Origin of the sequence: Streptomyces sp. NPDC017529, assembly GCF_044329785.1 — a bacterium.
Taxonomy (GTDB): domain Bacteria; phylum Actinomycetota; class Actinomycetes; order Streptomycetales; family Streptomycetaceae; genus Streptomyces.
On sequence record NZ_JBIRJY010000013.1, the window covers coordinates 109,548 to 166,199 of the forward strand.

Annotated in this window: 48 protein-coding genes and 2 pseudogenes (1 of these 50 cut by a window edge); 21 read left to right on the plus strand and 29 right to left on the minus strand. The window is 72.8% G+C overall.

From position 1 onward, the window contains the following. Window positions 1-197 precede the first annotated feature (197 nt). The 4 genes from ACH4K4_RS28545 to ACH4K4_RS28560 all read left to right on the plus strand — a co-directional run bounded on the left by ACH4K4_RS28545 (window position 198) and on the right by ACH4K4_RS28560 (window position 3,722). Window positions 198-1,265 carry a polyprenyl synthetase family protein gene (locus tag ACH4K4_RS28545; protein WP_398171239.1) on the plus strand — a complete coding sequence of 356 codons (1,068 nt, stop codon included), beginning with the start codon at window positions 198-200 and terminating at the stop codon, window positions 1,263-1,265. An 80-nt stretch (window positions 1,266-1,345) separates the two neighbouring features. Next, the gene (locus tag ACH4K4_RS28550) at window positions 1,346-2,245 is read left to right on the plus strand and encodes a UbiA family prenyltransferase (protein WP_398171241.1); all 900 of its coding nucleotides are present in this window, start codon (window positions 1,346-1,348) and stop codon (window positions 2,243-2,245) included. 80 nt (window positions 2,246-2,325) lie between these two features. Further along, complete coding sequence (locus tag ACH4K4_RS28555) at window positions 2,326-2,913, plus strand: ATP-binding cassette domain-containing protein (protein WP_398171242.1); 588 nt, start codon at window positions 2,326-2,328, stop codon at window positions 2,911-2,913. Next, window positions 2,910-3,722, plus strand: a complete 813-nt coding sequence (locus ACH4K4_RS28560) for a hypothetical protein (RefSeq protein WP_398171244.1) — start codon at window positions 2,910-2,912, stop codon at window positions 3,720-3,722. The genes ACH4K4_RS28555 and ACH4K4_RS28560 overlap by 4 nt, the downstream gene beginning before the upstream one ends. Window positions 3,723-3,770: 48 nt before the next feature. On the opposite strand, the gene shc is transcribed toward ACH4K4_RS28560, so the two are convergent. Continuing rightward, window positions 3,771-5,756 carry a squalene--hopene cyclase gene (gene shc / locus ACH4K4_RS28565; RefSeq protein WP_398171246.1) on the minus strand — a complete coding sequence of 662 codons (1,986 nt, stop codon included), beginning with the start codon at window positions 5,754-5,756 and terminating at the stop codon, window positions 3,771-3,773. Between the two features lie 300 nt (window positions 5,757-6,056). Beyond that, window positions 6,057-6,998 (minus strand): alpha/beta fold hydrolase, encoded by a 942-nt coding sequence (locus tag ACH4K4_RS28570; RefSeq protein WP_398171248.1) that lies wholly within the window; start codon window positions 6,996-6,998, stop codon window positions 6,057-6,059. A 166-nt stretch (window positions 6,999-7,164) separates the two neighbouring features. Between ACH4K4_RS28570 and ACH4K4_RS28575 the strand changes: the two genes are divergently transcribed. From ACH4K4_RS28575 to ACH4K4_RS28590, 4 genes are all read left to right on the plus strand, one after another. Next, window positions 7,165-7,902, plus strand: a complete 738-nt coding sequence (locus ACH4K4_RS28575) for a TetR/AcrR family transcriptional regulator (RefSeq protein ID WP_398171250.1) — start codon at window positions 7,165-7,167, stop codon at window positions 7,900-7,902. 60 nt (window positions 7,903-7,962) lie between these two features. Further along, window positions 7,963-8,460: a DUF2975 domain-containing protein gene (locus tag ACH4K4_RS28580; RefSeq protein WP_398171252.1), complete on the plus strand. Its 498-nt coding sequence runs from the start codon at window positions 7,963-7,965 to the stop codon at window positions 8,458-8,460. Continuing rightward, window positions 8,460-8,702, plus strand: a complete 243-nt coding sequence (locus tag ACH4K4_RS28585) for a helix-turn-helix domain-containing protein (protein WP_398171254.1) — start codon at window positions 8,460-8,462, stop codon at window positions 8,700-8,702. Before ACH4K4_RS28580 ends, ACH4K4_RS28585 begins: the two co-directional genes overlap by 1 nt. A 96-nt stretch (window positions 8,703-8,798) precedes the next feature. Further along, window positions 8,799-9,011, plus strand: coding sequence for a hypothetical protein (locus ACH4K4_RS28590; protein WP_398171256.1), 213 nt, complete (start codon window positions 8,799-8,801; stop codon window positions 9,009-9,011). Between the two features lie 26 nt (window positions 9,012-9,037). Here ACH4K4_RS28590 and ACH4K4_RS28595 read toward each other — a convergent pair whose 3' ends face one another. Further along, window positions 9,038-9,712: a TetR/AcrR family transcriptional regulator gene (locus tag ACH4K4_RS28595; protein WP_398171258.1), complete on the minus strand. Its 675-nt coding sequence runs from the start codon at window positions 9,710-9,712 to the stop codon at window positions 9,038-9,040. Between the two features lie 108 nt (window positions 9,713-9,820). Between ACH4K4_RS28595 and ACH4K4_RS28600 the strand changes: the two genes are divergently transcribed. Further along, complete coding sequence (locus ACH4K4_RS28600; protein WP_398171259.1) at window positions 9,821-11,041, plus strand: cytochrome P450; 1,221 nt, start codon at window positions 9,821-9,823, stop codon at window positions 11,039-11,041. A gap of 20 nt (window positions 11,042-11,061) precedes the next feature. Continuing rightward, the gene (locus tag ACH4K4_RS28605; RefSeq protein WP_398171261.1) at window positions 11,062-11,253 is read left to right on the plus strand and encodes a ferredoxin; all 192 of its coding nucleotides are present in this window, start codon (window positions 11,062-11,064) and stop codon (window positions 11,251-11,253) included. Window positions 11,254-11,292: 39 nt separating this feature from the next. Here the strand turns inward: ACH4K4_RS28605 and ACH4K4_RS28610 are convergent, their stop codons facing one another. The 6 genes and pseudogenes from ACH4K4_RS28610 to ACH4K4_RS28635 form a co-directional block, all read right to left on the minus strand. Beyond that, on the minus strand, window positions 11,293-11,964 hold the full coding sequence (locus ACH4K4_RS28610; RefSeq protein WP_398171263.1) for a hypothetical protein: 672 nt from the start codon (window positions 11,962-11,964) through the stop codon (window positions 11,293-11,295). Window positions 11,965-12,082: 118 nt separating this feature from the next. After that, window positions 12,083-12,795: pseudogene (locus tag ACH4K4_RS28615) on the minus strand (GNAT family N-acetyltransferase). A 100-nt stretch (window positions 12,796-12,895) separates the two neighbouring features. After that, window positions 12,896-14,164 (minus strand): acyltransferase family protein, encoded by a 1,269-nt coding sequence (locus ACH4K4_RS28620; protein ID WP_398171265.1) that lies wholly within the window; start codon window positions 14,162-14,164, stop codon window positions 12,896-12,898. A gap of 13 nt (window positions 14,165-14,177) precedes the next feature. Further along, window positions 14,178-15,065 carry an SGNH/GDSL hydrolase family protein gene (locus tag ACH4K4_RS28625; protein WP_398171266.1) on the minus strand — a complete coding sequence of 296 codons (888 nt, stop codon included), beginning with the start codon at window positions 15,063-15,065 and terminating at the stop codon, window positions 14,178-14,180. A gap of 202 nt (window positions 15,066-15,267) precedes the next feature. Continuing rightward, window positions 15,268-16,305 (minus strand): streptomycin biosynthesis protein, encoded by a 1,038-nt coding sequence (locus ACH4K4_RS28630; RefSeq protein ID WP_398171268.1) that lies wholly within the window; start codon window positions 16,303-16,305, stop codon window positions 15,268-15,270. A 382-nt stretch (window positions 16,306-16,687) separates the two neighbouring features. After that, entirely contained in the window at window positions 16,688-18,349 is a 1,662-nt protein-coding gene (locus ACH4K4_RS28635; protein ID WP_398171269.1) for a sigma-70 family RNA polymerase sigma factor, read from the minus strand. 362 nt (window positions 18,350-18,711) lie between these two features. Here ACH4K4_RS28635 and ACH4K4_RS28640 point away from each other — a divergent pair, with 362 nt between their 5' ends. Further along, window positions 18,712-19,605, plus strand: a complete 894-nt coding sequence (locus ACH4K4_RS28640; RefSeq protein ID WP_398171271.1) for a D-alanyl-D-alanine carboxypeptidase family protein — start codon at window positions 18,712-18,714, stop codon at window positions 19,603-19,605. A 117-nt stretch (window positions 19,606-19,722) separates the two neighbouring features. Here the strand turns inward: ACH4K4_RS28640 and ACH4K4_RS28645 are convergent, their stop codons facing one another. Further along, window positions 19,723-20,253, minus strand: a complete 531-nt coding sequence (locus ACH4K4_RS28645; RefSeq protein WP_398171273.1) for a hypothetical protein — start codon at window positions 20,251-20,253, stop codon at window positions 19,723-19,725. 93 nt (window positions 20,254-20,346) lie between these two features. Next, a complete protein-coding gene (locus ACH4K4_RS28650; protein WP_398171274.1) occupies window positions 20,347-21,030 on the minus strand; it encodes a hypothetical protein in 684 nt (227 codons plus the stop codon). Window positions 21,031-21,378: 348 nt separating this feature from the next. Between ACH4K4_RS28650 and ACH4K4_RS28655 the strand changes: the two genes are divergently transcribed. Continuing rightward, window positions 21,379-21,648: a hypothetical protein gene (locus tag ACH4K4_RS28655; protein ID WP_398171276.1), complete on the plus strand. Its 270-nt coding sequence runs from the start codon at window positions 21,379-21,381 to the stop codon at window positions 21,646-21,648. A 368-nt stretch (window positions 21,649-22,016) separates the two neighbouring features. Here ACH4K4_RS28655 and ACH4K4_RS28660 read toward each other — a convergent pair whose 3' ends face one another. The 6 genes from ACH4K4_RS28660 to ACH4K4_RS28685 form a co-directional block, all read right to left on the minus strand. Continuing rightward, window positions 22,017-22,466 (minus strand): nitroreductase family deazaflavin-dependent oxidoreductase, encoded by a 450-nt coding sequence (locus ACH4K4_RS28660; RefSeq protein WP_398171278.1) that lies wholly within the window; start codon window positions 22,464-22,466, stop codon window positions 22,017-22,019. A gap of 215 nt (window positions 22,467-22,681) precedes the next feature. Further along, complete coding sequence (locus ACH4K4_RS28665) at window positions 22,682-23,554, minus strand: ABC transporter permease (RefSeq protein ID WP_398171280.1); 873 nt, start codon at window positions 23,552-23,554, stop codon at window positions 22,682-22,684. Next, on the minus strand, window positions 23,551-24,426 hold the full coding sequence (locus ACH4K4_RS28670; protein ID WP_398171281.1) for an ABC transporter ATP-binding protein: 876 nt from the start codon (window positions 24,424-24,426) through the stop codon (window positions 23,551-23,553). The genes ACH4K4_RS28665 and ACH4K4_RS28670 overlap by 4 nt, the downstream gene beginning before the upstream one ends. Then, entirely contained in the window at window positions 24,423-24,749 is a 327-nt protein-coding gene (locus ACH4K4_RS28675; RefSeq protein ID WP_398171282.1) for a transcriptional regulator, read from the minus strand. The genes ACH4K4_RS28670 and ACH4K4_RS28675 overlap by 4 nt, the downstream gene beginning before the upstream one ends. Then, window positions 24,746-25,234, minus strand: coding sequence for a hypothetical protein (locus ACH4K4_RS28680; RefSeq protein ID WP_398171284.1), 489 nt, complete (start codon window positions 25,232-25,234; stop codon window positions 24,746-24,748). The genes ACH4K4_RS28675 and ACH4K4_RS28680 overlap by 4 nt, the downstream gene beginning before the upstream one ends. A gap of 170 nt (window positions 25,235-25,404) precedes the next feature. Next, a complete protein-coding gene (locus ACH4K4_RS28685; RefSeq protein WP_398171286.1) occupies window positions 25,405-26,883 on the minus strand; it encodes a PLP-dependent aminotransferase family protein in 1,479 nt (492 codons plus the stop codon). 126 nt (window positions 26,884-27,009) lie between these two features. On the opposite strand from ACH4K4_RS28685, the gene ACH4K4_RS28690 reads away from it, so the two are divergent. Beyond that, window positions 27,010-27,981: an NADP-dependent oxidoreductase gene (locus ACH4K4_RS28690; protein WP_398171288.1), complete on the plus strand. Its 972-nt coding sequence runs from the start codon at window positions 27,010-27,012 to the stop codon at window positions 27,979-27,981. Window positions 27,982-28,163: 182 nt separating this feature from the next. Here the strand turns inward: ACH4K4_RS28690 and ACH4K4_RS28695 are convergent, their stop codons facing one another. From ACH4K4_RS28695 to ACH4K4_RS28710, 4 genes are all read right to left on the minus strand, one after another. Next, window positions 28,164-28,589 carry a cold-shock protein gene (locus ACH4K4_RS28695; RefSeq protein WP_398171289.1) on the minus strand — a complete coding sequence of 142 codons (426 nt, stop codon included), beginning with the start codon at window positions 28,587-28,589 and terminating at the stop codon, window positions 28,164-28,166. A 234-nt stretch (window positions 28,590-28,823) separates the two neighbouring features. Then, a complete protein-coding gene (locus tag ACH4K4_RS28700; protein ID WP_398171290.1) occupies window positions 28,824-36,266 on the minus strand; it encodes a MupA/Atu3671 family FMN-dependent luciferase-like monooxygenase in 7,443 nt (2,480 codons plus the stop codon). Continuing rightward, a complete protein-coding gene (locus ACH4K4_RS28705) occupies window positions 36,263-39,535 on the minus strand; it encodes a type I polyketide synthase (protein ID WP_398171292.1) in 3,273 nt (1,090 codons plus the stop codon). The genes ACH4K4_RS28700 and ACH4K4_RS28705 overlap by 4 nt, the downstream gene beginning before the upstream one ends. Beyond that, on the minus strand, window positions 39,532-40,809 hold the full coding sequence (locus ACH4K4_RS28710) for an MFS transporter (RefSeq protein ID WP_398171293.1): 1,278 nt from the start codon (window positions 40,807-40,809) through the stop codon (window positions 39,532-39,534). The genes ACH4K4_RS28705 and ACH4K4_RS28710 overlap by 4 nt, the downstream gene beginning before the upstream one ends. A 450-nt stretch (window positions 40,810-41,259) precedes the next feature. Between ACH4K4_RS28710 and ACH4K4_RS28715 the strand changes: the two genes are divergently transcribed. The 4 genes and pseudogenes from ACH4K4_RS28715 to ACH4K4_RS28730 all read left to right on the plus strand — a co-directional run bounded on the left by ACH4K4_RS28715 (window position 41,260) and on the right by ACH4K4_RS28730 (window position 45,372). Next, entirely contained in the window at window positions 41,260-41,481 is a 222-nt protein-coding gene (locus ACH4K4_RS28715) for a response regulator transcription factor (protein WP_398171294.1), read from the plus strand. 307 nt (window positions 41,482-41,788) lie between these two features. After that, window positions 41,789-43,351 (plus strand): phytoene desaturase family protein, encoded by a 1,563-nt coding sequence (crtI, locus tag ACH4K4_RS28720; RefSeq protein ID WP_398171296.1) that lies wholly within the window; start codon window positions 41,789-41,791, stop codon window positions 43,349-43,351. Continuing rightward, window positions 43,348-44,334 (plus strand): annotated as a pseudogene (locus tag ACH4K4_RS28725) (phytoene/squalene synthase family protein); the annotation flags it as partial. The gene crtI and the pseudogene ACH4K4_RS28725, both read left to right, overlap by 4 nt. 33 nt (window positions 44,335-44,367) lie before the next feature. Continuing rightward, entirely contained in the window at window positions 44,368-45,372 is a 1,005-nt protein-coding gene (locus tag ACH4K4_RS28730) for a DUF5914 domain-containing protein (RefSeq protein WP_398171334.1), read from the plus strand. 25 nt (window positions 45,373-45,397) lie between these two features. Here the strand turns inward: ACH4K4_RS28730 and ACH4K4_RS28735 are convergent, their stop codons facing one another. The 4 genes from ACH4K4_RS28735 to ligD form a co-directional block, all read right to left on the minus strand. Then, a complete protein-coding gene (locus tag ACH4K4_RS28735; protein ID WP_398171298.1) occupies window positions 45,398-46,993 on the minus strand; it encodes an FAD-dependent oxidoreductase in 1,596 nt (531 codons plus the stop codon). After that, entirely contained in the window at window positions 46,990-48,195 is a 1,206-nt protein-coding gene (locus ACH4K4_RS28740; RefSeq protein ID WP_398171299.1) for a lycopene cyclase family protein, read from the minus strand. The genes ACH4K4_RS28735 and ACH4K4_RS28740 overlap by 4 nt, the downstream gene beginning before the upstream one ends. A gap of 496 nt (window positions 48,196-48,691) precedes the next feature. Next, window positions 48,692-49,354: a snapalysin gene (gene snpA, locus ACH4K4_RS28745; protein ID WP_398171300.1), complete on the minus strand. Its 663-nt coding sequence runs from the start codon at window positions 49,352-49,354 to the stop codon at window positions 48,692-48,694. Window positions 49,355-49,640: 286 nt separating this feature from the next. Then, a complete protein-coding gene (gene ligD / locus ACH4K4_RS28750; protein WP_398171301.1) occupies window positions 49,641-50,528 on the minus strand; it encodes a non-homologous end-joining DNA ligase in 888 nt (295 codons plus the stop codon). A 43-nt stretch (window positions 50,529-50,571) separates the two neighbouring features. On the opposite strand from ligD, the gene ACH4K4_RS28755 reads away from it, so the two are divergent. Both ACH4K4_RS28755 and ACH4K4_RS28760 read left to right on the plus strand, forming a co-directional pair. Beyond that, complete coding sequence (locus tag ACH4K4_RS28755) at window positions 50,572-51,669, plus strand: Ku protein (protein WP_398171302.1); 1,098 nt, start codon at window positions 50,572-50,574, stop codon at window positions 51,667-51,669. Between the two features lie 25 nt (window positions 51,670-51,694). After that, a complete protein-coding gene (locus tag ACH4K4_RS28760; protein ID WP_398171304.1) occupies window positions 51,695-52,069 on the plus strand; it encodes an RNA-binding S4 domain-containing protein in 375 nt (124 codons plus the stop codon). A 59-nt stretch (window positions 52,070-52,128) separates the two neighbouring features. Here ACH4K4_RS28760 and ACH4K4_RS28765 read toward each other — a convergent pair whose 3' ends face one another. Next, complete coding sequence (locus ACH4K4_RS28765) at window positions 52,129-52,542, minus strand: YchJ family protein (RefSeq protein WP_398171306.1); 414 nt, start codon at window positions 52,540-52,542, stop codon at window positions 52,129-52,131. 69 nt (window positions 52,543-52,611) lie between these two features. Beyond that, window positions 52,612-53,571 carry an SGNH/GDSL hydrolase family protein gene (locus ACH4K4_RS28770; RefSeq protein ID WP_398171308.1) on the minus strand — a complete coding sequence of 320 codons (960 nt, stop codon included), beginning with the start codon at window positions 53,569-53,571 and terminating at the stop codon, window positions 52,612-52,614. A 233-nt stretch (window positions 53,572-53,804) separates the two neighbouring features. Here ACH4K4_RS28770 and ACH4K4_RS28775 point away from each other — a divergent pair, with 233 nt between their 5' ends. Further along, window positions 53,805-54,005 carry a hypothetical protein gene (locus ACH4K4_RS28775; protein WP_398171310.1) on the plus strand — a complete coding sequence of 67 codons (201 nt, stop codon included), beginning with the start codon at window positions 53,805-53,807 and terminating at the stop codon, window positions 54,003-54,005. Here the strand turns inward: ACH4K4_RS28775 and ACH4K4_RS28780 are convergent. Further along, on the minus strand, window positions 53,993-54,280 hold the full coding sequence (locus ACH4K4_RS28780) for a hypothetical protein (RefSeq protein ID WP_398171311.1): 288 nt from the start codon (window positions 54,278-54,280) through the stop codon (window positions 53,993-53,995). The genes ACH4K4_RS28775 and ACH4K4_RS28780 overlap by 13 nt on opposite strands. 204 nt (window positions 54,281-54,484) lie before the next feature. Between ACH4K4_RS28780 and ACH4K4_RS28785 the strand changes: the two genes are divergently transcribed. Continuing rightward, window positions 54,485-54,670: a hypothetical protein gene (locus tag ACH4K4_RS28785; protein WP_398171313.1), complete on the plus strand. Its 186-nt coding sequence runs from the start codon at window positions 54,485-54,487 to the stop codon at window positions 54,668-54,670. Between the two features lie 7 nt (window positions 54,671-54,677). Here the strand turns inward: ACH4K4_RS28785 and ACH4K4_RS28790 are convergent, their stop codons facing one another. After that, on the minus strand, window positions 54,678-56,652 hold the 3' portion of the coding sequence (locus tag ACH4K4_RS28790) for an amino acid adenylation domain-containing protein (RefSeq protein WP_398171315.1). Its footprint extends 4,211 nt past the window's final position; only the last 1,975 of its 6,186 coding nucleotides appear in the window; its start codon lies beyond the right edge, outside the window; it ends in the stop codon at window positions 54,678-54,680.

The following is a 56,652-nucleotide window of genomic DNA, read 5'->3' on the forward strand; positions in this document are numbered from 1 at the left end:
CCGTAGGACACCGGCCTCGCCGGGCGACACCCGCCGCAGTCCCGCACACCGGCACCGGCTCTGGCCGGACGGCCCGGCAGCGGCTTACGGGGCCTTCTCCCCCGCGTACGGCCCGGCGGCCGACGGCACGCCCGCCGGGGAACTCCGTTTCACCGGGCAGTACGGGGCAGCTTCCGGGGCTGGGGCGCGCGCTTTCCATGGATGCTGAAACGCTGACGGCCGAGTCCGACTTCTTCGCTCCACGCGCAGCCATCGACGACCTTCTGTGTGCGTTCCTCACGGAAAAGGCCCACACCGCTTCGGTGCCCGGCCACTCGGCTCTCGCCCTCCTGCTGCGTGACTTCCTCGACGGGGGCAAGCGGATCCGCCCGCTGCTGAGCGTGACCGGATGGCACGCCGCGGGAGGGCAGGGAGACCCCGCGCCGGCCTTCAGGCTGGCCGCCTCGATCGAATTGGCCCATGCGTGCGCCCTCATTCACGACGACATCATGGACGCGGCCGACAGCCGCCGCGGCCGTCCCACGGTCCACCGGCTGCTGACCAAGCACCATCATCTGCCGTCACTGGCGGAGTGGTTCGGTATCAGCGGAGCCATTCTCGTGGGTGACCTCGCCCTCGTCTGGTCCGACGAGCTGCTGCACACCACGCCCATGCCAGACGCCCGGCGCGTCGCCGTGCTGCGCTGCGTCGACATGGCGCGGAGCGAGCTGATCGCCGGGCAGCACCTGGACCTGCTCACCACCAGCGACCTCGACGTGAGCATCGAGACGACGCTGACCGTCGTCCGCTACAAGACGGCCAAGTACACCGTCGAACGCCCCTTGCAGGTGGGGGCCGCGCTCGCCGGTGCGGGCCGGCAGGTCATGGATGCCTGTAGCGCCTACGGCGTGCCGCTCGGCGAAGCGTTCCAACTGCGGGACGACGTGCTCGGAGTGTTCGGCGACCCGGGTGTGATGGGCAAGTCGCATCTGGAGGACCTGCGCGAAGGCAAGTGCACCAGCCTCATCGCCCACGCACTGCGTGCCGCCACTCCCGCCCAGGCCGTCCGCCTGCGCACGCTCATCGGTGACCCCCAACTGGGGGAACGGGAAGCCGCCGAGATCCGCGACATCCTCACGAGCACCGGGGCCCGCGCCGCGGTCGAGCGGATGATCGAGGAAAGGTACCGGCAGGCCCTGGACGCGCTGTCGGCGGCGCCCCTCGCGCCCGGCGCGGTCCGCACTCTGAAGACCGTCGCGGAGGCGGCCGTCCACCGGACGGCGTGAGCCCGGGGGACCACCCACCGGGCGGTACGAAGAGATGAGCGGACCGTGAGCTGTCGGCCCGAGGAGTACGGAACCTACTGATGACGACCATGACGACGAGCGCCCCCGCGGCGCTGCTGCAGACCGTCTGGCGGGAGATCCGCCTGAGCTGGCTGTTCATTCGCGTCGACCGCTGGACCACGGTCTTCCCAGGCACCTGCTTCGTCGCGGCGGCCGCCGTCCACGCGCGGCTGGCCCCGCGTGAGGCGGCGGTCATCGTGGCGCTCGGTGCGGTGTACTTCTGGCTGTTCATCTACGAGCACACCCTCGCCAACCAACTGGTCGGCGTCGAGGAGGACCGCCTCAACAAGCCCTTCCGACCGCTGGTCACGGGCGAGAGCACCATCCGGGGCGCGCGGCTGCGGCTGATCGCCGTACGCATCGCCTTCCCCGCGTACGGCTACTGCCTGGGCGTCCTGAAGTGGGCACTCATGTGGCAGATCCTCTCGCTGCTCCAGCACGAGTACGGCTGGGGACGCCACTGGCTGGGCAGGAACCTGTACGCCGGGATCGGGGTCATCGCCCAGTTGGCCGCCGCGTGGCAGATCGTCACCGTGCTCACGCCGGACGCCTGGCGCTGGATCTGGACGCTGACGATCACGGTGACCTTCCTCATGTCCGTCCAGGACCTGCGTGACATGCACGGCGACCGCGTGGTCCGCCGCTCCACCATGCCCCTGGTCTTCGGCGAGCTGCCCACCCGGATCTTCCTGTGCGCCGGCTTCGCCGTCGGCCCCGTGTTCATCCACTCCTTCCTGATGGCGCCCGCCGGCCCGCACTGGTGGCTGGTCACCACCGACGTGTTCCTGTGCGGTCTGAGCCTGCTGCTGGCGGCCCGGGTGCTGCTCCTGCACGGCCCCGAGCACGACCAGCGCAGCTACCGCCTGGTGGAGCAGTGGTACACCCTCGCCCTCGCCGCCTCCATCTACACACTTCGCTGACACAGTCGGTAGTGCTGACGAAAGGGCCCGATGTGCCGCCAGAGGCAACGCAACGGCAGTCACGGTTGCGGATCAGCGGCGTGTGGAAGTCGTACGGCCGCAGACAGGTCTTGTGTGGTGCCGACCTCGACGTACCCCCGGGGGCCCTGGTCGGTGTCGTCGGCGAGAACGGCGCGGGCAAGAGCACGCTGCTGCGCATCGCGGTGGGGCAGCTGACCCCCGACCGGGGCACGGTGGCGCGTACCGGCGCGGTGGGGTACTGCCCGCAGCACGCCGTGCTGAACGACTCGTTCACCGTCATGCAGCACCTGCGGCTGTTCCAGGTGGCCTACCGGCTGCCGACGCTGGCGCGGGCCCACGAGCTGATGGAACTGCTGGCGTTCGCCGACTGCGGGCGGCAGCGGACCGGGGAGCTGAGCGGAGGGACGCGGCAGAAGCTGAATCTGCTGGTCGCCTTGATGCACGATCCGCAGTTGCTGGTGCTGGACGAGCCGTACCAGGGGTTCGACTGGGACACCCATCAACGCTTCTGGGCGCTGGCCGCCCGCCTGCGCGACGCGGGCCGGTCGATCGTCGTGGTCTCGCACCTGCTGCACGACCTGCACCATTTCGACGCGATCGGCCACTTGCGCGAGGGCCGCCTGGACGTCGAGGAGACGGTCCGGTGAGGCCGCACCCGGCGGCGTTCGCCGAGATGCTGCGCTGCACGCTGCTCGGCCAGCTGCGCAACCGTATGGCGCTGCTCCTGGCGGTCGCCTTCATCCCCGCGTGGATCGCCGTGGCCCGCGTGTGCGCTTCGGGCCAGGTGGTGCGTTTCCCTCTGGGCTCCCTCGGCACGGACGCCGCCTCACGGGCGAGCGACGTCAGCCAGGTCGTCAACGCGCTCGCCGCCGTCACCCTGGTCATCGGGTTCGTGACGTTCATGGAGACGTACAAGGCCGGGAACATGGACCGCCGGCTGCTGCTGGCCGGTTACCCACGGGTCCCGATGCTGCTGGCGAAGGTCGCCGGGGTCGCCCTGATCGCCACGCTGCTGGCCCTGTACACCGTGGCCGTGCTGTGGGTCTCCGTGCCCGTACGGCAGTGGGGCCCGCTGACCCTCGGCCTTTTCGGCGCCGGTCTCGCGTACGGCGGTATCGGCCTCCTGCTGGGGTCGCTGGTCCGTGGCGAGCTGGAGGGCTTCTTCCTCGTCATCATGCTCAGCCTGGTCGACACCGGTCTGCAGAACCCGGTCCTCACCGTGGTCGACCTGTCCGGCCCCGAAGCGCTGCCCCTGTACGGCGCGAACCAGTTGGCGCTGGCCGCGGCGTTCACCTCCAGCACCCCCTGGACGTACGGCCTGTTCTCGCTCGCCTGGTCCGCCGCGGCCAGCGCCCTGGCCCTGCTCGTCTTCCAGGTCCGCACGCGCTCCCACTGCGCGGGCGGCGCCGCCGCGGCCACCGGCGTTCCCGCACCGGTGACCGCGGCCGAGCCGTAGGCGGGCGTGCGGACCGCGGGCGTGCGGACCGCGGTCCCGCGGTGCGCGTCAGCGGGGCGGCACGGCTCCGAGACCCTGGTGCTGGACGTAGCGGCCCAGCGCCGTCAGCGGGAAGACGTGCCGGTAGTACTCATACTGCAAGGCCACGACCCGGGGGATGCCCGTGCCGGTGAACTGCGGCTCCTCCCAGGTGCCGTCGTCGGCCTGCCGTCCGGTCAGCCAGCGGACCCCGGACCGTACCGCGGCACTGTCGCGTTCTCCCGCGGCGAGCAGCGCGATCAGCGCCCAGGCGGTCTGTGAAGGGGTGGACGCGCTGCGTCCCGCGCACCCCGGGTCGGCGTACGCGTGCCAGTGCTCGCCCCAGCCGCCGTCCGGCTGCTGTACGGACGTCAGCCAGTCGACGGCCCGCCGGACGGCCACATGGCCGCTGGGGACACCGGCGGCGGCGAGGGCCGGCAGGGCACAGCCGGTGCCGTAGACGTAGTTCACTCCCCAGCGCCCGAACCAGGCACCGCTGTCCTCCTGCTGCGCCAGCAGCCAGCGGACCCCGCGCCGGCTACGTGGGTCGTCACGCAGCCCGAGGGCGGCCAGCGCCTCCACCACATGGGCGGTGATGTCCGAGGTGGGAGGGTCGACGCAGTACTCGCCGACGTCGAAGAAGGGGAGTTTGCCGGGCAGTGTGCCGGTGTTGTCGGCGTCGAAGGCCGCCCACCCGCCGTTACCGCTCTGCATGCCGAGGAGCCACCGGGCTCCCCGGCTGATCGCGTCGTCGGCCTTCGCCTGGTCGGGGTGGGCGACGCGGCACAGCGCGAGAGCCACCGCCGAGGTGTCGTCGGTGTCGGGGTAGTTCTGGTTGTAGGCCTGGAACGGCCAGGCGCCGGGGGCGAGGCCGGGGCGCTGCACGGCCCAGTCGCCGGGCCGGTCGGTCTGCCGGGAGAGCAGCCAGTCGGCGGCCCTGACCAGTGCCGGGTGGCCGGGAGCCAGGCCGGCGTCGACGAGTGCGATGGTGGTCAACGCGGTGTCCCAGACCGGGCTCTGCACAGTCTGCAGCTTGCGCAGGCCGTCCTCCGTCCAGACGACGCAGTCTTCCAGGAAGCGGAGGCCGGCCTTGAGCACCGGATGGTCCTTCGAGTAGCCCTCCAGGCGCAGGGCCAGGAGCACGAAGGTGGTCGCCGGGGTGCACGGCCCCCAGCTGCCGTCCGTCTCCTGGTGTTCGAGGATCCAGCGGACACACCGGTTCGTGGCGGCCCGGCGTACGGAGCGGGGGCCGATCCCGCGGCAGGCGCGCACCGTGGCGTTCAGGCGGTGGAAGACGCCCTCCCGGCTGTTGATCGGCGGCGGTGTCCGGTCGGGGGTGCCGGAGGTGGCGAAGAGCTCGCCGATGCCGAAGGGCGCCGGATGCACCGGCCGGTGCGCGCTGATGACGCACAGCGCCACGAGTGACGGGCGGACGATGGCGCTGAAGGAGTAGATGCTCAGCGGCGCCTTCCTGGGCAGGGCGATGATCTCCGGCGGGATCTCGGGGAGGTCGTCCCAGCTCCACCAGCCGAACATGGCGAGCCACACACGGGCCGTCAGCTGGGCGGCCTCGACGCCGCCCTGCTCGCGTACCCATGCCGCGCACCGGAGCATGTGCTCCTCGTCCGGGCGGTCGCCGGCGAGCCGGAGTGCGACGTAGCACTGCACGGTGCTTCCCAGGTGGCCCGCGTCGCCGAAGGCCAGCGGCCAGGAGCCGTCCGCGCTCTGGTTGGCCCGGATCCACCGGCCGGTCGCCTCGGTCACGCGCTCGTCCACGATCCCCAGGAGGTGCCGCAGGAACAGGTTGTGCGCGTCGTAGCTCATGTCGGACTGGAAGAAGCCCTTCCACCAGCCCTCCTCGTGCTGCCGGGCCAGCAGGTGGTCCGTGGCCCGCAGCACCGCGCGCTGAGCCGCTTCCTCGGTCTCGTCGGACGGGGGAAAGGCGAACGTGACGCCCGCGTCCCCTGCCGGGAGCGGGCTCGTGCTCCTTGGCGCGTCGTCGGCTGTCGTCGTCATGGGGCTCCTGCACCTCGCTGGTGGTCCGGAATCGTGTGCGCCGCATCGGCGGTCGCCGCCCACGGCGGAGAGCCGCGGGACCGGAATGACGCAGGTACCCACGGCGGAAAACAGCCTCAAGGGCCGAATGCCGCAAAACTATCCGAGGCCATGGGCGGCCGCACCCGGGCACGCGAAATATCACCTGTCTGCCCCGCGCTTTTCCCCCCGTCCAGAGAGGGAGAGGTGACGGCCGCCGTGTCCGGGTCAGCCGAGCGTCCGGTTCGCCGTCCGTCACGGCGTCTTCGTGGCGACGTTCAACTACCGCTGGGATTTGAGGGGTTCGGCGCCGGTGGCCAGGTGGTGGAGTTCGGTGGCGATGGTGGGCCAGGCCGGGGCCGGGAGCTCGTGGCCGGTGGCGGGCAGCAGGACGAGGCGGGCGCCGGGGACGCGGCGGGCGATCGTCCGTGCGGCGGTGGGCTTGATCAGGGGATCGTCCGCACCGTGCAGGACCAGCGTGGGGCAGGCGACGGCGCTGATCGGCGGACCGTGCCACTGGGCGCCGATCTGGCGGCTCTGCGCCTGCGCGTCGTGCAGACCGCGGTCGGCGTTGCGGGCAGCGGTACGGCGGGCAGCCTGTTCGTCGAACGGGCGGGCCGGTGAGGCCAGAAGGCGGGTGACGGCGACGCCTGCCGCGACCGTGCCTTCGGGGGTGTCGGGGAACTTCAGGCGGGCGAATTTCGCGAGCGTTCCCAGCCTCACGTAGCGCAGCGTGCCCAGTCCCGCGGCGTCGCCCGGCACGGCCGCCATCGACGTCAGCGTGCGGACCCGGCCGGGATGGCGCAGGGCGAGGCGTTGGGCGACGGCGCCGCCGAGCGACACGCCGAACAGGTGCGCCGACCGCCACCCCAACGCGTCCAGCACGGCCGCCGCGTCATCCGCCACGTCCTCGGCCGTGTACGCCTCGCCGCGCCGGGCGAACAAGGCGGTGAGCGGGTTGCGGACAGGCGCTGGAGGCAGGTGCGTGGAGGCGCCGCCGTCGCGCGGGTCGTAGCGGGCCACGGCGAAACCCTGGGCGGCGAGCAGGCGGCACAGGCCGTCGGGGAACCAGAGGCGGCCGGCGCCCAGCCCCGTCATCAGCAGCAGCGGTTCACTGTCCGGCGGCGCCGGCAACTGGTCGACGGCCAGCCGTATCCGCCCGTTGCGGGCCCAGCGGACCGGGTTCCACGGGAGCTCCGGGGTGATGGGTGTGGGTTCGGACATGTTCGTGCCCTTTCGGATGGCTGGACGCGGGGCCCGCTCGGCGTCGGCTGCGGGCGCCGCCATTCCACGACTGCCTGGCGGCCACCGCGAACGAAACTGCGATCGGCGTTCGCGGTTTAGGATACGGAGGAACGTACGGGATGCAAAGAGAGCAAGGAGATCGGGCATGGCGGAGCGGGAAGCCGTGAATGTCTGGACGCGGCCCGAACGGGGGACGCGCGGGCCGGCGCCCGAGTACAGCCGCGCCCGCCTGACCGCCGCCGCGGTGGAACTGGCCGACGAGCACGGGCTGGCGGCAGTCTCCATGCGGAAGGTTGCCGAGGCGCTGGGCACCGGGCCCGCGTCCCTGTACCGCTACCTGGCGTGCCGGGACGACCTCGTCGACCTGATGGCGGACGCGGTGACCGGCGACATCGATCTCCGCGTCGCCCTCACCGGCGACCCCGTGGAGGACCTGGTCGCACTGGCACTGCGGACCAAGTCCGTGCATCTGTGTCACCCCTGGCTCGCCGACGTACCGCCCGAGCGGCTGCGCATAGGCCCGAACGGCCTGGACTACCTGGAGTACGCCCTGCGCGCCATGGCTCCCGTGGCGCTGCCGGGGCGGGCCAAGACGGAGGCGGTGGCCCTGATGAGTGCCGTAGTGACGCTCTTCGCCCGCAACGAACTGCACGACAGGCACACATCCGACAACCGCCGGCAGGCGCAGGCCGCCTATCTGCTCGAAGCCGCCGCCCGCGGACGGCACCCACACCTCGCCGCGGCACTCCAGGAGCCGCACGGCACGACGGCGGACTCGACGGCGGACGCAACGTCGGTGGCGGATACGCAAGACCAGTTCGCGGGCCTGATACGCCGCGTCCTCCACGGACTCCTCACCCCCGAGCCCTCGCCGGGCGCATGACTCCCGCACCAACCTCTCCCATCGATTGTTTTTCGATAGGAACCTATTGATAATCGATACATGCATCGCTTCTTCATAGCCGCACTCCGGGCCGTCATCGCCGTAGCGATCCTGATCGGCCTCTTCGGCCAGGCAGTCGTCATCCCCGCGACGGCAGCCGACGAGGTCGACCGCTTCCCGCCGTACGCGCCGTTCGCCGTGCCTTACGCGGCGGTGGCGATCGCCGGCGTCGCCTGTGTCCAAGTCGCGCTCGCGGCCGTGTGGATGCTGCTCACCATGGTCCAGCGCGACGCGATCTTCACCCCGCGGGCCTTTCGGTGGGTAGACACCGTCATCGGTGCCGCGATCGTCGCGACGCTGCTGGCCATCGGCGTCACCGGGCACCTGGCCGTGGCCGAGATCCCCTCCCCCGACGACGGCATGGACGTCGTCAGCGCGCTGGGCGCAGCGACCGCGAGCGTCGGCGTGGGAGCGGCGTTCGTGATGCTCGTCGTCGTCATGCGGAGCCTCTTGCGCAAGGCGACGGAGTTGCAGACCGAGATGGCCGAGGTGGTCTGATGGCCATCGTCGTCGAACTCGACCTCCAACTCGCCCGACGCGGCCTGTCGGTGGGCGAGTTCGCCGAGGCCGTCGGCATCACGCCCGCCAACATCGCCGTACTGAAGAACGGCCGCGCGAAGGCGGTGCGGTTCACGACGCTCGACGCGATCTGCCGCACACTCGGCTGCCAGCCCGGTGACGTGCTGCGTTGGGTGCCTGACGAGGGTACGGACGAAGGCCGGAGCCCTGACAGCCGGTAGCCGCGGGCCACCCGGGTGCCTCGGACGGAATGCGGGCTCCGGCAAGAGCGGGTGTGCTGGTAAGCCCAGGATGTCTGTTTCGGAGGAGTGATGAGCATGCGCGTACGTCTCGCCTTGGCCGGTGCGGCCTTGGCTGCCGCCACGGTTGTTCCCGTAGCAACCGCCGCCGAAGCCGTGGACGGCCCCGCGGGCGCATCGAAGAGCGACGCCAAGGCCGATACCAAGGCCGATACGCCAGGCTCGGACTTCGCCGCGGTCCCCCAAGCCAATCGCGAGCTTGTCGGCCGCATCATGACCGGCCTCGCCTGACCCCACTGCACTCCGCCCGCCACCGGCTAGCAGGAGTTGGAGCCGGTGGCGTCCGCGGGGGTGGTGTGGGGCTTCGGGGCCGGGGCCAGGACCAGGGGGAGGTACACGTTGTCGACGATGTCGGTGACGGTGTCCTCCCCGACGGGAGCCCCGAACAGCAGGAACTCGTTGCGCAGCAGGTCGGTGGCGACGGTCGCCCGCCGGGAGCCGAGGACCCACGGCTCGACCTCGCCGCGCTCGACGGCCCGCCGCAGGATGATCCGGATCACCGCGGGGCCGACCTTGTGGACGTGTTCGCGGATCAGCCTGGCCAGCTCGGGGTCGCGGGACATCTCGGCGAGCAGGCCGCGCAGGATGCCGCCGATCGGGCTGGCCATCTTCGCCGACATCTGCCGCAGCAGGGCGATCGTGTCGGTGCGCAGCGATCCGGTGTCGGGGAGGTCGACCTCGGAGAAGCCCCGCACCTTGCAGGCGTCCAGGACGAGTTCGGCGCGGCCGGGCCAGCGGCGGTAGAGGGCGGCCTTGCTCGTACGGGCCCGGGCGGCCACCCGTTCCATGGTCAGCGCGGCGTACCCCACCTCGGTGAGTTCTTCCAGGGTCGCCGCGCGGATGGCGTTTTCCAGTTCCTCGCCTCGGCGGCGGGGGCCTTTGCGGTGGTCAGCGGCCGTTTCCGCGATTCGGTCGTCGCTCGGTGACTGCATGACTCCTCAAAGTTTGCCGAGAGGACGTTGCGTTCTCTAGGGGGGCAGCCTAGCCTGCCAGTTAGAGAACTGACCGTTCTTTAAGTGTCAGCGCCTTCAAGGGGATCCATGACCGAGACCGCTGCAACACTCCACGCACACGACACTCCCGCCTTCCCGAGCAACCGCACCTGCCCCTACCAACTGCCCGCGCAGTACGCCGAATTACGAGACAAGCAAGGCTCGTTGCACAAGGTGAGCCTCTTCGACGGCCGCCAGGCATGGGTGGTCACCAAGCACGAAACGGCACGCAAACTGCTGGCCGACCCCCGGCTGTCGTCCGACCGCAGGCACGCCGGCTTCCCCCTCACCTCGCCGCGCTTGCAGGGTCTGCGCAACCGGCGCCCCGCGTTCATCGGCATGGACCCGCCGGAGCACGGGGCCCGACGGCGCATGACCATCAGCGAGTTCACCGTCAAGCGCATCAAGGGGATGCGCACCGACATCGAACGCATCGTGCACGGCTTCATCGACGAGATGCTCGCCGCCGGCCCACCGGCCGACCTGGTCAGCCGGTTCGCGCTGCCGGTGCCCTCCATGGTGATCTGCCAACTGCTCGGCGTGCCCTACGCCGACCACGACTTCTTCCAGGACGCCAGCAGGCGCCTGGTGCAGTCGACGTCCGCCGCCGAGGCGACCGGAGCGCGCGACGACATGGAGCGCTACTTCGACGAGCTGATCACCAAGCTGGAGGCCGAACCCGGCTCGGGACTGCTCGGCAGCCTGGTCACCCGGCAGCTGGCGGACGGCGCGATCGACCGCGAGGAACTCATCTCGAACGCGCTGCTGCTGCTCGTCGCCGGCCACGAGACCACGGCCTCGATGACCTCGCTCAGCGTGATCACCCTGCTGGAACACCCCGACCAGCACGCGGCCCTGCGGGCCGATCCCGGCCTGGTACCCGGCGCGGTGGAAGAACTGCTGCGCTACCTCGCCATCGCCGACATCGCGGGCTCCCGCTTCGCCACGGCCGACATCGAGATCGACGGGCAGCTCATCCGGGCGGGCGAAGGGGTGATCGTCACCCATTCCATCGCCAACCGCGACCCCTCGGTCTTCGCCGACCCGGACACCTTCGACGTGCGCCGCTCGGCCCGCCACCACCTCGCCTTCGGCTACGGCGTCCACCAGTGCCTCGGCCAGAACCTGGCCCGCCTGGAAATCGAAATCATCCTCACCGCACTGTTCGACCGCATTCCGACGCTGCGGCTGGCCGTACCGGTCGACGAGCTGACGCTGCGCCCCGGCACCACCATCCAAGGCGTCAACGAACTCCCGGTCACCTGGTGACCGCGGCGAAGGGAGCGACCATGCGGGTGACCGCCGACCGGACCGTGTGCGTCGGCGCGGGCATGTGCGCGCTGACCGCACCCGAAGTCTTCGACCAGGACGACGAAGGTCTCGTCACGGTCCTCGTGTCCGAACCGGACGAGGAGGACCGCGAGGCCGTGCGGGACGCCGGCGCCCTGTGCCCTTCCGGGGCGGTACGGGTATCCGAGTAGGGGCGGCGCGGGCCGGTCCCGGGTGCCTGTCAGCGCGGCTCAGAATTGGCAGAAGGCATACAGGTTTCCGGCGGGCGGGAACCCGCCGTCCGCCGGAAGCGGGCTGATGACGACCCGAGCCTCCTCGTTACTGTGGTACGAGCACGGCTCCGTGCCCTGGCCCAGTAGCAGCGCATTGCCGCCGCGGCGCCAGCCCGTATACCGATGCTGCCCGCCGGGGAGGTCCGGGTCCCTGACGACGGTGTCCAGCTCGGGCGGTCCCAGCAGCGTACGGAACCGGCCGGCGGCATCCGCGAAATGCGCGTCGTACTCCGCGCGGCCGGCGCCCTTCCGGCTGGTCCAGCCCGGCAGGCCGCCCCAGGAGTCCTCGGTGAACGCGCAGTCCGGGCCGACCTCGTACAGCTCGGTGAACGGCATCAGGAAGGCGTGGTCGCCGTCGTAGACGTGGTGGCCGGTCCCGGTGACGAAGCGCGCCATGAACGACAGCTCGGTCTCCGCGTCGTCCCTCCAGCCCAAGGCGCGCATCGCCGCCTCGCCGGCCTCCCAGGCGCCCTCCCCGTGCCACCGAAGATCCGCCAGGTTCACGATCTGCCGGGCCAGCTCCGGGGTGACCGGGCAGACGGCCACGTAGCGCGCGGCTGCGTCCTCGCTGCCGTTTCCGCTCTCGCCGGAGGCCTCGGCGCCGGTGCGGTCCTCTCCCCGTTCCAGCACGATGTCGTTTTCCGTCCCCTGTGACTGCTGATGCTGATGCTGATCGGCACCTTACGTTCCTGATCACGTGAAGTCCGAAACGGGCTACACGGTGGCCGGGTGCCGGTGGGGCACGGCGTCAGACGGGGCGGAACAGCTCCCAGGTGTCGACGGCGTAGTCGAGGGTCATGCCGTGCCGTTCGTACAGTGCGAGTGCGCCGCTGCCGTTGCCGGTGTCCACGCCGAGGCCGATCCGGTCGCGGCCCAGCGCCGCATAGCTCGCGAAGGCGTGGCGCAGGAGATGGCTGCCCAGCCCCTGGCCCCGGGCCTGGCTCAGGACGCCGAGCCGGCTGATCCAGGCCATGGCCTCGCGGTCGTTCCGGCTGTACAGCGCGGCGACGTCGCCGAGTCCCCCGACGTGGGCAAGCCACATCAGTGACCAGTCGGCGCGGTCGGCGTCGATGTCTTGAGGTGCAGGTGGACGACCGCTCGCGCCGCCCCGTTGGTGGCTGCTCGCTCCATGGCCCGCGCTTCCATCAGGTCGAACAAGTGGAGGGCGCCCAGCGGCCGGCCGGGCAGGGTGTAGTGGTCCATGTCGATCCGCTCGCCGCCGGACTCGTCCCACAAGAGGCCGTACGCGATGAGCCGGTCGCCCTCGAACATCAGCCAGGAGTCGTGTTCGAGGTCCGCCTCCGGATGCTTCAGGTCGCTCTGGACGAGGCGCAGGTCGGTGTCCGGGCGGCCTATTTCCAGCAGGTCGACCTCGTTGAGCAGCGCACACACCGCCGCCGCGTCCTCAAGCGCCGCCGGGCGCACGGTCAGGCCGGGCGGCGGGGTCATGGGCTGGGTCATGGAAGAACTGTCCGGCGCGGACGGGCCGGCCCGCAACGGGCTTTTCGCGGTGGAAGAGTTCGCGCGCGGGCGTCGGCAAGGACGCCCGCGCGCCGGGGAGTTACGGGCGGGCGGAGTGGGCGGAGCCGAGTCGGGTGAGGTCCACCGAGTCGGCGCCCTGATGTGGTGCGGGGAGGAGGACGCAGGCACCCGCTATGACTGCCAGTGCGGCCGCGAGGGAGGCCATGCCCGTACGTCCGCGGGCCCAGCGGGCCTTGAAGCGTATGGGGTCCTCGACGAGTGTCTTGGAAAGGAAGCCGACGGCCAGCGAGAGGGTCACGAGGACCGCCGTACGGGCCCAGCCACCGAAGCCGAGGCGTTCTTCAGAGAGGAACAAGTAGATCGGCCAGTGCCATAGGTAGAGGCTGTACGAGGCGCCGCCCAGTGAGCGCAGTGGCGTGCTGCCCAGGAGGCGGCCCGCCGGGCTGGACGGTGCGTGCGCGAGCAGCGCGATGAGCAGGGCGGCGGCCAGGGAGTGGAGGAAGAGTCCGCCACGGAACAGCAACGGCGCGTTCGGTCCGTCGGTGAGGAACCAGTACGCTCCGATCCCGCAGGCCAGGACGGCGCAGAGCGCGCCGGCCAGCCGGGCGCTGGTCTTCGACAGTGCCCGGCGGACCGGGTCGGTGGCCATCAGTGCGCCCAGCAGCAGCGAGAAGGCGCGGGTGTCGGTGCCCTCGTACACGCGGGTGGTGTCCGGCCCTTGGGTGAGGGCGATCATCAGCGCCAGGGACGCGAGGGCACCGGCGGCGGCGACCACGGGTACGAGCCGGCGCGTGGTCCGCCTTCGGACGAGGGCGGCGACCACCAGTGGCCAGACCGCGTAGAACTGCCACTCGACGCCGATGCTCCACAGGTGACTGAAGACGCGGGTGTCGGCATCGTTCCAGTAGCCGACCTGCTCGCTGACGAAGTGCCAGTTCGCCGCCTGGAGCGCTGCCCACGGGCCGTCCTCCAGGGCGAAGGCGAGGAGGTACGGTGGCCCCACCGCCCACGCCAGGAGCAGCGTGACGACGATCAGCACCGTCACCGCGGGCAGCAGGCGGCGTGCCCGGCGTTGCCAGAACGCGGTGAGACCGATGGCACCGCGCCGGTCCGCCGCTTCCTTGAGCAGCAGGCCGGTAATCAGGAAGCCGGAGAGGACGAAGAACAGATCGACGCCGAGGAACCCGCCGCCGAAGTGTCCCGCGTGGAAGAACAGGACACCGAGTACGGCGAGGCCGCGGAGGCCGTCCAGTGGCGTGATGTGACGGCCGCCCGCGCGCGGACGGCCGTGCCCGCGGCGACGGGCGGGCGGCGCGGTTCCGGACGGCGTGGAGGCCGGTGAGGTCACGGGCATCGCGGTGTCAGCCGCACTTGAGCTGGTTGTAGACCTTGTCCCCGGTCCAGGAGCCCTTCGCCCACTGGTCCGCGGGCGCAGGCGTGAAGGCGTAGTACCGGCTCAACCGGCCGCCGAACCAGTTGGCGAAGGCTGCCGAGCCCTGCTGGCAGGAGTGGATGCCGTCCTTGCTGCGCTGGGCCTTGGCCGCGGCGCTGTCGGTGCCCCACAGCTCGGAGGCGTCGAGGAAGCGGACCCGGTCCGCGTTCTTGTCCGCGATCTCCTTGGCCGCCTTCGGGGCGGACGCGACGGCGGCCTCGTGTCCCTTGTAGAACTCGTCGATCTTGAAGGGCGGCGCGGAGACGAGGACGAGTTCGGCGCCCGCGTCCTCGGCGGCCTTGGCGAGCCGTGCGTAGGAGTCCCTCTGCTGGGCCTGGGTGCCCCAGTCGTAGGTGGTGACCTGGTAGGCGATGACGTCGGGGTGGAAGGAGTCGACCGCCTTGGCCAGGTCCTTGAACGTATCCTCGGCGAACGTGCCGGTGGGGCCGTCGCCCTTGACGACCGTGCCACCGCCGGCGGAGGCGACGGACGTGAACTCCACACCGCTCGCCTTCATGGCGGCGCCGAGCGCCGGGGCCTCGGCCTCGGCGATCGAGTCGCCCATCCAGAGCATCTTCGACAGTTTCTTGCCGTCGGCCTTTCCTGCCGGCGGGGTCGCGGCGGAGGCGTCGTCGCCGGACGCCGACTGGCCGCACCCGGAGAGGGCGAGCGCGGCCGTACCCGCGGCCAGGACGGCGACGAAGGCCGTCATCGGGGCGCTGCGCCGCCCGGGGCGGCGGGCCGGGGCCGCGGACGTGGTGACGTGGTCGGCCTGGGGGGCGAGGGGCGGAACGTTCCCGCTGTTCGTGCTGTGCATGGTGTCGAGGTAAACACGGTGCACGGGCCGTTTCGGGCCTCGTCATCTGCCGCTCACAGACCGGGGAAACCGCCGTCATACAGCGCGCACAAGGTGATCGAACATCCGGTCACGGGGCCGCCTGGCCGCCCGCGGCGCGCCGCCCCTCCCCTGGCCCGCTCCTTCCCCGGCCCGCTCCTCCCCCGGCCCGCCCCGGCCTCGGCTACGCGCCGACCGATCCGGCCGCGTGGTGTTCGGCGGCCCGCTGGGCCAGTTGTGACCAGCTGTCCGAGCAGTCCCTGGCCAGTTGGGCGATGACGCTCCGGCAGTTCTGCGGTATACCGGCCGAGATCTTGTCCCACTCCTCGGTGCTGATCGCGTGGATGCCGAGCAGCCGCAGCAGGGTGCGGCCGGTGTCGCTGTACCGCAGGGTCGGGTCGCCCTTGAGCCGGTTGACGACCTCCTTCCGGTCCGGCACGGGCAGCCGCCCGTAAGCCGCCACCCGGTCGGCCGCCCGGGGCGGCACCGCGGCCCGGTCCGTCGCACTTCCTCGCCGGCCGGGACCGGTTCCCCCACCGCGCCGCTCCCGCACGTCCCGCTCCTGGAGCAGAGGGTCCTCGCCGCGGCGGACCCGGTTGCGTACGTCGCGGGCGGTTTCGGGGGAGATGCCCGCCGCGCGGGCGATCTGCCGGAGCGAGAGGCCCGGGTCCGCCGCGATGAGGTCACCGGCGAGCCTGCGGCCCTCGGCGCCGTCGAGCGGCCGGAACCGGCCGTCCTGGCCGACCCGGCCACGCCTGCCGTTCCCGGTGGTCGCGGCGCTGGGCAGCTGCCGGCGGATCTTGGCCACCGTCGCCGGGGCCATGCCGACGGTCGAGGCGATCATCCGGTTCGACCACACGGGGTGCGAGCCGATGATGCGTGCGGCCGCGGCCTTGCGGTCCGCCTTGGTGAGCGGCAGGCCGTGGGCGGCGTTGGACTCGACGGCGAGGACGAAGGCGTCCGCCTCGTCGCCGTCGAAGAATCTGACGCCTATGGTGCACTGGCCGCGCCGTTCCGCCGCGCGCAGCCGGTGCATGCCGTCGATCACCCGCAGCGTGTCCCGGTGGGCGATGATGGGCGGCAGCGGCGTGTCCGTCACCGCCAGCATCTCGACGTGGTCCTGATTCGCCCCTGCCACCCTCGGGGAATCACTGACCGACAACGCGCCGACCTCGACCTCGACGATCCTTCGCATATCGACCTGCGCCTGCTCAGGTTCCATCCCCGCTCCCCCGCTTCGGCGCGCTCGGCGCGGCGGGCCGGGAGCCACCGGTCCGTCCCCACGCCCGGTGGCTCCGCCACACCGCCACAGCCGGCCGCTGCCGGGTGACTGTGGTCGTACGGCATTCCGCCCGGATCACGGTGGGCTTGGTCGGCCCTGTGTATGTGGCGTGCAGATGCCGTCGTGTTGCGATGTTGAGGCGGTGCGCCGGACCTGGGAAGAGGCCCCTTGTCCAGGACTTGTCCGGGACTTGTCCGGCCTGCTCAGCCCGGGGGACCGAGTCAAATCCGAACAATGGCGAACAGGTTGGCCGGGGGAAGCGGGACGAGCCGGGCCGGCCGTTCCGGACGGTCCGGCTCGTCCCGCTTCCCCCGCCCGTCCGCTACCGCGCGCCGAACACCTGGGTCCACGTCGGCCCGCCGGGGCCGTCGTGGGCGCCGACGCCGGTCTCCTTGAAGGCGCAGTTGAGGATGTTCGCCCGGTGGCCGGGACTGTTCATCCAGCTCTTCATGACGTCGGCGGGCGTGCGCTGGCCCCTGGCGATGTTCTCGCCGTACGTACTCCACTGGTATCCGGCGGCCTTGATCCGGGCGCCGGGGTCCGTGCCGTCCGGGCTGGTGTGGTCGAAGTAGTTCCGGGCGTCCATGTCCTGGGAATGGCGCGCGGCGGCCGTGTCGAGCTGGGAGTTTTCGCTCACGGGCCCGCAGCCCTGTTTGGCGCGTTCGGTATTGACCAGCGCGGTGACCTGCTGGGCGAAGGACGAGTGGCCGCCTGCGGAACCCGAGGCCGGGGCGGGGTCGGCCGAGGAGGGGCGCGGCGCCGGACGGGTCGGCTCGGTGGGCGCCTTCTTCTTGCGCGGGGTGTGCGGCTCCTTGGAGGGCGACGCCGAGGGGGTGGGGGTCGGGCTCTGGCTGGTCCGGGAGGGCGAAGGGCTCGCCGGGGGCGTGTTCGCCGGGTGGCCCGCCAGGGGTGCCGACTCGGGCTCGGTGGCGGCCCGGGTGGCGCCCGGCTCGTCCTCGGGCCCTGACCCGATCAGCGGGAGTACGCCACCCACCGTCGCCAGGGCGGCCGCGGCCACGGCTGCCGCGGTGACGGCGCGACGGCGGCGGACACGGCGGTCCTGCCGCAGCGCGTCGCGGGCCTGGGCCCGTCCGCCCGCGGAAGAGGAGGCGCCGCCCACCACGGGTCCGCCCGCGGAGCGGGATATCCCGCTCGTCGCGGGGGTCACGGCGGGCTGCTGGGCGGCCGCGAGCACCGGGCTCTCCACGGTGTCCGGGGTGAGCGCCGCGGCCAGCGGCACCAGGGCCAGGCCGACGAGCAGCCGGTCGGCGGGCACCAGCCCGGACGAGAACGCGGAGCAGACCGTGCACTCGCGGGCGTGCCGCGCGATGCGCTTGCGCCACAGCGCGGACGGCGCCCCGTCCCACTGCTCGACCACCGATTCCAGCAGCACGCACCGCGGCTGTGCCGACAGCGCGCGCACCACCACGCGGGAGGCCTCCAGCTGGGACTTCATCCGCTGTACCCGTACGGCCGTGTGCTGGGGCGTCAGCTCCAGGGCCGCGGCGACCTCGGCCCTGGTCAGTTCGCCGGCCGCCTCCAGCCACCACAGGGACAGCAGCTCGCGGTCGGCCTCGTCGAGCCAGCGGGTGGCTTCGGCGACCTCCTTGCGCTGTCCCGACAGACCGAGGCGGACGATGGTCAGCCCGACGAAGTCGGCACGGGGGTCGGGTACGTCGTACGCGTCGTCCAGGCCGCCGTCCACGGGTACGGCCCGGTCCTGCCGCCAGTGGGTCCGTATCTGGTTCATCGTGATGGCCACCAGCCACGACCGGAATCCGGCCGGGTCCCGCAGGTCACCGAGGCTGTTGATGGCCCGGAGCATGGTCTCCTGCGCCACGTCGTCCACGTCCGCGTGGCCGTGCAGCGCCCGCCCCACGATGTTGTACACCAGGGGCATGGACTCGGTGACGAGCCGGTCCCTGGCCCGACCGTCCCCCGCCTGTGCGGCCGTAATCACCGCAGGGTCGAGTTCGCTGCTCACGCTCTGTCCACTCTCTCTCGACTCGGGCCTGTTCCGTCCCACACTCAGGAGATGCAGCGGGGGCCGGGCCGATAACAGAAATCGAGCAATCATCCGTCGGATTCGCTCATGAGAGCGAAACGATACGGGGTGGCGGGCGACGTCACGCAGGCGGCACAGGGTGCACGGACGGGCCTTACAGGCCGGTGACCAGGCAGGCCGGGGCCGAAGAGGCGCTCCCCGTCCCCCTCCCGGCCCACAGCCCTCGGGACACGTGCAAAATCTCTCCGGCGGGGCGCGCATCCATCGGTGCGCCTCCTGCGTCTCACGAGCGAGCCACTTCCCCATGTGGCCGCACTTCAGGGGCATTTGGAGAAAACACGTTGAAAACACGTATTAAGGGCGTGCGTCGTCTGTCCGCGACTGCCGTCACCGCCGCGGGAGCCGTCCTGATGACCGGGGCGTTCGCCGCTCCGGCGCAGGCCGCGGCCCCCAAGGCACCCGCGATCACCGCTCCGGGCGGTTTCGTGATGAACAACGGCACCGGCAAGGCCCTGTTCACCAAGGCGGCGGACGCCCGCCGTTCGATCGGCTCCACCACCAAGATCATGACCGCTCAGGTGGTGCTGACGCAGAAGAAGCTCAACCTGGACACGAAGGTCACCGTCGACAAGGCGTACAGCGACTACATCGTCGCCAAGACCGCCTCCTCGGCGCGCCTCATCGTCGGGGACAAGGTCACCGTCCGCCAGCTCCTGTACGGGCTGATGCTCCCGTCCGGCTGCGACGCGGCGTACGCGCTCGCCGACAAGTTCGGCACCGGGTCCACCCGGGCGGCGCGCGTGAAGTCGTTCATCGGCCAGATGAACACCTCGGCCAAGAACCTGGGTCTGAAGAACACGCACTTCGATTCCTTCGACGGCATCGGCAACGGCGCGAACTACTCGACGCCGCGCGATCTGACGAAGCTGGCCTCCAGCGCGTTGAAGAACCCCACGTTCCGTACGGTCGTGCAGACGAAGGCGACCAAGCAGAAGGTCACCACGAAGAGCGGCGGCTACCGCTACATGTCGTGGACCAACACCAACAACCTGCTCGGCAGCTACCAGGGCACCATCGGCGTCAAGACCGGCTCGGGCCCGGAGGCCAAGTACTGCCTGGTCTTCGCCGCCACCCGGAACGGCAAGACGGTCATCGGCACGGTCCTGGCCTCGTCTTCGGCGGCCAACCGCACCGCCGACGCCAAGAAGCTGCTGGACTACGGCTTCAAGGCGTAGCGGATCGCGAGGGCCTGCCCGTGGCATCCGGTCGCGGGCAGGCCCTTCCTGCTGTCTTGTGCGGTACGGCGGATGCGCTACGGGCGCGTTCGCCGCCTTCCTCGCGCCGGCCGGTGACTACGCCCGGAGTTGGAAACGGGGGTCGGTCCACACGTCGGGAAGCGGCTTCTTCCAGTGCTGGGCCTGCGGGAAGAGCGCGTCGAAACGGTCACGTACCTTGCGGGCGAAGAACACCGGCAGCCAGGACCCGTCGTTGAATCCCAACTGGTAATGGCCCTTCGAGTGGTCCTTGCAATCGCGGACCCAGACCAGTTCCTGTGGCGTGCAACGCCAGCCCGGTTCCGGACGCAGCACCGCGTTCTTGCCCAGCCCGTGCTCGGATCCCAGGTAGACGAGCTGAGCACGGCGGTCGGTCATCAGCAGGATCTTGTGGGCGACCGGGCCGAGCGGCCGCAGGCCCCGCAGCAGGCCGCCGGCGAGACTGTCCCAAGGCCCCCAGAACGGTTCCTTCTTCTGCAGGGCCTTCTGGCGCCGCGCCGGGTCGCCGTAGTCTCCGCGCGGCGGATCACTCACACCGAGAAAGCCGAAGACGGCGCTGAACACGCGGTCCGACACGGAATCCCCCTGCCATGCGGGCACGCCGAACACGGGAATGTCCAGTTCCTTCGGCGGCCGGTCTTCGCGGAGCCGTCAGGGCCTGCCGGCGCGGGCCGGGCGTCCGGCGAAGGCCGGTCGGCCAACCTACCCGGTTTCCTGCCGGACCGAAGCGGCGGGGTGCGCGGGGGCCGGGGGGCTGCCCGAGGGCGAGGGCGTCCCGGATGCGGCGGAATACGTCGAGGTCGTAGGGGCGGCGGGGTGGCCGGGGGCCGCGCAACCGCCGGAGGGGGTACGGACCGTACGGCTGCCGGAGGCGCCGGGCAGGCCGGCGGACGCGGACGCCGCGGTGGCAGCGGTTTTCATCCGTTCCTCGTCGTAATCCTTCCAGTCCGCGGGCGGCCACGTCGCCCCGGGCGCCGCCAGTGCCTTGTCGATTGCCTCCCGCAGACCCTCTCCGAAGAATTCGGCGACTTGTCGTACCAATTTCAGCGCCTCGATGGTGCCCGAGCTGAGGGGCCTGGCCATTCGATCGGCACCACCGGGCACGCTGCGCGGGGTGAAATGCGCGATTCGGGTCGCCCGGAGAGCCTGCGGGTGCAGACCGGCGCAGGCATAGCCGATCGCCAGGGCGATCCGCCGTACCGCGTCGTCCGCTCCGCGTGTCAACTCCCCGGCTCCGAGAAGCGTCTGATTGGGGCTGCCGGGCCCTTCGTTCCCGTCGGACGTCCGAGGCGGCAGCTTTTTCTCCTCGGCCACGAGCAGTCGGTGCGCCCGTTCCATGACGGCCGCAACAAAAGCCAGTTCTTCCAGGTCGATGGACTGGGTCATCGCGATCCTCCCCTGCCGTGTGCGTACAACGGCACCGTAGGATCGCCCGGCCCCATACAGGACCCGATCCGGCGGAAGCAGACCCATTGGAGTTAAGGACGGACCTTGTTTCCGGGCATCAGTGCGCGATGGCGTCGATGAGTTCGCGCGCGCCTGGGCGTGGCAGCGCGACGGCGGCGGAGGTGGCGCGCTGACGACGTCAATCGTGGCGCCGGAGCCGCGCGGCGAAGCGTGTTCACCCGGCCGTGAGGCGCTGTCCCCCCGTTCGCCCGTCCCGGCGTGCGGACCGGCGGGGGCTGGGTCAAGGTCATCTCGTCAGCTCCACTACATGATCTACAGGAGAGTCACATGCTTCGTAACGTCGCGATCACCCTCGCCGGTGTGACGGCGGCCGGTTTCCTGGCCGCCGGGCCCGCTGCCGCCGACTCGGGCGGCGGCGGCGCCGCGGGCGGCACGTACGCCTCCGGCGGCTACTCGTCCCAGAACACGCTCGCCGGCTACCGGCACCACAACGTCGGCGGCCCCTCCGGCGTCACCTCCACGGGTGCCGCGTACGCCCACAGCAAGGCGAGCGGTTCGTTCGACTACGGCCACTACTTCCGGGCCGTCTGGCACTGAGTCCGGTCCCGATCGCGTCGGCACACCCGACCGCCGCGCCCCGCGTCCGTCGCACGGCGCGGGGGCGCGTCCACACCGTACGGGTTCCTGCTGACGGACCCCGTGGCATCGTCCGGCCGCCCTTCCCCTTCACGTTCAGACGCCTCGACGGCGGACGCTGCCACACGCACGCTTGCCCCACGGGTTCCAGCACTCCGTGGCGGATGACGGAACGCACGGACAACGGCCCTCTGCCCGGGGAACTCCCGCGCAGAGGGCCGTTCGGCGTGCTCGTCCGGAACCGAGCGGGGAGCGGGCAAGGGGCCGGGGTGACGGCCTGGCCCCTTGCCGCCCGTGCGGGTGATTCCGCCGGTACGCACCGGCTCTCCTCAGCTGTGGCTCTGCTCCGGGGGCTCCAGGACGAAGACGGGGATCTCGCGGTCGGTCTTCTGCTGGTAGTCGGCATAGTCGGGATACGCCTCGACCGCGCGTCCCCACCACAGGGCCTTCTCCTCGCCCGTCACCTCACGGGCCACCAGGTCCTGGCGCACGGGGCCGTCCTGTAGCTCGACGCGCGGATCCGCCACGACGTTGTGGTACCAGACGGGGTGCTTGGGCGCGCCGCCCAGGGAGGCGACCACGGCGTAGGTGCCCTCGTGTTCCACCCTCATCAGCGGCGACTTGCGAATCTTGCCGCTCTTGGCGCCTCTGGTCGTCAGCACGACGACCGGCAGACCCTTTATCGTCGTCCCCTCGGTGCCGCCGCTGCTCTCGTACAGCTCGACCTGGTCGCGTACCCACTGTTCCGGGCTCGGTTCGTATTCGCCCTCAAGTGGCATGGCATCCGTCCCATCGTCGCTCGTGCGTTCGGTGTCGTTTCGCACGGCCCCGTCGCGGCCCGTCGGCCACCCGTGAACGACCTGACCTTGTCGCAACACCGGGGGCCCGCGCAATCATCCCGCCGGGTGTCGTGGCGGGGAGCGCAGGAAGCCGTCGGGCGGGGCTGCTGCGGCCCGAACGGCTGCCCATCGGCTACCGGCGGCCGCTCCCGTCCCTACGCCACCGGTGCTCCCGCGCCTCCCATGGCGGCCTTGCGCTGACGGCCCGCCAGGCGGGAACCGGACTCGCGGCGCGTCGTCCTGCGGAGCAGCGGTACGGCGAGGAGGAAGCCGAGAACGACCCAGGCGGTGAGGACCAGGGCGACCATGGGCAGTTCCCAGGAACCCGCGGCCTCGGCGGCGAGGGCGCTGTCCGGCAGCAGCGCCGACCGCAGGCCCTGTGCCATCCACTTGAGCGGGAAGAGCGCGGCTATCTGCTGCACGATCTGGGGCATCCGGGTGCTCGGGAACATCGTTCCCGAGATCACCAGCAGCACCATGGAGGGCAGCATGATCAGCGCGAGCGCCTCGCGCGGGTTGGGCAGGACGGCGCCGATGGCCGCGCCGAGCGGGACGACCGCGAGCAGTCCGAGGCCGGCGACCCAGACCAGGGTCAGCCACTGTGCGGGGCCGGCCGGCAGCGGGCCGTCGGCCAGCAGGGCGCCGGCGGTGAGCAGGAGCACCAGGGTGCCGACGGCCATGCCCACGATCAGCAACGCCTTGGCGACGAGGTAGGCGGTTATGCCGCCCGGCGTGGCCCGCAGTCGCAGCAGGGCGCCCTCTTCGCGCTCGGTGACCAGCATCTGCGGGATGTTCAGCATGCCGAGCTGGAAGAGCAGGTAGGCGGAGAACCCGGCGATCATCAAGTGCCCCATGGGCAGCTCGGTCCCGGGGACGGAGTCCTTGACGGTCACGGCGAGCACGATCGCCACCAGGACGTTCACCAGGTGGCCGCCCATCTCCTTGCGGCTGCGCAGCAGCTGGCGGAGCTCGATGACCCCGCGCCGGATACCCGCGCGCAGGTACCTCCGCGTTTCCGTCCCCCTCATGCGGCACTGTCCTCTCGGTTCTCGGTGTTCACCATGTGCAGGTAGGTGTCCTCCAGGGTCGGGCGGCGCACCTCCAGGTCGGCTATCGGTCCGCCGGTGTCGCGGTGCAGCTCCCACACCAGCCGGGAGGGGTCGTCGGTGCGCTCCCGCCGCGGGGTCCCGTCGTCTGCCGTCCAGCGCACCTCGGCACGGGCGGCGGCCTGCCGGGCCAGTTCGGCGGGGGTGCCGCAGACCCGTATGCGCCCCTTGACCAGTACGGCGATGCGGTCGGCGAGCCGTTCGGCCTCGACGAGGTCGTGGGTGGTGAGCAGGACGGTGACGCCCTCGTCTCGGGCGAGCTTCTCCACGAGCGCGTGGAAGTCGTAGCGCGCCTCCGGGTCGAAGCCGGTGGTGGGTTCGTCGAGGAAGAGGAGTTCGGGGCGGCCGACGATGCCGAGGGCGACGTCGAGGCGGCGGCGCTGCCCGCCGGAGAGCCTGTTGACCTGCTGGTCCGCCTGGGCGGTCAGGCCGACCAGGTCGAGCAGCCCGGCCGGGTCGCGCGGGTCGGGGTAGTACTCGGCGAAGTGCCCCAGCAGCTCGCCCACCCGCCAGCGGGCGTGGTCGCGCCAGGACTGCAGAACGAGTCCGAGCCGTCCGCGCCACGCGTCGCCGCCGCGCACCGGGTCCGTGCCGAGCACGTGCACGTCACCGGACGAGCGCCGGCGGAAGCCTTCGAGTATCTCCACGGTGGTCGTCTTGCCGGCGCCGTTCGGTCCGAGCAGGGCGAAGATCTCGCCGCGGTGGATGTCCAGGTCGACACCTCGCAGCACTTCGGTGGAGCCGTAGGTCATGCGCAGGTCTCGGACGTGGACGACGGTTTCGGTCGTGTTCATCGGCGGGCCTCCGTACGCGTCGGGCTCGCGGCGGCGCCTTCGACGATCGCGCGCAGCGCCGCCACGTGTCCTTCGAACGCGGTCCGCCCCTGTGCGGTGAGCCGGACCTTGGTGCGGCGCTTGCGCCCGCCGCCTTCCTTCTGGATTTCCAGGTAGTGGGCCTCCTCCAGCGTGTGGAGCTGTTTGGAGAGCGCCGAGTCGCTGAGCGAGAGGCTGTCCCGGATGAAGGGGAAGTCGGCCCATTCGGTGGCGGCGAGCAGCGCGACCACCGAGAGCCGGGTGGAGGGGTGGATCAGTTCGTCGAATCCCGCGGGGGTGCTCATCGCCGGCTCCCGTCGCGGCTGCGCACCGGGGCGAGGGCCCATCGGTTGGCGGGCGCCGTGACCAGCAGGAAGAGGCCGGAGCACACCGTGGCCTGGACAAGGCTGCCGTACGACAGCCGGGCCCACTCCACCAGCCAGCCGCTGAGCCCTATGCTGGCCGCGCTCACCACGGCGGCGGCGACGAAGACGACCGACGAACGCCATGTGTAGTGCGAACGGTGCAGCCGCATACGGGACTTGCGGCTTGCCTGTACGGCCATGGCACCAAGCGCGGCCATGTAGGCCGCCGTCACCCCCCAGGTCCCCCACCTGGGCAGGTCGAGACCGCTGACGGCCAGGTAGAGCCACATGGCGGCGGCGATCGGCAGATACGCCCGCCGCCCGTTTCCCGCGCAGCGCTCCAACTCGTCGTAGACCCGCTCCTGCGGGACCCGGATTCGCTGGAGGTCCGCCCAAGCGCGCTCGGCGTCCACGGGTGTGGTCATGCACATCGCCTCCCCAAGACGTTGACGTGCCGAATCTTCGGCAGTCGGCACCCATGCCGCCGACTTTCCCAGTAGGAAAGTTACCGCCGACTTTCCCGCTGGGCAAGTAAAAAATACGGGAGCCGCACATCCGCCCGGCGCGGGGCGGATGCGCGGCTCCGCACGGGCTGTCAGGCGATCCAGTGCGTGCGCCGGGGCGTGGACGCGGGGGTGAGGCCGTCGGCGAGGGCGGTGGCCATGCGGTGTACGGCATCGCGGAGGGTGTCGGCGGGGGTGGTGTACGGGATGCGCAGGCGGTGTTCGAAGACGCCGGGGTCGGCGGCGAAGCAGGCGCCGCCCTCGATGCGTACCCCGTAGTCGAGCGCCCGGCCGGCCAGTGCCGAGGAGAGGGGGCGGCCCAGGTCCACCCACAGGGACAGGCCGCCGGGGGGCAGTCGCCAGGACCACTGCGGTAGCCGCTCGGACAGGGCCGCGGCCAGGGCGGCACGCTGCCGGCGTAGCTCTGCCAGGCGGGGCGGCAGCAGTTCCCCGGCCCGGTCCAGGAGTTCGAGGGCCAGCAACTGGTCCAGGACCGAGCCGCCCATATCGATGGCGACCCGCTGGCCGGCGAGTTCGGTGACCAGCCTGGCGGGCGCGCGCAGCCAGCCGATGCGCAGGCCCGCCCAGTGGGTCTTGCTCATCGAACCGGTGGTGATGACCTGGGCGGCCGCTTCCGGCGTGGCGTGGGAGGCGAAGGGCGCCGGGCCGGGGACGTCGAGGGCGAGGTCGGCCAGGGTCTCGTCGACGACCAGCCAGGTGCCGGAGCGTTGTGCGGCGCGCAGCACGCGGGCGCGCTGCGGTCCGGGCATGAGGCAGCCGGTCGGGTTGTGGAAGTCGGGGATCAGGTAGGCCAGCCGTGGCACGGCCTGACGCAGGGCCGCTTCCATGATCTCGGTGTCCCAGCCGCTGTCGGTCACGGGGACGGTCACCGTACGCAGGCGGGCGCGCCGCAGCGCCTCCAGGGCGTTCGGATAGGACGGGTTCTCGGTCAGGACCCGGTCGCCGGGGCGGCACAGCAGTCCCAGGACGAGTGTGAGCGCGTGCTGGGCGCCGGAGGTCACCAGGATCTGTTCGGGCACGGTGGCCAGGCCCCGGCGGGTGAACCGTTCGGCGATGGCGGCGCGCAGTTCCGGGAGGCCGTAAGGGTGGTAGCCGGGTGTGTGGACGTGCTCGGCCAGCTGTGGGGCGATCCGGGCGAGGGCGTCGGCGAGCGCCTGGTGCGGCAGTCCGGGGGCGGCCCTGGCCAGGTCGATGGCGGTGTCCCGGGACCTGAGGAGCCGGGTGACGCCGTGGGGGGTACGGCCCTCGGGCAGGGCCGTCCAGGTGCCGGAGCCCTGGCGGCTGTGCGCGTACCCGCCTTCGCGCAGCAGGTCGTACACGGCGGTGACGGTGGCGCGGCTGGTGCCCAGGGCTGCGGCCAGTTCCCGTTCGGCGGGGAGTTTGACGTGCAACGCGATCCGCCCGTCGAGGATCAGCTCGCTGATCGCCCCGGCCAGGTGGCGGTAGGCGGGCCTGGCTGCCGACGGGTCGGGCAGCAGCGCGGCGAGCTGCCGGCTCCCCATGGTGCGGCTCGCCCTGCCCACGGGCGGAAGCGCTTCATTGTGGGCCATGCCACTCCCCCGGAATTGGCCATGTCTTGCAGACCATTCAGCGTACAGAGCCGGTAATTTCCGTACGTCGATGATCAACAGGCCGGGCCGCCCTCGCGCGGCCCGGCACACCTTCAGGAGAGCGACATGAGCGACAATCCCACCATGCGCGCGATCACCCAGGACTCCTTCGGCGGCCCCGAGGTGCTACACCTCACCCAGGTGTCCCGGCCCGAGCCGCTGCCCACCGAGGTGCTGGTGCGGGTGCGCTCGGCCGGGGTGAACCCGATCGACTGGAAGACCCGTTCGGGCGGCGGTATGGCGGGCGTTCTCGGGGACCCGCCGTTCACCGTGGGCTGGGACGTCAGCGGGGTCGTCGAGGAGGTCGGCTTTGGCGTGCACACGGTCGAGGTGGGCGACGAGGTGTACGGGATGCCGTGGTTCCCGCGGCAGGCCGGCGCGTACGGCGAGTACGTGACCGCCCCGGCCCGGCAGTTCGCGCGCAAGCCCGCGGCGCTCGACCACGATCACGCGGCCGCCGTGCCGCTGGCCGCGCTCACCGCCTGGCAGTCGCTGGTGGACGCGGCCCGCGTCGAGGCGGGGCAGCGGGTCCTGGTCCACGCGGCGGCGGGCGGCGTCGGCCATTTCGCGGTGCAGTTCGCCAAGCACCTGGGCGCGCACGTCATCGGTACCGCCCGGACGGCCAAGCACGACTGGCTGCGCTCGCTCGGTGCCGACGAGCTGGTCGACTACACCGAGGAGCGCTTCGAGGACGCGGTCCGCGACGTCGACGTGGTCATCGACCTGGTCGGGGACGAGCACGAGCGGACCAGCACCCGCTCCCTGCGCACGCTGCGGCCGGGCGGCACGCTCATCGCCGTCCCCTCCGGGGTCTCGCCCGACCTGGTGGAGGCGGCCCGCGCACAGGGCGTGCGGGCGAGCGGCTTCCTGGTGGAGCCGGACGGCGCGGCGCTCGCCCGTATCGGCGGGCTCGTCGACGCGGGGGCGGTGACGGTCGAGGTCGAGGACGTACTGCCGCTCGCCGAGGCCGCACAGGCCCACCGCCGCGGCGAGGAAGGCCGCACCCGCGGGAAGCTGGTGCTGCGGGTGGCCTCCTGAACGGGTGCCCGGAATTCCGGGCGGAATTCGCGGGCCGCCCGACGTACTGACGAAAGTACGGCGGCCCGATTCGCCGGTGTTCGTACGGCAGCGGGCGCGGCGCCGGTAACGGCCGACCGCGGCACGCGTGTCCGGCCGGGGTCACCCCACGGCCGCGCGCGCCCGCAAACCGATGCCGATGGTTATGCGTCGACCCATTCGTGGGACTGGGCCTGCTTCAGAAGGCGCTGGCGGGCCTGGAGGATCTGCTCGCCCGTCATGCTCGGCACGCCGGAGACCAGCACTTCGGTCACCTCGTCCAGGAACTCCTGGGCGGAGAGCGTGTCGCACAGGACGCCGTCCTCCAGATTCCCGTCGTGGCCCGCGCCGTGGGCGCGGTGCATACCACCGGACCGGCTGGGAGCGGCCTCCAGGAAGCGCACCTCCGAAGCCTTGGGACCCCGGTCCCCTTCGTCCACCAGGAATTCGACCTTGACGCCCGGGGCCATCAGGCCCTTGTCGAATTCGAGGTCGTTCACGTGCACGAAGACGTCTTCTCCACCGTCGTCGGGGACGACGAATCCGTAGCCGCGCACCTCGTCAAACCGAATAACCTTGCCCGAAACCATCACGGTGCCCCAAACCCCAATTCCACAACTGCCCGCACTTTTCGCATACACCCGCCGCCGGTCCCGGCGGCGCCGTTCCCGCCTGGCGCCCGGCAAAGGCAATCGCCGGAGGCGGGGACGATTCGGTGGATGTCCCGCCCATACTATTGCCGAGCGACGGCGGAACGTCCAGCCCGGCGGCCCGCCTTGCACGCTCACGGCGTACGCGGGCGGGCCGCGGGGCGCGCGACCGGGTCAGTCAGCGGCCAGGGCGGCTCGCACCTCCTCGGCGAGCAGCCGTACGTATGCGCCGGTCCAGCCCTCGATCGTGCCGTGCTCCCACAGGTCGGTCGAGTATTCGACGTATCCGGCCAGCGCGTCGCCCGCCGGGACGAGCCCGAGGTTGAACTCCGCGCGGGAGGCCGGGACGGCCAGGTCCTCGACCGCGGTGTCCAGGCCGGGCAGCTCGATGTCCGTCTTCAGCGAGTTCTGGTACTGGAATCCGCACGGCACGCGGTCCGGTATGCGGGCCCCCGCCTCCTCGCGCAGCGCTTTGGCGAGCCGCCGCAGCGGCACGATGTGGTCGACGGCCTCGGTCGACGCGTACGCGACCTGGCGGACGAGCCGGGTGAAGGTCCCGGCCTCGTCGAGCCGGATCCGCAGCGGGAAGCCCGCGGCCGTGCAGGCCACCAGCGACTCGAAGGCCTGGCGCTCCCGGTTGGCGTAGGACACGTTAAGGACGACTTCCGGCTTTCCGGAGAGCTTGGCCATCAGCTGCCCCAGGGCTGCGACGGTGACCGCGTACGGGGTCGTGTCGCACTTCCTGGCCAGCCGTTCCACGTCGGCCCTTACGTCCGCGCCCACCGTGAAGAGCACGGCGCGGCCCTGTCCGCTCAGGGTTTCCGGGCGCGGCCGGTCCAGGGGCAGCGCGTGCTGGAAGGGGGCTCCGTCCAGTTGGCGGGCCCAGTACTCGAGGACGCGCTTCTCGGGCTTCTCCCGGACGCTGTCCCGCTGCCAGAGCGCGTACTCGGTCGGCTGCGGCACCGTGTCGTCCAGCTCGTGGGGCGTTCCGGTCGCGGCGGCCGTGTAGAGGGCGGCGAAGTCGCTCAGCAGGATGCTGACGGCCCAGCCGTCGCAGACGGAGTGGTGGAGGAGGACCAGCAGCACCCAGGCCGACGGGCCGGTGCGCAGCAGGCGGTACTTCGGTGCCACCCCTTCGGCGAGGTCGAACCGGGTGCCGGCGACCTCCGCGCTGATGCGTTCGACCTCGGCGCCGTCCGCGTCTCCCGTCAGGTCCTCGGCCCGGAGGTCCACCGGCCGCGGCCGGAACACCTCCTGCCACCAGTCCTCGCCGTCCTTCACGTAGCGGGTGCGCAGCGATTCGTGGCGGGCCGCGAGTTGGGTGAGCGCGGTGCGCAGGGCCGGTGTGTCGAGGTGACCTGTCAGGGTGATGCGCAGAGCGATGTTGTAGACCTGCGGCAGCGCGTGGCGGTGGTGCTGGTCGATGAACGCCCGCTGCTGGAGGGTGACCGGGGCCCGGGCGGCCACGTCGGTGGCGCCGTCCGCCGGTTCGTCCGCTCCCCCGTCCTCCGCCGGCCCGTCGCCCGCCAGGTAGTCCGCCATGGCCCGTACCGTCGGCTCCTGGTAGAAGCGCACCATCGGGTATTCCCGCCCGAACACCTCACGGGCGCGGTTGACCAGCCGGATCGCGGCGATCGAGTGACCGCCGAGGTCGAAGAAGGAGGTGTCGGGGCCGATGACGTCGGCCGTGAGATCGAATGCGTCGGCCCAGAGGGCACGCAGGCGGCGCTCCAGGTCGGTCCGGGCGGCGGTGGTCTGCGCGGGGGCGGTCTCCGGCCGGCGGGGGTGTTCCGCGCTGCGGCCCGGGTGCACGGCGGTGACGGTCTCGGGGGCCGGGAGCGCGGCGCGGTCCAGCTTCCCGTTGCCCGCGAGGGGCAGTTCGGTGAGGACCGCCCAGGCCCGTGGTACGAGGTACTCGGGCAGCCGGGCCGTGAGGTCGCGGGCCAGGCGGTCGGCGAACGCCTGGCGGCCGGCCGCCGTGAGGGCTTCCGCGCCGGGGTCGGCCGGTACGGCGTAGGCGGCGAGGTACGCCTCGTCCCGGCTGTCACGGCGGGCCAGCACGGCCGCTTCGCGCACTCCGTCCAGGCCGCTGAGCACGCGGGCGGTCTCTTCCGGTTCGACCCGGTACCCGCGGATCTTCACCTGGTCGTCGACCCGGCCCCGGAACTCCAGCGCCCCGTCCTCGGTCCACCGCACCAGGTCACCGGTGCGGTAGTACAACGGGCCGGCCGCCGGTTCGTGCGCGCCGGGCTCCAGCGGATCCGGTACGAAACGTTCCGCGGTCGGCGCCGGGGCGCCCAGGTAGCCGCGGGCCACGCCCGGCCCCCCGACGTACAGCTCCCCCACCCCGCCGCGCGGCACCGGCGCGCCCGACGCGTCGAGGACCCGCAGCCACACGTTGTCGACCGGGCGGCCGATCGGAATCGGCGCGGAGCCGTCCTCCGGCGTGCGCGGGCCGACGGACTGCGCGGTGCACAGCACGGTGATCTCGGTGGGCCCGTACACGTTGACCGTCTCGTACGCCACGTCCGGGTGCGGCCGGGTGCGCAGCACGTCGCCGCCCAGCAGCAGGTGGCGCAGCGGCGGCTGTTCGGCGGGCGGCAGCGCGAGCAGCGTCTCGCCCAGAGCGGTGGGCAGGATCGAGAAGGTCACCTGCTCCCGCGCGTACCAGCGGGCCAGCGCGAGCGGGTCCGTGCGGACCGTGTCGTCGGCGATGGCGACGGACGCCCCCGCGGTCAGCGCGGGCCAGATCTCCAGGACCGAGGCGTCGAAGCTCTGGCTGCACACCAGGGCGCTGCGGTCGGCCGAGGTGAATGCGAAGCGCTTGTGGTGCCACTGGCAGAGGTCGACGACGCTGCGGTGGGGCACCGCGACGCCCTTGGGCGCGCCCGTGCTGCCGGAGGTGTAGATGACGTAGCACAGGGACTCGGGCCCCGCGCCGGCCTGCAGAGTCCTCCTCGCGCGGGTGGTCGCGGCGTTCTCCCTGTCGTCGAGGCCGGCGACGTCGATGACGGTCAGGCCGTCGGGAAGGGTGAGGTGGTCGGCCCGGGAGCCGCTGGTCAGCAGGAGGCGGGCGCCGCACTCCGCGAGCACCGCGGCGGCCCTGGCACGGCCCAGAGACGGGTCCAGCGGCACGTACGCCCGGCCGGACTTCAGCACCGCGAGCATCGCCACGACCAGGTCGGTGGAGCGCGGCAGCCACAGGGCCACCACGTCGTCCGTCCCACTGCCCGGCGCGGACCGCTCCCGGATGACGTCGGCCAGTTGCCCGGCCCTGGCCTCCAGTTGGCGGTAGCTGAGCCGGTCGTCTCCGCAGAGGACGGCGGTGCGGTACGGGGCCTGGGCCGCGCGCCGGGCGACCATGCCGTGGAGGGTGGCGCGCGACACCGGCCGGATCGGGCCGTGGAGCCACGCGGCGGGCACCGGTTCCCCGGAGCGCGCGGCACCGGCGTCGCGGGCCGCTGTGGTACCGAGGCGTGACAGCGGGGTCTCCGGTGCCGCCACGGCCGCTTCGAGGAGGTCGCGGAAGGTACGGAAGAACCCGTCCACGGTGCCCGCGTCGAACAGGTCGGTGTTGTACTCCAGGTGGCAGCGGATGCCCTCGGGCTGGTCCGTGAAGTACACACCGAGGTCCGTGAGGGCCTTGTCCGGGCCCGCGTCGATCACGGTGGCCCGGACGCCGGGCAGGTCGAAGCGGAACGGGTCGCTGCTCTCGAACTCCGCGAGCACCTGGAAGACCGGCGTGCGGTCGGCGGTGCGCGCCGGGGCCAGCTCCCGTACGACCGTCTCGAAGGGAACGTCCGCGTGGTCGTACGCGTCCAGGGCGACGCCCCGCACCCGGTCGAGGAACGTGGTGAACCCCGGGTCCCCGGACAGGTCGAAGCGGAGCGCGAGGGTGTTGACGAAGAAGCCGAGCAGGTCCTCGGCGCCCTGGGGGCGGTCGGACATCGGGGTGCCGACGACGATGTCCCGCTGCCCGGTGACCCGGTGCAGCATCGCGGTGAAGCCGGCGAGCAGGGTCATGAAGAGGGTGCCGCGCCGCCGCCTGCTCAGGTCCCGCAGCCGCGCGGACAGCTCCGGGCCGAGCCGGTGGAACACGGCGCGCCCGTTGGAGGTCATCTCCGCGGGCCGCGGGCGGTCGCAGGGCAGGTCCAGCACGGGCAGTTCGCCGCCGAGCGCGCCGAGCCAGTACTTCAGGTCCGCGGCGCTCCCGGGTTCGTCCAGCGTACGGAGCCGGTCGCGGGCGTGGTCGGCGTACGTGCGGGTGAGGACGGGCAGGCCGGCGTCGGAGCCGTCCCGGGCGGCGCGGTAGAGCGCGGACAGGTCGCGGGCCAGGACGGTGGCGGAAGCCGCGTCCACGACGATGTGGTGCAGGGAGAAGACCAGGACGTGCCGCTCCGGGCCCAGCTCCACCAGCCGGGTGACGAACAGCGGCCCGTTGACGAGGTCGAAGCGCCGCGCGCTCTCCTCCTCCAGGACGGCGCGGACCGCGGCGTCCTCGCCGGCCGCGCCCGCGTCCGTGCGGTCGAGCACCGCGAAGTCCGGCTCGGACGGCGGCCGTACGAGCTGGCAGGGCTCGTCGTCGATCTCGCGGAAGACGGTGCGCAGTCCCTCGTGCCGGGCCACCAGCCCGCACAGCGCCGTACGCAGCGCGGACACGTCCAGCGGGCCGTCCAGGCGGATGGCCTTGGTCTCGTTGTAGGCGGTGCGGCCCGGGAGCATCCGTTCGAGGAACCAGATGCGCTGCTGTCCGGGTGAGAGCGGCGCCGCGCTGTCCCGGGCGGGTTCGGGAGGCGCCGTACGGGCGGGCGGCGCGGACGCGCGGACGCTCCGCGCAGGCTCGTGGTACCGGCGGCGCAGCGCGTCGACGTGGGTCAGGCCGTCCCGCAGCGCGTCCGGGGCGACGCCGAAGTCGACGAGTGAGACGATCTCGTCGGCGCCCGCGTCGCGCACCGCGTCCACCACGGAGGCGACGGTGTCGGCCGTGCCGATGAGCGCCCGCTGGTCGCAGTAGCGGTCGTAGGCGCGGCGGAAGAGCACGTCGAGGTCGTCCTCGGTGAGCGTGGACAGGTCGACGTGGTGGCCGAGGCTGTTGGCGACGTTGCCGAACAGGGAGAGCGAGGCGCGCATGTAGCGCGACAGCGGCTCGTACGCCTCGGCGCGCGCGGTCCGGTGGTCGGCCGCGAGGTAGGTATGCAGGAGGACGGCCACCCGCCCGGCGTCCGGGTCGAGGCCGTGCTCGGCCCGGGTGCGGCGGTAGAGGGCGACGTTCTCGGCGAGCTGCTCGACGCTCTGGGTCATCAGGTTGGTGACCACGCCGACGTCGTTCCGTGCGGCGGCCGCGTACGAAGCGGGGTTGCCCACCACCGCCGTGAACACGGGCGGGGAGTCCTGGACGGGGCGCGGGAAGAGCCGTACGTCGGTCTCGCCGTCGCCGCCGGTGCGCCGCACCGCCTCCCCGCGCCAGAGCCGGCGCACCTGCTCCAGCTGCTCGTACATCATCTCCTTGTGCCGGCCGAAGCGCTCGGGGAAGAAGACGAAGTCGTTGGCGTGCCAGCCGCCGGCGCAGCCGATGCCGACGCGGCCGCCGGAGAGGTTGTCGGCCATCGACCACTCCTCCGCGACCCGGACCGGGTCGTGCAGGGGCAGGACGACCGAGCCCGCGTTGAGCCGGATGCGCCGCGTCTCGCGGGCGAGGGCGGCGGCGAGCACGACGGGGTTGGGGAACAGGCCGCCGAAGGAGTGGAAGTGCCGTTCGGGCATCCAGAGCGCGTGGAAGCCGTGCTGGTCGGCGAAGCGGGCGGTCTCCAGGATGTGGTCGTACTTGCCCGCGGACGGCGCGGCGGTGCCGTCGGAAGCGGTTTCGTCCTGGGGGTAGTCGCCGAAGAAATAGATGCTGAAGTCGGGGGCGCGGCGGGTGGTCGGGGCCTTGGCGGCGCGCGCAGCGACCGTGTTCAGGGCCACGCCGGGGGTCTTCTCCGGCACGCCGGGGGCGGCATCCGTCTCCCGGGCGACCGGCTTCGGCACCGCCACCGGTACCGGCTTGGGTGCCGGCTTCGGGCCGCCCGGGAAGAACCCCGCGCCACGCAGCTCACGGAGCGAGCCGCGGACCGCGTCGGCGACGAACTCGACGTCTTCGTCGGAGTGGGCGGTCGACAGGAAGAAGTTGCGCCATTCCCAGACGTGCACCCCGCGCAGCATGAGGTGGTGGTACAGCAGCTCCATGTCCGCGCGGTGTTCGAAGCGGAACTGGGAGCCGAAGTGGCTCACCCGCAGGGGGAACTCCTCGTCCTCGAAGAAACGGTTCAGCGTGCCCGCCAGTTGGTCGGTACGGGCGTTGAGCCGCTCTTGGAGCCGGGGACTGTGCTCCTTCAGGTGCGTCAGGACCGCACGGGCGGCGACCATCGACACGGGGTGCTGGATGTACGTACCGCCGAAGAACGTGGTGTCGGCGGGCGGGTAGCTGGCGTCCCCGTACTGCCAGTAGCCGCCGTCCACGCCGTCCATGATGTCCGCGCGGCCCGCGATGGCGCCGATGGGGAAGCCGCCGCCGAGCAGCTTCCCGTACGTGGCGAGGTCGGGGCTGACGCCGTACAGCTCCTGGGCGCCGCGGAGCGCCGGGCGGAATCCCGTCAGCATCTCGTCGAACATCAAGACGATGCCGTGGCGGCGGGTGACCTCGCGCAGCTGCCGTACGAAGTCGACGGGGCGCAGCGACGGGTGCCGGCTCTGCACGGGTTCGACGACGACCGCGGCGATGTCGTCCGCGTGCGCGGTGATGGCCTCCAGGCTGGCGGTGCTGCCGTAGTCGAGCACCATCAGGTCGGCGACGCTGTTGTGCGGGATGCCGGTGGAGACGGGGACGGTGGCCCGGTCGGCGCCGGTGCCGGTGGAGCGGCCCAGGACGTTGTCGGCGTGGCCGTGGTAGGCGCCGTGGAAGGTGACGATGCGGCGGCGGCCGGTGGCGGCGCGGGCCAGGCGGATCGCGGCGGAGTTGGCCTCCGTGCCGGAGTTGGCGAACGCCACCCGCTGCATGCCCGTCAGCTCCGCCAGCAGCTCGGCGGCCTCACCGGTCTCGACGTTGCGGGGGCCGAGCTGGATGCCCCGGGACAGGTGCTCGCGGACGGCCTCGCTGACGAACTCCGGCTCGTGGCCGAAGAGGAGGACGCCGAAACCCATGGTGATGTCGACATAGCGATTTCCGTCGACGTCCTCCAGGCGGGAGCCGCTCGCCCGGCGCCCGGCGATCGGGTACAGCATCTCCTTGGTCTTGCTGCGGAAGCCGACGACGGCGCGGCTGTCGGCCAGCACGCGGCGGTAGCGCTGGGCGATCTCCTTGGACGTGGCGGTCTTGGCCGTGTACCGGCGTACCAGGTCGTCGAGGTGCGCCTGCTGCGACGCGGACGCGGAGCCGCCCACCATGCCCGAGCCGCGCGAGACGGTCACCCGGGGGCCGTGCACGGCCTGCTGCCGCTCGGCCGCCGGCCGCTCTTCCCGCGGCGCCGCCGACCCGTCCGGAGCGGCGGCCGCGATCCGCTGCGCGACACGCCGTGAGAGGTCGGCCATGGCCGCCAGGTCCTGGTCCACCGCCGCTGCCGCGGCGCTCAGCCCGGTCACTTGCCACCCGCCTTTCCGTTGGGCACCACAGCGCCGCCGGCCAGCAGCCGGGACAGCTGCTCCATCTGGGACATCATCTGGAGCTGGAGCTGCGAGAGCTGCCGCACCTGGCGGGTGAGGTCGGCCAGCTCCGCGCGCGTCACCTGGCCCGGCTCGTCCGCCGCGGGCTCCGGTGCCGGTACGGGCTCGGCGGGAGCCGGAGCCGGAGCTGACTCGGCGGGCGCCGGTGCCGGTACGGGCTCGGCGGGCGCCGCGGGCGCGGCCGGGTCGCCCGCCATCCGCCCCACGATCAGCTCCGCGAGCTGCCGGGAGGTGCTCGCCTCCTCGAACAGCTCCCGCATCGCGACCTTGACCCGGTGTTCCTGCTCCAGCTCGCGCAGCACGCTGATCATCTGCAGGGAGTCCGCGCCGAGGTCGAAGAAGGACGTGTCCCCGGTGATCACGCCCGCGTCGTGGCCGAGGTGCTTGGCGACCAACTCGATGACGCGCCCGAGTACCCGCTCGAACACTGCCTCGTCCTGTGCCACGTCTTCCTCTTCTCTCGCTGATGCGTGTGCTGTCCCGCCGGCCCGGACCGCCCGGACGGCGGTCGGTTCCGGCCCCAACCAGTAGTTCTCGTGCTGGAAGCGGTAGCCGGGCAGGCTGGTCGTGCGGCCCTGGCAGCCCTCCGTCAGCGCGGGCCAGGCGATCTCCGCCCCGGCGCAGTGGAGGTGCGCCACCGCGTCCCACAGGGGAGCCGGCCCGGCGCCGCGCCGCAGCGTCGGCACCGCCCGCACGCCGGGCAGCGCCGCGCGGGCGAGTCCGCTGAGGGTGGTGTGCGGGCCGATCTCCACGAGCGCTGCGGTGCCCGTCTCCCCGAGCGTGCGCAGCACCGCGTCGAACCGCACCGGTGCCCGTGTCTGCCGTACGAAGTAGCCGGCGTCCGGCACCCAGCCCGGCTCGTGGCGGCGGCCGTCGAGGCAGCTCACGAAGCCGGTCGTGACGGGACGGAACGTGATGCCGTCGAGCAGGTCCCTGAACTTGTCCAGGACCGGGTCCACCAGCGCGGTGTGGAAGGCGCGCGTCACCGGCAGCCGTTGCGCGGTGATGCCGCGCTCCGCCGGCAGTGCCAGGAGCCGGTCCACGGCGGTGACGGGCCCGGCGAGTACCTGCCGCTGCTCCCCGTTGACGACGGCGAGTTCGAGGCCGGTGATCTCGGCGGTGAGCCGCAGGGCGGTCGGCAGGTCCGCCGACACGGCGGCCATGGCGCCCGGCGCGCAGTGGTCCTGCATCAGCCGGCCGCGCTCGGCGGTGATCCGCAGGCCGTCCGCGGCGGTCAGCGCGCCGGCCGCGCACAGGGCCGCGTACTCGCCCACGCTGTGCCCGGCCACGACGTCCGGCACGATGCCCAGGTGACGCCAGAGGCCGGTGAGCGCGTACTGCAGGGCGAAGAGAGCCGGTTGCGCGATCCGGGTGTCCTCCGCCGCGGCGCGGTCGGCCTCGGGGTCGAGCAGCACTTCCAGGAGGGATGTTCCGTAGAGCTCCTGGTGGTGGCGCTCGCAGGTGTCGAGCAGGTCCCGTACGACGCCGTAGCGCTCGTACAGGGGCTGGGCCATGCCGGGGTACGGGCTGCCCTGGCCGGTGAACAGGAACCCGGTGTTCACCCTGCCGTCCCGGGGTAACGCCCCCGTCGTCACGGCCGGGGCCGCGGTTCCCGCGCCGCCGGCGCCGGTGAGCCAGCCGTCGAGGGCGGCGGCGAGGGCGGCCGGGGACCCGCCCCTGGCCGCCAGCCGGTGGCGGTGGTGGACGCGTCCCGCCGCGGTGGTCACCAGGTCCGCGAGGTCCGCGTCGGGGTGCCGTTCGAGGTGGTCGCGTAACGCGCGGGTGTTCGCGGTGAGGGCTGCTGCACAGTGGCCGGACAGTACGAGGACGTCCGGCGGGGCCGGCGCTGCGGTGCGGGGAGCGGGCTCGGGGGCCTGCTCCAGGATGATGTGCACGTTCGTGCCGCCGACGCCCAGCGAGGTGACCCCGGCCCGGCGCGGCGTGTCGCCCTGCGGCCAGGGACGTGCGGACTCGGGGATGTAGAAGGGGCTCCGGTCCAGGTCGAGCGCGGGGTTGGGCCGGCTGAAGTTGGCCATCGGCGGGATGACGCCGTGCTTGAGCACCAGCAGGGCCTTGATGAGGCTCGCCAGGCCCGAGCAGACGTCCAGGTGGCCGATGTTGGCCTTGGTCGAGCCGATCGCGCAGTAGCCGGTCCGGTCGGTGTCGGCGCGGTACGCGGAGGTGGCGCCGTCGAACTCGATCGGGTCGCCCTTCAGCGTGCCCGTACCGTGCGTTTCGAGGTAGCCGACGGTGTCCGCGCCGATCCCGGCGTGCCGCAGCGCGCGGCGGATGGCGCCGCGCTGCCCCGCCGCGCTCGGCGCGGTGTACGTGGTCTTGTCCGCGCCGTCGTTGGTGACGCCCCAGCCGCGGATGACGCCGTGCACGGTGTCGCCGTCGGCGAGCGCCCGGTCCAGGCGCTTGAGGACCACGGCGGCGACGCCCGTGCCGCCCACCGTGCCGTCCGCTCCGGCGTCGAAGGCGCGCAGGGTGCCGCTCTTGGAGAGGATCGAGCCCTTCACGTACCGGTAGCCGACCACCTGCGGCACGTGTACGGCAGTGGCGCCGGCCAGCGCGATGTCGCTGTCGCCGACGAGCACCGACTGCGCGGCGAGCTGCACGGCGACCAGGGAGCTGGAGCAGGCGGTCTGGACGCTGACGGCCGGCCCGGTCAGGTCGAGGCGGAAGGCCGTGCGGGTGGCGGTGAAGTCGGTGACGTTGCCGACCAGGGCCTGCATCTTGGCGGGCCAGTCGTCGCCGACGTGGTCCTTGAGGATGTTGTTGAGGAAGTAGTTCTCGAAGGTGTACAGGTGGTAGCCGGTGCTGGCGAAGACCCCGGTGCGCAGCCCGTCCCGCTCGCGCGGGTATCCGGAGTCCTCCAGCGCGTGGTAGGCGCACTCCAGGAACATCCGGTGCTGCGGGTCGGTGAGCCGCGCCTCCCGGCCGCTCATCCCGAAGAACGCGGCGTCGAACCCGGCGATGTCCTCCAGGATGCCGCCGGCGCCGACGAAGTCCGCCGCCCGGTATTTCTCCGCGGGGATGCCCGCGGCGGCCAGTTCCCCGTCGGTGAACCGCCGTACGCAGTCCCGTCCGTCGCGGATGACGCGCCAGAACTCCTCGGGGGTGTCCGCCCCGGGGAAGCGGAAGGCCATGCCGATGACCGCCACGTGCGAGCCGGCCGGTGCGTTCACGAGGTGCCGCCCTCCGCGGCGGAGACCTCCCGGCCGGGCGCCGGGCCGCCGCTCTCCCGGGCCGGTCGTGCGTGCGGCGACCGCGCACGCCTTTGGGACAGCACGACGAGCAGGACGGCGCACAGGACGATGGCCAGCCCCTGGAAAGCGCCGACCACGTGGAGGGGCGAGTAGCGCTCCAGCAGGGCCGCGCTCACGATCATTCCCAGGCCGAAGCCGGCGTTCTCCGCGGAGGCGGAGAGGCCGAAGAGCCGGCCGCGCTGGTCGTCGGGGGCGGCCTGCAGCCGGGAGACGTACGCGATCTCGGTGAAACCGTCGGCCATGCCGGCGACGAGCGCGGCGATGGCGGCGGGGACCGCCGGCAGCCCGCTGAAGACCACGATGAACGCCGCCGACATCACGCACGAGCCGATCGCGAAGGCGCGCTCCCCCGGTGAGCGCCCGGTCTTGCCCGTACGGCGCGAGCACACCTGCTGCGCCACGATGTTGCCGATCGCCCAGGTCGCCCAGAACTGGCTGACGAAGGCGGCCGGGTGCGACGGGTCCAGGGCGCTGGAGTAGACGGGCAGGGCCACGTTGTGCGAGGAGGAGCCGAGGCCGTCGGCCGCGCGGACGGCGACCATGACCGCCAGCAGCGGAGCGGCCCGCAACAGTGCGAGCGAGGCCCAGCGGCCGGGTCCCGCGGCGTCCGCGGCGCCCCCGTCCTGGTCCTCCGACGCGGCGCGGGTGCGGATGGGCAGCAGGAACAGGATGGTCGCCGAGATCGCGAAGGTGGCGGCGTCCAGGGCGAAGGCCGTGGTGTAGCCGAACCGCGCGACGACCACGCCCGCCGAGGCGAAACCGGCGATCATGGCCAGCGAACGGCCGGTCACCAGCAGGCCGTTGGCCCGGGTCCGCAGGCCGGCGCCGACGATCTCCGGGACGCTGCTGCGCAGCGCCACCTGGGAGAGCGTCGAACAGGCCCCGGTGCCCACCGCCAGCGCGAAGAGCAGCGGGACCCGCGCGCCGTCGGGCGCGAGCAGCAGCAGGACCAGGGCCACCGCCTGGGCCAGGTCCGCGCACACCATCAGCCGCTTGCGGTCGCGGCGCGACACCAGCCGGCCGCTGACGAACCCGGACAGCACGCTGGTGATCAGGCGTACGGCCATGAACAGGCCCGCGGCCAGCGCGCTGCCCGTCACCTGGTAGACGAACACGTTCAGCGCCACCATGTTCAGGTAACTGCCGTACGCGGAGATGGCGTTGCCGACGACGAGCAGCCGGAAGTGCCCCACCCCTGTTCCCCCCTAGCGCCCGAGCCGGCCTGCGGGCCGCCGCACGTCGGCGGCGGACGTCTTTACAGTCACCCGGTTCGCGGGGCGCCTGGAGACGCGACATCCGGTGACTTGACCCGCGCTTTACCCGACATGTAGGGGTCGCACCGGTCCGGCCGCCGCCTCCTTGCGTTTTGCGGCGTCCATGGTTAGATCAATCCGCATGTCACAGGGGATGTGCGGCCTCTGGGACACCGTCGGCAGTTCTGCTCCGTACGCGCGGGAGGGCGCACCATGGCCGGTCCTTCGCAGGCCGTTCCCGGCGCCGGGCCGACGGGTCCGCGAGCATCCCGCAGCGTGGCGGCCGCACCACGGCCGCGCCCCGCTCCGCCCGCGCCGCCGGACCGATCGTCCTGACACCGCGGGCCGCCGAACACTCCCTGCTCCACCGTCACCCCTTTTGGAGAAGAGATGCCGGATCACAGCGCGCACACCATGACGCCGGTGCTGTCCCCCCGCGAGCGTGAGGTGCTGTCGCACATCGCCGACGGCCTGACGTACGACCAGACGGCCAGGCGCCTCGGCATAAGCGTCCACACGGTCAGTACGTACCTGCGCCGGATCCGCGCCAAGCACCCGGCTCCGACCCTCGCTCATCTGGTGCGGCTCCAGCTGGCGCAGAACAGCGGCTGACGGCTCCGCCGTTCCGCGAAACCGGTGCCGGTGCGTCCGCTTTGGCTGATTCGCGCCCTGCCGACGACCGGTATCCGGACAACATCACGTAGCCGGAAACCGCGCCCCCGACGACTGCCGGAGACCGTGGCGGGTACTCACGCCGGACCCGGCGGTCGCCGCCCCCGTACCACGCGGCGGGATCCGATATCGCCCGAACAGACCAGGCACGGCCGTGGCGCCCCGGCGCCGCGCGGGCGCCGTGGTGGACTGCGGACCCGGACAGCGTGCGCCGGCGCCCAGCGGACGGTCGACGGAAGGACGCGTGATGCGCCGTACGACGAAGGCCGTACCCGGCCCCACCGATCATGTCGTCGTCATCGGCGCGGGCCTGTCCGGGCTGTCCGCCGCGCTGCACCTGCTCGGCGCCGGACGGCGGGTGACCGTCGTCGAGCGCGCGCACCAGCCCGGCGGCCGGTGCGGCAGGTGGGAGCGGAACGGCTACCTGCTCGACACCGGGCCGACCGTGCTGACCATGCCGGACCTCGTCGAGGAGGCGTTCGCCGCAGTCGGCACCGCGCTTGCGGGACGCCTCGTACTCCTGCCGCTGCACCCCGCCTACCACGCCCGGTTCGCCGACGGCAGCACGCTCGCCGTGCACACCGGCGCCGAGGCCATGGAAGCCGAGGTCGAACGGTTCGCCGGGGCGCGGGAGGCCGCGGGCTACCGGCGGTTGCGCTCCTGGCTCGGCCGCCTGTACGCGGTCCAGATGCGGCGCTTCATCGACGCCAACTTCGACTCGCCGCTGCAACTGCTGAACCCCGACCTCGCGCGGCTCGCGGCGCTCGGCGGCTTCGGGCGCCTGGACGCCCGCATCGGCCGGTTCCTGGCCGACGAGCGGCTGCGCCGCGTCTTCTCCTTCCAGTCGCTGTACGCGGGCGTGCCGCCGGCCCGCGCTCTCGCCGCGTACGCCGTGATCGCCTACATGGACACGGTGGCCGGCGTGTACTTCCCGCGCGGCGGGATGCACGCCCTGCCGCGCGCCATGGCCGACGCCGCGGCGGAGGCGGGGGCGGAGTTCCGCTACGGGCGGGAGGTACGCGTGCTGGAACGTTCTTGCGGCCGGGTCACCGCCGTCGTCACCGAAGCGGAACGCATCCCGTGCGACGCGGTGGTGCTCACCGCCGACCTGCCCGAGGCGTACCGCCTGCTCGGCCGCCGCCCGCTGCGGCCGCTGCCGCTGCGCCACTCCCCCTCGGCGGTCGTCCTGCACGCGGGCACCACCACGACCTGGCCCGAACCGGGCCACCACACCCTCTCGTTCGGCACCGCCTGGCACCGCACCTTCGACGAACTCACCCGCACCGGGGCCCTGATGAGCGACCCTTCGCTGCTGCTGACCCGGCCGACCGCCACCGACCCGTCGCTGGCACCGCCCGGCCGCCACCTGCACTACGTCCTGGCGCCCTGCCCCAACACCGACGTCGGCCCCGGCGTCCGGGCCTGGCACGACCTCGGCCCCCGGTACCGCACCGCGCTCCGCGCCGAGCTCGCACGGCGCGGCTTCACCGGCCCCGACGCGGCGGCCGAGGAAGAGTGCCTGGTCACCCCGGCCGACTGGAGCCGCCAGGGGCACGGCGCCGGCACGCCGTTCTCCGCCGCCCACACCTTCGCGCAGACCGGCCCGTTCCGCCCCCGCAACCTGGTGCGCGGCACCGAGAACGCCGTGCTGGCCGGGTGCGGCACCACCCCGGGCGTCGGGGTGCCCACCGTGCTGGTCTCGGGCAAGCTCGCCGCCGCCCGGGTGACCGGATCCGGAACGGCACGGCCCGCCAAGGTGATCGGCTCCGGCGCCCGCCGTCCCGCCCGCGCGCCGGAGGGCACCTCGTGACGGTCAGGGAACTGGATGCCGCGGGCATCACCGAACCCGCGCTGCGCGCCGCCTACGCCCACTGCCGCCGGCTCAACGCACGCCACGGCAAGACCTATTTCCTGGCCACCCGGCTGCTGCCGGTGGCCCGCCGGCCCGCCGTACACGCCTTGTACGGCTTCGCCCGCTGGGCCGACGACATCGTCGACAGCCTGGACGCCGCCACTCCCCGGGAACGCGCCACGGCGCTGCGCGCTCTGGAGGAGCAGCTCGAGGCCGGGCTCGCCCGGGGCGGCGGCGAGGAGCCGGTGGTGCGGGCGCTGGCACACACCACCGCCGTCTACGGCATCGACCCGGCCTACTTCACCGCCTTCATGGCCTCCATGCGCGCCGACCTGGAGGTGACCGACTACCCGACCTACGCCGACCTGTGCGGCTACATGTACGGCTCGGCCGCGGTGATCGGCCTCCAGATGCTGCCCGTCCTCGGCACGGTGACGCCGCGCGAGGAGGCCGCCCCGCACGCCGCCGCGCTCGGTATCGCCTTCCAGCTGACCAACTTCCTCCGGGACGTCGGCGAGGACCTGGACCGGGGCCGGGTGTACCTGCCCGCCGATCTGCTGGCCGCGCACGGCGTGGACCGGGAGATGCTGCGCTGGAGCCGGCTGACCGGCGCGGGGGACGCGCGGATCACCGCGGCACTGCGGGCCGCCGCCGACCTCACGCGCGGCGTCTACCGCGAGGCCGCTCCCGGCGTCGCCATGCTCGCCCCGGCCTCCCGGCCGTGCATCCGCACCGCGTTCATCCTCTACCGCGGCATCCTGGACGCCGTGGAGGCCGACGGCTACGCGGTCCTGCACCGCCGCGCCGTCGTGTCGCGCCCGGTCCGCGCGACCGTGGCCCTGGACGGGCTGGTACGGGTCACCGCGGCGCGCACCCGTGCCAGGGGCGGTCGCGCGGCGTCGGCGCCCGCGCGTACGCCGGGGGCAGCGGAGCCCGAGCGCCCCTCGACCTCACTGCGAGCCGGAGGTAGCACCGTGCACGCTCCCCGCCCGTCCGACCAGGGCCGCTACCCGCTGCGGGTGCGGCGGCGCCCCGTGCCGTGGGAGTGCCAGCGGCCCACCTGGCGGGAGGCCGCGCCCGCCGTCATCGCGGGGGCGCTCGCCCGTGCCAAGGCCCGGCCGTCCGGCAACTGGTACGCCGTGGGCGCCTCACGGGACGTCGGCCGGGACCGGCCCCTGGGCCGCACGGTCGCCGGGACGGAGGTCGTGCTCTGGCGCGCCGCCGACGGGCGGCTGCGGGGCGGCCCCGGCGCCTGCCCGCACCTGGGGGCGCCGCTCCGGGACAGCCCCGTGCGGTGCGGCACGCTCATCTGCCACTGGCACGGACTCGCCCTGGACGGCGGCCCGGCCGCCGGGTGGGAGCCGTATCCGGTGTACGACGACGGGGTGCTGGTCTGGGTGCGGCTGGACCGGGCGGGCGGCGAGGAACCGCTGGACCGGCCCCGGGTGCCGGAGCGCCCGCGGCCGGCCGGCGCCGTCGCGGCCGTCCACACCGGGGCCGGGCGCTGCGAGCCGGAGGACGTGGTCGCCAACCGCCTCGACCCGTGGCACGGCGGGTGGTTCCACCCGTACTCCTTCGTGGACCTGACCGTGACGGACACGCCGGCGGGCGGGGCGGACGCGTTCACGGTGGACGTCTCGTTCAAGGCCGCGGGGCGGCTGGTCGTCCCGGTCCGCGCGGAGTTCACCGCTCCGGGGCCGCGCACCGTGGTCATGCGCATCACCGAGGGCGAGGGGGTGGGGTCCGTGGTGGAGACCCACGCGACGCCGCTCGGCACCGACGCGGCAGGGCGTCCGCGTACCGCCGTCGTCGAAGCGGTCGTCGCCGTCTCCGCCCGCCCGGGGTTCGCGGTGGCCCGCGCGGCGGCACCCCTGCTGCGGCCCCTGATGCGGGCCGCGGCGGGGCGGTTGTGGCGGGACGACATGGCGTACGCGGAGCGCCGCTGGGAGCTGCGGAGCACGGGGCGCTTCCCCGGCTGAGGTGATGCGCGGCGCCCCGCCGGGATCAGGTGCCCGCCACCTTGGCCAGCGCGCGCAGCACCGCCGACCGGCCGCGGTCCGGCACCGTCCACAGCGTCTGGCCGCGTACGCCCCACCGTGCCAGCAGCGCGTTCGCGGCGAGGAAGCCCGTCGTGGCCGCCCGCTCCATCAACGCGACCGGCAGGTCGGTGCGCACCAGGTCGCCCGCGGCCACCACCGCCGGGTCGCCGGTGTGCACGGTGGGGCGGTCGCGGTAGCCGCCGACCGGGAACAGCGGGCAGTCGGCGCGCCATTCGTGCCGCGCGTCGACCGCCTCGGCCTCCGAGGTCTCCGGATAGACGCGGTGCAACTGGTCCAGCAGCCGATCCTGCTGCGCCTCCCGGCCGGTGTCCGCGCCGAGCGCGTACGCGTGCAGTTCGACCACCGAGCCGCCGGTACGGGAGGCCCAGCGCGCCGCTTCCCCTTCCCAGCGTTCCAGCACGCTGACGTTGTCCAGCGGGCCGAAGCCGCTGGTCCCGAGGAAGCCCGGCCGGCCGGGCGCCACCGGGCGGTCGAGCCACAGCCGGGAGACGAGGAACGGCGGCGCGGTCCGCAGCCGCAGTGCCCGCTCGCGCCAGTCCCGGCCGCCCAGCCCCGGCGAGGCGGCGGCCAGGCGGCGCAGCCCGCCGGCGTCGAGGGCGAGCACCACCGCGTCGTGGCGCGCCGCGCCGTGCCCGCCCCGCACGGTCACTCCGCCCCCGGGCGCGCCCGTCTCCACGGCCTCTACCGCGCAGCCGGTGTGCAGGGCGACGCCGTGCCCGGTCAGGTAGCGTTCCAGCGGCTCCCACAGCGCCTGCGGGAACGGTTCGCCGGTGACGTCGAACAGCAGACCCTCGCTGGAGCCGAGGAAGTAGATGTGGAACATCAACGCCATCTCGGCGGCGGACAGTTCCGCCGGGTCGGCGAAGAAGCTGCGGGAGAACACCTCGAACGCCAGGTGGTTCGCCGCTTCGGGGAACCGGATGCGGTCCAGCAGGTGCCGTGCGCTGATGCCGTCCAGGCGCTCGTACACGTCCGGCACCCGTACGTCGAACAGCGGCAGCGCGGCGCGCGGATTCATCCGAGCCAGGTCCCGGAGGGTGAAGGAGGGGCTGAGCGCGGCGAAGCCGGCCGCGCTCCACGGCGGCGTGCGCGGGACGCGCGCGAAGCTGTCGTGCAGGCCGCTGCTGTGGCGCAACGGGTAGTCGGGCAGGCCGGTGAGCGCGCCCAGCGCCGGATCGGCCCGGCGCAGCAGGCCCCGCAGGTTGTAGTACTGCCGGAAGAACGCGTGGAAGCCGCGGGTCATGGTCGCCCGTGAACCGTCGGCGAGCCGGATCCGGCGGCCGGCGAGGCGGCCGCCGAGCACCGGTTCCCGCTCGTACAGCGTGACCCGTACGCCTCGTTCGGCCAGCGCGGTGGCCGCGGCGAGCCCGGCGATGCCGCCGCCGAGCACCGCGGCGTCCGGTGCCTCGCCGGTGATCCGGGGCCGCCCGGGAGGCGGCGCGAGGACGCGGGCCAGCCGGTCCCGGCCCCGGCGCGGTACGCCGGAGCGGGCGGCGCGCCCGGCGGCGGCCGGTGGTGCGGTGTCGCGCGGCAGCGTCATCGGGCGGTCTCTTCCTGTCCGGGGCGGGCGCGGCGCAGCCTCGGCAGTTCGGCGACGGTGCGCAGCATGGGCAGTACGGGGGTGTGCAGGCCGATCGACAGGTCCTCGCGCAGGCGGGTGCCGCCGTCCAGGAAGCGCAGCAGCCGCTCCATCGGCACGCCGCGGAACAGCCCGGTGAAGAAGTCGGCGCCGTCGATCCGCCCGCTGTCCAGAGCGCGGAGCAGGACCGCGTCCATCAGCCGCGAGCGCGCGGAGTGCGCGGGGGGCGGAACGGGGGTGCGGCCGCGGTGGAAGGCGGCGGCGATGGCCCGGCTCTGGCGCTGGACGGCGGCGAAGGTGTAGCCGGTCGACGGCCGGGTGGCGCCGCCGGCGGTCCCGATGCGGAAGACCCGGGCGCCGGCCCGGCGGGGGAAGCGCGCGTCGGTCATCGGGATGGCGCCCTGTTCGGAGGCGGTGACACGGTACGGGCCCAGGGCGCGTACCTCGGACAGGTAGTGGCGCAGCGCCCGGTGGTAGGCGGCCTCGTCGAGCGGGGCGGCGGAGAACTCGGTGTACTCGACCAGCGCTTCGTGCGCGTTGAGCGGCAGGACGTAGCCGAACGACAGCCCGTGGTGCGGCTGCGGGGTGCGGAAGTCCATCAGGTCGGCGGTCGCGGGGTCGAACTCGGGGCGCTCGGTCCGCACCAACCAGCCGTGGAAGTGCTGGAGCAGCGTGGTGCGCGCCGGCGGCAGCGCGGGCAGCGGCCGGGAGTCGAAGACCCAGCGGGCCCGCAGCCGCACCGGTTCGCCCCGCGCGCTCACGCCGCGGACCTCGGCGCCGTGCGGGAGCCCGCGCACGTCCTGTACGGCGGCCGTCACCCGGCGCGCGCCCGGGGCCGCCGCGAGGCGTTCGCCCACCAGCCGCTCGAACGCGCCGGAGCGCATCATCTTGTACCGCAGCGGTCCCGGGTCCCCCGTCAGCGCGGAGCCGTCGGCTCCGTGCACGCGCAGCCGGTCCCACGAGGCCGCCAGTACGCCGTCGAACTCGCCGCCCGGCCCTTCCCAGTAGCACCAGGTGCGCTCGGGGGGCCTGAGCGGTCCCGGTGGCGCGTCGACGACGGTCACCTCGGGGCAGGGCGTGCCGGGCGGCGGGGCGCAGAGCCGGTAGGCGAGGGACAGTCCCGCGGCGCCGCCGCCCACGACGGCCACGTCCGTGTCGTACACGCCGGCTTCCTCCCGTCCCGCCGAGCACCGCGTCCGGTCACACCGGCGGCGCGCCCGTGTCTCGTCTGCCCACCGGAGCGGGTTCTACGGGCCGGGGGAACGCCGGTTTTGCGGACAGATCGCCGCCATGGCCATTACTACGCCGGTCACCGGGCGAGGACACCCGATCGGTTGCCGACACGCGCGGGAGAAACACAGAAAGCCCCGGCCAGACGGGGGGAGCTGGCCGGGGCGGTCCGTCCACGGGCGTGGCGGCCCGCCACCTGTAGGTGTAGGGTCCACGAGGCCCGTGATCAATTGAACGATAAACCACCGAACGGCCTTCCGTCAAACCGGTTCGATGTGATGCATATCGCTACGCATCACCCGGGCCGCGTTCCGCCGCTCAGCGTCCCCGGCGCCGGGCCTTCGCCTTGGCCCGGTACGGCCGCCCGGAGAACGGCGGACGGCCGCCGCGGGAGGGGTACCGGCCCCACCCGCGACGGCCGCCGGGAGGTCAGGAGACCGGGGCGAGCTGTGCGACCAGGCCGTTGCGCCACAGGGCGTCCACCCGGGCGCGCTCCTGCGCGTTCGGGTTGGTGTTCTGGCAGGACGGGCCGGGGCCGCCGCCCGACATCAGCTCGCTGCACGGGCCCGAGTAGTGGTCGGGCAGGCCGAGGACGTGGCCCGTCTCGTGGGCCGTCACGCGCGTGGAGTTGTACTGCTGGTTCTGCCGGTAGTCGAGGAAGATGTAACCCCGGCCGTGCCCGTCGGTGCTCGCGTACGAGCCGCGGGAGTCGTTGCCCTCGTAGTACCGGAAGTCGGCGTTGGAGCCTTCCTGCAGCTTCACGTTGTTCACGGAGCTGTTCCAGATCTGGGTGCTGCGCGCTATCTGGCTGCGGAAGGTGGGTGCGCTGGAGGCGTTGTAGACGACCGTGACCGCCTTCAGGCCGGGGTTGGCCGCGCGCTTGGCGGCGGCCGACTTCATGACCGCCTGGAAGAACGCCTTGTTGGCCGCCGCGTCTTCGGCCGAACCGGCGTACTTGGCTATGGAGGCCGGCGTGGAGACGCTCGCGCCGGAGGGGGCGGCGGGAGCGGCGGTCGCCGGGACAGCGGTACCGAGGGCGGCGGCCAGGCCGAGGCCGAGCACGGCGGACAGAGCCGTACGGGTGGGTCTCATGGGGGACCTCTTCATCCGTGGGAGGGATTTGGTACCGGGATTGTGGAGGAACCAAGGACCCCGTGGATGAAAGCAATTGGCGATAGCACCGGGACATCGCCCCGGCCGCCCACTCGTTCCTCAGGCCGCAACTCCCCGGTTCCGGCCGGACGAAGGCGGTGTGAACGACGCCGTTCACACCGGTGGCATGGGAATGTGGCACCTGCCCGCGTCATCACCGCCTACGTCAGAAGACGTAGTCCACCCGCGATCAACGCAGGTGAGGGCGCCGACACGGGCCGTGCCGTCAGCGGGGCAGCGGGCGCGCCCGGTTGAGGTTGAGCAGCGGCGCGAGCAGGTCGCCGTGGCGCTCACGGCGCGCGGCGACGTCCTCGAAGAGGAACGCGAGCTGCTCCGGTTCCGTACACGCCTCGACCTCGTCCCAGGTCACGGGCGCCGAGACGGTGGGCAGCTCACGGGCGCGCACCGTGTAGGGCGCGGCGGTGGTCTTGGAGGCGGAGTTCTGCGAGAAGTCGATGAAGACCTTGCCCGGGCGCAGCGCCTTGGTCATCCGGTGCACGACGTGCCCCGGCAGGGTCCGCTCGGCCTCGACGGCGATGTTCCTGGCGTACGCGGTGACGTCGTCCGAGGGAGTCGGCTCGATGGGGACGAGGATGTGCAGGCCCTTGGAGCCGCTGGTCTTGGCGTAGACGTTCAGCCCGTCGGCCGCCAGGCGCTCGCGCAGCCACCGGGCCACGCCGCAGCACTCCACGATCGTCGCCGGGGCGCCGGGGTCGAGATCGAGGACGAGGCGGTCGGCGACGCGCGGCGCGTCGGCGGTCCACTGCGGTGTGTGCAGTTCCACGACGAGGTTCGCGGCCCACATCAGGGTCGGTACGTCGCGCACCAGCACCTGCTGCCGGGACTTCGCCGTGCTGCCGGGCACCTCGGTGGTCTTCACCCAGGCGGGCGTCCCGGGCGGAACATTCTTGGTGAAGAACGTCTGCCCGCCGGGCCCGTCGGGATACCGCAGGAAGGAGACGGGCCGGTCGTGGATGTGGGCGAGGAGCGCGCCCGCGGTGGTGGCGTAGTAGTGCAGCAGCTCGCCCTTGGTGGTGCCGGTCCGCGGATACAGGACCTTGTCCAGGTTGGTGAGCGACAGGCGCCGCCCCTCCACGACGGTGATTGGCGACATACCATGACAATCCCATAGATAACGCTATGCGAGGGGATGAGACATGCGCTCTGTTTGGAACGGTTCCATTTCGTTCGGGCTGGTCAGCATCCCCGTGAAGACCTACAGCGCGACCGAGCGCACGGCCTCGGTCTCGTTCGTCCGGATCCACGAGAAGGACGGCGGCCGGATCCACTACCGGAAGGTCTGCGAGCTGGACGGGGAGGAGGTCCCCAACGAGGAGGTCGGCAAGGGCTACCAGGCAGCGGACGACACGATCGTGCCGATCACCGACGAGGACCTGGCCAAGCTGCCCCTGCCGACGACCAAGACGCTGACCATCCTGGCCTTCGTGGGCGCGGACGAGATCGACCCGCTCCAGCTGGACAAGTCCTACTTCCTGGGGCCCAACGGCGTCGCGGCGGCCAAGCCGTACACCCTGCTGCGGGAGGCACTGGAACACCAGGAGAAGGTCGCGATCGGCAAGGTGGCCATGCACGGGCGGGAGACCCTGGCCATGCTGCGGGCGCACGACGGGGCGATCGCCATGCACACGCTGCTGTGGCCGGACCAGATCCGCTCGGCGAGCGGGGTGGCCCCCCGCGACAAGGTCGAGATCCGGGAGAACGAGCTGACGCTCGCCGAGACCCTGATGGACTCGCTCGGCGACCTGGACGAGTCCGAGCTGCACGACGACTACCGGGAGGCCGTCGAGGAACTGGTCACCGCGAAGCTGGAGGGCGGCGAGCCGACCGCGCCCAGGGCGGCGCCCGGCTCCGGCGGCAAGGTCATCGACCTCATGGCCGCGCTGGAGAACAGCGTCCGCGCGGCGCGGGAGGCGCGCGGGGAAGGCGGCGGGGAGGAAACGGAGGAGCAGGACGAGGAGTCGGCCTCGGTCACGCCGATCCGGGGCCGCAAGCCGGCGAAGAAGGCCGCGGCGAAGACCGGCTCCGGCGGCGGCGCGAAGAAGACGGCGCCGGCGCGGAAGGCGTCCGGGTCCGCCAAGAAGTCCGCTTCGGGCAAGGCGTCGGGGGGCACGGGCGCGAAGAAGACCGCGTCCGGCGGGTCGGGCGGCAAGAAGACGGCGGCGAAGACGTCCGCGGCCAAGTCCGCCGCGAAGAAGACCACGGCGAAGCGGACCGGCAAGAAGGCGTCGGCCTGAGGACGCGGGGCCTTAGAGTCGTGCCATGGCTTCAGACGAGGGAACGGTTCGCGTCGACAGCTGGATCTGGTCCGTCCGGCTGACCAAGACGCGTTCGATGGCCGCGACGGCCTGCCGGGGCGGGCACGTACGGGTCAACGGTGAACGGGTGAAGGCCGCCCAGGCGGTGCGTGCGGGTGACGAGGTACGGCTGCGGCACGCCGGGCGCGAGCGCGTCGTCGTGGTCAAGCGTCTGGTGCGCAAGCGGGTCGGCGCCGCGGTCGCCGCGGAGTGCTTCGTCGACAACAGCCCTCCGCCGCCGCCCCGCGAGGAGATCGCCGCGGTGGGCCACCGCGACCGTGGTGCCGGACGGCCGACCAAGCGCGACCGGCGCGAGCTGGAGCAGCTGCGCGGCCGCTGAGAGCCGGTGCCCGAGGCGACGGGGCGGCCGCCGTGGTGACGTGCGGCCGCCCGGCGCGCTCACAGCTCGCCCAGGTACACCCAGACGCCCTCGTCCCGCACGAAGCGGCTGTGCTCCTCCTGCACGCCGGGCTCGCCGTCCAGCGTGTAGTGCGCCCGGAACCGCACCGTGCCCTCGCTGTGGAAGGCGCTGCCGCCCGTCGTCGTGACGATCTCCAGGCCCGTCCACCGCTGCGCCGGCTCGAATTCCAGGTGCGGGGGCCGGGTCACCCGGTGCCAGGTGCGCAGCAGGTACGGCGCGTCGCCGGCCGCGAAGGCGCTGTAGCGCGAGCGCATCAGCCGTTCGGGCGTCGGTGCGGCTGCCTGGCCCTGGTGGAAGCGGGCGCAGCACTCCCCGTAGGTCGCTTCCAGCCCGCAGGGGCAGGGGGACGTGGAACTGATCGCCGGCCGCCGGCGCGCGTTGTTTCTCGACACCCCTAGATTGTGACGGCTACGGGAGCGCGCCCGTCAGGTGGCCCCCGTGGGGCCGTCACCGCTCCCCCGTCAGCCTGTGGCGCCCTTCAGCCAGCCGTCGACCGCCGCCGTCACGGCGCGGGCGAAGCGGACGATGCCCGGCGACCGTACGGGGCACGGGCGGGGCGTGCTGGTCGTCGGCGCCAGGCAGAAGTGCAGGGCGTCGTCGGCGCGGTGCAGGTCGGTGGTGCCGCCGCCGGGGGCCGGGTGGGTGCAGTACGCGGGGTGGGCACGTTCGTAGGCGTCGCACGGGAGCCGGCGGGTCCACCGGTGGCGGTCCCCGTCGGGGCTCAGCGTACGGCCCGCGTCCGCGTACAGGTCGCCGGTCGCGGCGGCCTGCGCCGCGTAGATGCCGTTCACCCGGCGTACCCGGTCCGGGTGGAAGGCGTCGGGCGCCTGGGACGCCCAGACGATCTTCGGCCGGGGGAGGCCGGCGTCGCGCGCCGCCGCGGTGATCTCCCGGGTCAGCCGCCGCGCGTCGGCCGCGTACCGGTCGTAGTAGTCCGCCGCCCCGTACGTGGCTCCGGCCATGCACGGCGTGTAGCCCCAGGCATTCCCCCAGAACTGGAGGATCACGACGCGCGGGCGCACCGTCCGTACCAGCGTGGCCGCCTTGTCCCTGGCGGGGACCAGCGACTTTCCCCGCCAGGCCGCCAGGTAGTCGCACAAGGTCGTGCCGGAGTACGGCGCGGTGTGCAGCTTCGCCCGGCCGGTGGCGTCGATCCACTGGGCCAGTACGTCCTGGTTCTCCATGGCCAGGGAGTCGCCGAGGTAGAGCGCTGGTACGGGCCGGCCGGGAGCCTTGGCCCTGCGTTCCGGTTCCGGCTCTCCGGATCCGGTCGTCGGGGCGGTCGCCGCCGGGGGCCGTCCCGGCCCCGGCCCGGACGGCGCGTCGGTGGGGTCGGAGGCGAAGACCACGCTCCAGCCGAGGACCCCGACCAGGGCCAGGGCCGCGACCGCGAGCAGCGGTACCACCCAGCGTTGGGTCATCGGGCCGCCCCTGGTCGTGTGTACGGCCGGTGGCTCATGTCAGGCGCATCTCACACCGGCACGGGCAGACCAGGGAAGCACACCCCGGCCCCGCTGAGAAGACCGCGCCACGACGCGGGCGCGCACCGGGTGTCGCCGTGCGGCGGTGCCGGACCGGCCCCATCATGGAAGCAGCGGAGGCACTGCCGGCCCGGCGGGACTCTCCGGACCCGAGCGATCTTTCGGGAGGCGCCATGGGCAAGGACAGCAGTCCGGATTCCGAGGACGGCCGCACGGCGAGGCGGCGGGAGCTGTACACGGGCGGTGAGCGCCCGTTCGATCCGGAGGACCTGGTCATGGCCAGGGGTCTGGACGTGACGCCGGAACGCGTCGAGGAGGCCCGCAGGCTCATCGAGGAGAAGGGGCCGGCGGCGATCGAACGCTACTTGCCGTAGCGGTCCGCGATGCGCTTGCGATACGCCGCGCTGTCCGCCTCGCTCAGCGGCAGCCGGCCGTCGCCGGCCAGGTGCGAGGGCAGGTAGGTCGCCTGCTTGACGGCCTGGTACAGCGGGCCGGGCAGGTTCAGGAGAAGCTGGCCCTGCTCGGCGGTCTCGATGACCATCCACGAGCCGGAACCACGGTCGTCCGGGCCGGTGGGCTCGATGGTGCTCACCGCCGTCACGGTGAGGGTGGCGGGTATGTCGGTGTGGGTGTCGTTCTCCGTACTCATGTTCCCTCCCTAACAACCGGCTCCGGGTACTGGCCAGCCGCACCCGCCGAGTCGTGTCTCACAGCGGGCCGGGGAATGCGGGCGCGGGCGCCGCGAAAGGAGAGGTGACCGACGGAGATGGGCCGTAGAAGAGACTTGGCCAAGGTGACCGCAGTGACACGTCCGGCACGCGCCGAAGGGGCCAGATCGTCGACCATGGCCGGTATGAACGAGGACACCCACACCGGTCCGGGACCGGACGCGGCGCGCCGCGCCCACGACCGGGAGCGCCGGCGGGCGCGGCTGGTCCTGGCCGGCCGCGCCGAGAGCGCGGAGGACCTGGCGATGCTGATCGACGCGCTGGGGCTGGACCCGGGGCAGGACCACTCCCCGCCGGTGCGGGGCGGGTGACGGGCCGTCACTCCGCCAGCGCCGCGGCGATCACCGGCCCGATCCGGTCCAGGGCGCGCGGTTGCATCATGTGGCCGTGTTCGCAGTGTGCGTCGTGGGTGAGGACGGCGCCGGAGACGTACGGCTGCCACGCCTCCGCCGGCCAGTGCGGCTCGCCGCGCTCCGGCTCCGCCTTGAACAGCAGCAGGTCGCCTGTGAAGACGCCGGGCCTGAAGGTGTACCAGCGCAGGCGGGTGTTGTCGGTCAGGGTCTCCGCGACGGCGGTGACGAGGGGTTCTTCCAGGAGGGCGGCCAGCGCGCTGCCCTGGCCGCGCAAGATCCCGGCCGCTTCGGCGGGGCCGAGGCCGGTCGGCGTGCCGCGGCCTGACCGGCCCACCGCGTCGACGAACAGGTCGGCCACGTCCTGCGCGGTATGGCTCGGGAGGACGCGGGCGGGGTCGATCCGGCCGGGCGCCGAGTCGAGCAGCGCCAGCAGCGCGACCCGCTCGCCCTGCTCTTGCAGCCGGGTGGCCATCACGTGGGCCACGGCGCCGCCGAAGGACCAGCCGAGCAGGTGGTACGGACCGGTCGGCTGGACACTGCGGATCTGCGCCAGGTAGTCGGCCGCCATGTCCGCGATGGTGGCCGGGCGGGCGCCGGGCTCGGTCAGGCCGCGCGCCTGGAGTCCGTAGACCGGGCGGTCGCCGAGGTGGCGCATCAGTCCCGCGTACGGCCAGCTGATGCCCGAGGCGGGGTGGACGCAGAACAGCGGCGGGCGGCTGCCGCGCGGGCGCAGCGGGAGCAGGACGTCCAGCGCACCGGCCGCTCCGGCCGCCCCCGCGCCGCCCGCGTCCAGCCTGCTCACCAGACCGGCCGGTGACTGGGCTTCGAACAGGGCGCGGATGCCCGGGTCGGCGCCGAAGACCGCACGGACGCGGCTGACGAGCCGGGCCGCCAGCAGCGAGTCGCCGCCGAGGTCGAAGAAGCCGTCGTCGGCGCCGACCGAGGGCAGGCCGAGGACCTCGGCGAAGAGCGCGCTCATCATCTCCTCGGGCGGGGTGCCGGGGGCACGCGCGCCTTCTTCGGCGGTGAAGACGGGCGCGGGCAGTGCGCGCCGGTCCAGCTTGCCGTTGGCGGTCAGCGGCAGCCGGTCCAGGGTGACGACGGCGGCCGGGACCATGAACCGGGGCAGCCTTTCCCGCAGGAACCGCCGGACCCGCGCGGCGTGGGGCTCGGTGCCGGGCGCGGCGGCGACGTACGCGACGAGCTGTCTGCGACCGGGGGTGTCCTCGCGCACGGCCACCGCCGCGCGGTCGACGTCCGGGTGGGCGAGCAGCGCGGCCTGCACCTCGCCCAGTTCGATGCGTACGCCGTGGATCTTGACCTGGTCGTCCACCCGGCCGAGGTACTCCAGCACGCCGTCGGGGCGCTGCCGTCCCAGGTCGCCGGTGCGGTACATCCGCTCGCCCGGCGCGCCGTAGGGGTCGGCGACGAAGCGCTCGGCGGTCAGGGCCGGGCGGCGCAGGTAGCCGCGGGCCAGCCCGGTGCCGGTCAGGTAGATCTCGCCCGGCACACCGGGCGGCACCGGCCGCAGCATGGCGTCCAGGACGTGCGCGTGGGTGTTCCAGATGGGCCGCCCCGCTGCCACGTCCGGGCCGTGCGCGACGGCGTGCAGACTGTCGCCGCTGGCTTCGGACGCGCCGTAGAAATTGACCAGGCGGGCGCCGGGAAGGGCCGCGGCGAACCGCTCGGAGAGGGCGGGCGGCAGGGTTTCGCCGCTGCTCACCCACAAGGCGCAGGTGGTGAGCAGTCCGGTGTCGCCGTCCAGGAGTGCGGCCAGCAGGCTGGGCACGACGGTGATGCGGGTGGCACGGTGCCGGGCGAGGAGGGCGGCCAGTTCCGCTGGGCTGCGGGCGGTGAAGGAGTCGGCGAGGACCACGGTCGCGCCGTGCAGCAGGGCGCCGAGCAGTTCGGTGGTGCCGTCGATGAAGCTCAGTGTGGTC

Coding starts and splice junctions, on each gene's coding strand:
- ACH4K4_RS28685 (WP_398171286.1), bottom strand. CDS start 26,883: ATGGCCCACAATGAAGCGCTTCCGCCCGTGGGCAGGGCGAGCCGCACC.
- ligD (WP_398171301.1), bottom strand. CDS start 50,528: ATGTCGCCAATCACCGTCGTGGAGGGGCGGCGCCTGTCGCTCACCAAC.
- ACH4K4_RS28675 (WP_398171282.1), bottom strand. CDS start 24,749: ATGAGCACCCCCGCGGGATTCGACGAACTGATCCACCCCTCCACCCGG.
- ACH4K4_RS28660 (WP_398171278.1), bottom strand. CDS start 22,466: ATGCCACTTGAGGGCGAATACGAACCGAGCCCGGAACAGTGGGTACGC.
- ACH4K4_RS28590 (WP_398171256.1), top strand. CDS start 8,799: ATGCGCGTACGTCTCGCCTTGGCCGGTGCGGCCTTGGCTGCCGCCACG.
- ACH4K4_RS28570 (WP_398171248.1), bottom strand. CDS start 6,998: ATGTCCGAACCCACACCCATCACCCCGGAGCTCCCGTGGAACCCGGTC.
- ACH4K4_RS28715 (WP_398171294.1), top strand. CDS start 41,260: ATGCCGGATCACAGCGCGCACACCATGACGCCGGTGCTGTCCCCCCGC.
- ACH4K4_RS28670 (WP_398171281.1), bottom strand. CDS start 24,426: ATGAACACGACCGAAACCGTCGTCCACGTCCGAGACCTGCGCATGACC.
- ACH4K4_RS28625 (WP_398171266.1), bottom strand. CDS start 15,065: ATGCACAGCACGAACAGCGGGAACGTTCCGCCCCTCGCCCCCCAGGCC.
- ACH4K4_RS28775 (WP_398171310.1), top strand. CDS start 53,805: ATGGGCAAGGACAGCAGTCCGGATTCCGAGGACGGCCGCACGGCGAGG.
- ACH4K4_RS28585 (WP_398171254.1), top strand. CDS start 8,460: ATGGCCATCGTCGTCGAACTCGACCTCCAACTCGCCCGACGCGGCCTG.
- ACH4K4_RS28735 (WP_398171298.1), bottom strand. CDS start 46,993: ATGACGCTGCCGCGCGACACCGCACCACCGGCCGCCGCCGGGCGCGCC.
- ACH4K4_RS28595 (WP_398171258.1), bottom strand. CDS start 9,712: ATGCAGTCACCGAGCGACGACCGAATCGCGGAAACGGCCGCTGACCAC.
- ACH4K4_RS28780 (WP_398171311.1), bottom strand. CDS start 54,280: ATGAGTACGGAGAACGACACCCACACCGACATACCCGCCACCCTCACC.
- ACH4K4_RS28680 (WP_398171284.1), bottom strand. CDS start 25,234: ATGACCACACCCGTGGACGCCGAGCGCGCTTGGGCGGACCTCCAGCGA.
- crtI (WP_398171296.1), top strand. CDS start 41,789: ATGCGCCGTACGACGAAGGCCGTACCCGGCCCCACCGATCATGTCGTC.
- ACH4K4_RS28760 (WP_398171304.1), top strand. CDS start 51,695: ATGGCTTCAGACGAGGGAACGGTTCGCGTCGACAGCTGGATCTGGTCC.
- ACH4K4_RS28785 (WP_398171313.1), top strand. CDS start 54,485: ATGAACGAGGACACCCACACCGGTCCGGGACCGGACGCGGCGCGCCGC.
- ACH4K4_RS28690 (WP_398171288.1), top strand. CDS start 27,010: ATGAGCGACAATCCCACCATGCGCGCGATCACCCAGGACTCCTTCGGC.
- ACH4K4_RS28650 (WP_398171274.1), bottom strand. CDS start 21,030: ATGACCCAGTCCATCGACCTGGAAGAACTGGCTTTTGTTGCGGCCGTC.
- ACH4K4_RS28630 (WP_398171268.1), bottom strand. CDS start 16,305: ATGGAACCTGAGCAGGCGCAGGTCGATATGCGAAGGATCGTCGAGGTC.
- ACH4K4_RS28770 (WP_398171308.1), bottom strand. CDS start 53,571: ATGACCCAACGCTGGGTGGTACCGCTGCTCGCGGTCGCGGCCCTGGCC.
- shc (WP_398171246.1), bottom strand. CDS start 5,756: ATGACGACGACAGCCGACGACGCGCCAAGGAGCACGAGCCCGCTCCCG.
- ACH4K4_RS28755 (WP_398171302.1), top strand. CDS start 50,572: ATGCGCTCTGTTTGGAACGGTTCCATTTCGTTCGGGCTGGTCAGCATC.
- ACH4K4_RS28665 (WP_398171280.1), bottom strand. CDS start 23,554: ATGAGGGGGACGGAAACGCGGAGGTACCTGCGCGCGGGTATCCGGCGC.
- ACH4K4_RS28550 (WP_398171241.1), top strand. CDS start 1,346: ATGACGACCATGACGACGAGCGCCCCCGCGGCGCTGCTGCAGACCGTC.
- ACH4K4_RS28605 (WP_398171261.1), top strand. CDS start 11,062: ATGCGGGTGACCGCCGACCGGACCGTGTGCGTCGGCGCGGGCATGTGC.
- snpA (WP_398171300.1), bottom strand. CDS start 49,354: ATGAGACCCACCCGTACGGCTCTGTCCGCCGTGCTCGGCCTCGGCCTG.
- ACH4K4_RS28575 (WP_398171250.1), top strand. CDS start 7,165: ATGGCGGAGCGGGAAGCCGTGAATGTCTGGACGCGGCCCGAACGGGGG.
- ACH4K4_RS28545 (WP_398171239.1), top strand. CDS start 198: ATGGATGCTGAAACGCTGACGGCCGAGTCCGACTTCTTCGCTCCACGC.
- ACH4K4_RS28600 (WP_398171259.1), top strand. CDS start 9,821: ATGACCGAGACCGCTGCAACACTCCACGCACACGACACTCCCGCCTTC.
- ACH4K4_RS28580 (WP_398171252.1), top strand. CDS start 7,963: ATGCATCGCTTCTTCATAGCCGCACTCCGGGCCGTCATCGCCGTAGCG.
- ACH4K4_RS28695 (WP_398171289.1), bottom strand. CDS start 28,589: ATGGTTTCGGGCAAGGTTATTCGGTTTGACGAGGTGCGCGGCTACGGA.
- ACH4K4_RS28655 (WP_398171276.1), top strand. CDS start 21,379: ATGCTTCGTAACGTCGCGATCACCCTCGCCGGTGTGACGGCGGCCGGT.